The sequence below is a fragment of the Actinokineospora terrae genome (assembly GCF_900111175.1).
Taxonomy (GTDB): domain Bacteria; phylum Actinomycetota; class Actinomycetes; order Mycobacteriales; family Pseudonocardiaceae; genus Actinokineospora; species Actinokineospora terrae.
In genome coordinates this window covers 1-57426 of the sequence record NZ_FOGI01000004.1, presented here as the reverse complement: position 1 = coordinate 57426, position 57426 = coordinate 1, and the positions used below count along the sequence as shown (strand labels likewise).

Here is a 57426-nt window from a genome sequence, read left to right as displayed (position 1 = left end):
AGGACATCAACGGGACCGCTCTTGTCGCGTTGAAGGCCCCCAATGGCGTTAGCGGCAACGACCTGCGCACGCTGGCGACCGAGGTGCGCAACCGGCTCGGCACGCGTCCCGGCGTCGTCGCCCTGTTCTCCGTCGACGGGGACAAGGTGAGCTTCGTCGTCGCCACGACCTCTACCGCGCGTGACGCCGGGATCGCCGCGGGCAAGCTCGTGCCGTCGTTCTCCGCCGCCATCGAGGCGCGCGGTGGCGGCAAGCCCGACATGGCGCAGGGTGGCGGCACCAACGCGAACGGTGTCGACGAGGCGGTGAACGCCCTGCGCAGGGCGTTGGGCGGGTCGTGAACCCCAGACCTGACCGGCCGGGAGCCGACGATCCGGGGCGTGGCCGCAGGCTCGCCGTGGACGTCGGCTCCGTCCGCGTCGGCGTCGCCGTGAGCGATCCGACTCCCGTTCTGGCCTCTCCGCTCGTTACGCTGTCCCGCGACGAGCGGTCGGGCAGTGACCTCGACCGGCTCACCGAGCTCGTCGCCGAGCACGAGGTGGTCGAAGTGGTGGTCGGGTTGCCAAGGACGCTCGCCGCGCGGCACGGCGTGGCCGCCGAGAGCGCGCACGCGTACGCGCTCGCCCTGGCGGCGAGGATCGCCCCGGTCCCGGTCCGCCTCGCCGACGAACGGTTGACCACCGTCGCCGCCACCAGGATGCTCAGCGACCGCGGCGTCAAGGGCAAGCGACAGCGGGCGGTGGTCGACCAGGCCGCCGCGGTGGAGATCCTGCAGTCGTGGCTCGACGCCCGCTCGGCGGCGCTCGCACGATCTGCGGAGGCGGAATCATGACCGACGAACTCGGCTTCTTTGAGGACGAGGCGGACGACACCGCCAGACGCAAACCGCGCCGCGACCGCAGGCGCGTCAAGCTCGCGGTGTTCGGCCTGATCGTCCTGGCGCTCATCGGCGGCGGTGTCTGGTACGGCATCCGCACGCTGTCCGGCATCGGCGGGTACGACGACTTCACCGGCGCGGGTGAGGCTGACGTCGTCGTGGAGGTCAAGAGCGGCGACAGCACGGGCATCATCGCCAACCGGCTCAAGGAGGACGGCGTCGTCGCCAGCTCGCGCGCCTTCACCGAGGCCGCGGAGTCGGAGTCGAAGATCCGCTCGATCCAGCCGGGCTATTACGTCATGCGCACCAAGGTGTCCGGCGCGGACGCGGTCGCCAAGATCGTCAATCCCGCCTCGCGGGTGGGGAACCTGCAGATCAAGGCCGGTACCCAGTTCGACGACGTGACCAGCGGCGCCAACGTGACACCGGGCGTGTACTCACTGTTGTCGAAGGCTTCATGCGCCGAGCTCAACGGTAAGAGCACCTGCGTCCCGGTCGAAGAGTTGCGCAAGGTAGTGGAAACGGCCGATCTAGCCACGCTCGGTGTCCCTGAGTGGGCCGTGCCGGACGCGTCGAAGTCGCCAGAGCCCAAGCGCAAGCTAGAGGGCCTGATCATGCCGGACGTCTACGAGGTCCGGCCGGGGTCGACCGCCGAGGAGCTGTGGAAGAAGCTCATCGCCGACTCCTCCGCGCTGCTGCAGAGCGTCGGCATGCCCGCGCTGGCCGACACCACCGGGTTCACCCCGTACCAGTTGCTGGTCATGGGCTCCCTGGTCCAGCGCGAGGCCATCGCGGGCGACTTCTCCAAGGTCTCGCGCGTGACGTACAACCGCCTGGCGAAGACCATGAAGCTCGAATATGACTCCACGGTCAACTACGTCCTCGACCGCCCCGCGATCCGCACCAGGCCCGAGGACCGCGCCAAGTCCGGCCCGTACAACACCTACGCCAACACCGGCCTCCCCCCGACTCCTATCGCCGCCGTGAGCCGTGAGGCCATAGAGGCCGCGGCCAAGCCCGCCGACGGCACCTGGATCTTCTTCGTCCGCTGCCAGAAGGACGGCACGTCGTGCTTCGCGAACACGCTTGACGAGCACAACGCGAACATCGCGCTGGCCCAGCGCAATGAGGCCTACTGACATCAGACGGGCAGCCGTCCTCGGCTCGCCTGTCGCGCACTCCTTGTCACCAGTCCTGCACGGAGCCGCGTTCGAGGCCCTAGGCCTACCGTGGACCTACACGCGCATCGAATGCGACGCAGAGCGCTTGCCCGGTCTGGTGTCCTCTTTGGACGACGACTGGGTAGGCCTATCGGTCACGATGCCCGGCAAGCGCGCCGCGTTGTCTTACGCCACAACAGCTACTCCGCGCGCTGTGGCCGTAGGCGCCGCGAACACCCTTGTTCGCACTGACGGCGGCTGGCTAGCTGACTGCACGGACGTCGATGGCGTTACCGGCGCCCTCCGCTCTGCTGGCTTCGCTGGCGGTTCCCTAGGCGTAGTACTGGGTGCGGGCGGAACGGCTTGCGCGGCACTAGCGGCCTTTGTAGACCTAGGCATCACTTCTGCGGTAGTGGTGGTCCGCGACCTCTCCCGCGCCACCGAAGCAACCAACTGCGCCGCCCGCCTGGGTTTGCCCCTGGAAGTCTCCCTCTGGTCCACCACAGACTTCGCCGCCCTGGCAGCCTCAGCCGCAGTCCTGGTCAACACGGTCCCCCCCGCCGCCACCGAGCCCCTAGCCCCCACCCTGGCCCCAGTACGCCACCTCCTGGACGTCATCTACCACCCCTGGCCAACCCCCTTGTCCACCGCGGTCACCACCGCCGGCGGAACCGTCATCACCGGCCTGGACATGCTCCTGCACCAGGCCTTCGGCCAGGTAACCCACTTCACCGGCCACCCCGCCCCCCGCCCCCCCATGCGCCAAGCCCTCTCAGCGGCCACCGGCGGCGTCCATCCCCTCCCCATCTGACAATCCACAACGCCCCAACTCATCCACACCCCCCGCATTACCTATTCCCTCCACCCGTCCCCATCCGGAAGACTGGGAAAACGGGGGCTGCTCAGAACGCCACAGCACATCCCCGTCAATTCCGTCAACCAACCTATCCCCACCGTATTGAGTGACTGCGGCCCGAACTCCACCCTCGCTACCTTGGAAAGCGAAGGGAGTTCCTCATGCCAACCCAGTCACTGTTCTCATTCCACCTCACGCCTTCGGCCTCGCCGCCGACACGCCTTCCCGCGCTGGCCGCCCTGCTCGCCGCCACTGCGCTGTGTCTGCCACTTCCCGCGCTGTTCCACGGGATCGCTCTGTCCACAGTGGCCGCGATCGCGGGCTATGCCATCGGCGCCGCGGTTCGCCTGCTGGTGCCCGAGTACGCGGTCCCCGCCCGCTGGTTCGAACTGGCTACCGCTGCCCTCTGGTCCGTCCTTGCCGCTACTTGGTCCGCAGGCATCATCCCTGGGTGGTGGCTCCCCGCGATCGCTTTCCTGGCAACGCTATCCGTACCTCTGGCCGTCGTAGATCTACTCCACCAACGCCTACCCAACCGCTTGACCCTGCCCGCCTTCCCGCTGGCTGTAGCCCTGTTTGTCCCCGCGGCCCTATCCACCCCCAACCCCCTACTCCAAGACGCTCTCACCGGCGCCATCCTCGCGACCGCTTTCTTCGCCCTCGTCACATCGCTCAACCCCAGCGCCCTAGGCATGGGCGACGTCAAACTAGCCCCCATCCTCGGCCTGTACCTGGGCCCTGGCGGCCCCCTGTCGCTGATCCTGGCCCCGCTACTTGCCTCGGCCGTAACCCTGTTCCTGCACCTCCTTCGACACCCCGCCTGGCATGCCAGGATCCCCTTCGCCCCCGGTCTGCTAGCCGCCACCTTCGCCCTCTTCCCCTTATCCGCCAGCTGAACTCGTCGACTGCTAGCGCGAGACGGGAGCGGCAGGCCCAGTCCCGGAGTGGGACCAGACCTGCCGCGAGAGAGAGGAGGGCTAGGTCAGGTGTTGTGACCAGAAGGGTGGAGTTCGACTAGACCAGCGAGGGATTGGGGGAGTGGGCCTTGGTGGAGGACACCGAGGCGTTGGGTGGCGCGGGTTAGGGCTACGTAGAGCTCGGCCGCGCCGCGGGGGCCGTCGGACAGGATGTGGTCGGGTTCCACGACGAGGACGGCGTCGAACTCGAGGCCCTTGGTTTCCGAGGCGGGGACCACGCCGGGGATGCCAGGGGGGCCGATGACGATGCTGGTGCCCTCGCGGGTGGACTCGTCGCGGATGAAGTCGTCGATGGCGGCGGTCAGGCCGTCCGGGGTCACCTGGCGCGACCACGGGACCACGCCGCAGGCGCGGACCGATTCCGGGGGTTGGACGGTGGGCGCGAAGTCGGCGAGGACGGCGGCGGCCACGGTCATGATCTCGGCCGGGGTGCGGTAGTTGACCGTCAGCGACCGGTACTTCCACCGGTCCGGCACGTACGGGTCCAGCATCGTGCCCCACGACCGGGCACCGGCCTCGGTCCGGCGCTGCGCCAGGTCGCCGACCACGGTGAACGACCGGCCCGGGCAGCGGCGCATCAGCACCCGCCAGTCCATCTCGGACAGCTCCTGGGCCTCGTCGACCACCACGTGCCGGTAGGTCCAGTCGCGGTCGGCGGCGGCGCGTTCGGCGAGTTCGCGGGTGTCGCGCTCCTCGAAGCGCTCCGCCAGGTCCTCGGCGTAGAGCAAGTCCGTGGCGTACAGGTGGTCCTCGTCGTCCATCGAGTCCGCGCGGCCGTGCATGCTGTCCAGGACGGCCGCCGCGTACTGGGCCTGGGCCTTGCGCTCGCGTTCCGCGGCCTGGTCGATCGCCTGGTCGCGGCCGAGCAGGTCCACCAGCTCGTCCAGCAGCGGCACGTCCGACACCGTCCACGCGTCACCATCGGCGCGGGCCAACACCGGATCGCCGCCTGCCGCGCGCAGGCGGTCGGGAGAGGAGAACAACGAGCCCAACAGGCTCTCCGGCGTCAACGTCGGCCACAGGTCGTCGAGGGTGGCGGTGAACTTGTCGTCGTCGGCGAGGTCCTTGAGCAGCTCCGCGCGCGTCTGCTCCCAGCCCTCGCGGTCCGACCGGTTCAACCAGCCCTTGCTGATCCGGCCGATCGCCCGCTCGGTGAGCACGTACGTGATGATCTCGGCGAACACCGCGCGGGCCTCGTTGTGCGGGCGCCCGCTGGCGCGCGCCTCGTCCCTGGCCCACTCGGCGGTCTCGGCGTCGATCCGCAGCGCGACCCCGCCCAGCTCGATCGGCACCGGGTCCGCGGGCAGCTGCTGGCGGTCGGCGACCGCGGCGGCGAGCACGTCGAGGATCTTCAGCGAGCCCTTGAGCCGCGCCACCTCCGGCGGGTCCTCCGCGGTGACCCGCAGGCCGGGCACCAGGTCGCCGGTGGTCATGAACACCACGTCCGACTCGCCGAGCGAGGGCAGGACGCGGCTGATGTGGTTGAGGAACGCCGGGTTCGGGCCGACCACGAGCACGCCGTGGCGCTCCATCCGCTCCCGCTGCGTGTAGAGCAGGTACGCGACCCGGTGCAGCGCCACCACCGTCTTGCCGGTGCCGGGGCCGCCCTCGATCACCAGCACGCCGGGGTGGTCGAGCCGGATGATCTCGTCCTGCTCGGCCTGGATGGTCGCCACGATGTCGCGCATCCCGGGCCCGCGCGGCGCGTTGACCGCCGCGAGCAGCGCCGCGTCACCCCGCGCGTCGCCTTCGGGGCGTCCGAGCACCTCGTCGGTGAAGTCGACCACCACCCGGCCGCGCGAGTGGAACTGGCGCCGCCGCCGCATGTTCTCCGGGAACGCGGCCGTCGCCACGTAGAACGCGCGCGACGCGGGTGCCCGCCAGTCCAGCAGCACCGGTTCGTAGTCGTTCTCCTCGTCGAACAACCCGATCCGGCCGATGTACGAGCTCTCACCCGACAGCGTGTCCAACCGGCCGAAGCACAACCCGGTGTCGGCGACGTCGAGCCGCCGCATCTCCCTGGCCGAGGCCCGCACCTGGTCGTCGCGCTCCATGTGCGTGCCACCGGTGCCGCGCAGCGCCGACGTGTACTCCCGCCGCACCCGGGCCCGCTCGGCGTCGAGTCGGGTGTAGAGCTCGGCGACGTAGCCCCGTTCGGACCGCAATTCCTCTTCATACCCCTGAGTTGACACAGGCCCCTCACAGTGCTTAAGCTGAGTGCAGATCCAGCGTGTTCTCCTTCATTTCCCGGAGAACGCGCTAATTTTTTATTGTCCCCCGGGTGTCAAGCCGGGCCGTGGTGTCCCGCACCCGCCCTCAGTCTCCACGGCCCCGGCGGACCACGCGCCACGGGACGCCGCACCACGGGGGATGACTCAGCGTGATAGGCCGCGAAGCATGAGTACTGACGAGGAAGCATGAGCGCCGACGAGAACGTCGCCCGCGCGGTCCTGGACTGCGACGCGGACCCCACTTCAGCCTGGCCCACCGAGCACGACGCCGGCTGGCGTGGCGTGGGGATCTGGCGTGGTCAGGACATGGCCGTCGTCGCGATCGCCCGCTGGACCGGCCGCGGCGTCCTGTGCGACCTGGACGCCTTCACCCGCCTGGACGACCGGTGGTGGCCCGCGGCCGCCACCGGCGGAAGTCTCGTCGACCCGGTGGTCCCCGCACACGGCGTCACCTGGTTCTTCGAGCAGCAAGTCGCCATCGGCGAGGACGACGACCTGCTCCAGACCCGCGCGGGCATAGCCGCCCCCGACGTCACCGCCGTCGTGATGGGCACCGAGACCTTTCGCCCCGCCCACACCACCAGGCTCGTCCTGCCCACCGCCCTGGCGGACGACTTCACCGAACCCAGCGTGGTGTGATCGGCTACTGCCCGAGGTAGTCCGGCTTCGCCACGACCTCGTCGTCCGGCCCGTACACGCCGGTGTCGAGTTCCAGCCCGGCTCCGCCCTTCTCCGCGTAGTACCCGGAGAAGTGGACCGGTTCCCGATCCGCCACCCGGAACACGACGGCCACCGCTCGCCGGTCGACGCCCGGGATCGTGATGTCGAAGTCGCACGTCACGTCGCCGACCCGCTTCCCGCGCCCCAACGTGCCGGTGTAGGTGCGCTTGACCGAGTCCCGGTAGGACACCGTGGCCATGACCGGCGCACCGGCCACGATGTCCGCATAGCGCGGGCCCTTGCCCGCACAGCCCTGGTCCCCCTCGGCGAACTCGTAGCTATAGAGCGAAAGCGTCGCGTGCAGTTCTTGCGGCCCGGAATCGTCCACGGTGGACACCCACGCGATGATCCCCGCGACGACCGCCGCGATCGCGAGGCAGGCGCCCACGAGGAACCGCCGCTTGCGGTTGGGTGTGCCCGAGGTCGCCTGCCTCGCCGACCGCCGGGCCTGGAGTTCGGGGTCGCCGATCAGGGCCGCGAGCAGCCGGGGGTTGACGTCGGCGAACGGCGCGGTGCGGTGGGCGAGCGTGGTCACGCTGGGGATTCGCGGCCCGGGATCGGGTCGTTACCGGACATCGGCGTGTCAGGTGCCACTCAGGAGTTGCCGAGTTCCAGGTGGACGTTGCCCGCGCGGGCGTCCTGCTCGGAGAACGTGATCTTGCCCCGGTGCGACACCTCGACACCCATGGTGCGCACGCCGATCGGCACGCCCCGCACGGTGAACGCGAACTCGCACTCGCCGTCGCCCTCGTGCCCCTTGCCCAGGACACCCGCGGCGAGCACCTCGTCGCCGTCGTAGATCGTCACCGGGGTGCCCGTGGCGATGTCGGTGTAGCCGCCGTTGCCCGCGCAGCCCTGGGCGTGGGCGTCGAAGTCGTCGTCGTAGAGGGTGAAGGTGCCGCGGAGGTCGAACGTGGTGGGGGCCGGGGGCGGCTCGTTCGCGGACGCCACCCAGGCGAGGCCGCCGCCGAGGGTGGCGCACAGCGCGACGAACACGGCCGCGACGAGCCCCTGCCCAGACCGGCGGGGACGCGCCTCGTGGACCAGCGGAGTGAGGGGTAAGACCTCGGAAGGTAGGTCTTGGGGCGCCGTATCGGCTAAGGGCGTTGCGTCGACCCAAGCCACAGCCGCTGTCGGAGCGTCACCGGGCAGTCGCGCCACCTGGGTCGAGTCGAGGACGAACCCCTCCCGCGGTGTGACTGGGTGGGGGCGGTCGCCCTCGGACGCGGTCATGCCCGGGTCGTCGTGTCGACATTCCTCCGTGTTACCGGCGGTCGGACCGAATTGATCTCGCCGCCCACAGTCACGGTCCCGGGAAATCTCGGGGAATGCGCCAATCCCTTTCGGCGGCCGCTCCCGGACAAGCTGTTCCGATCAGCGGACACCCAGGTCGGGGCGAGTGGCGGGACTCACGCCCCCATTGGGCGATTGGCCGGACGCGGGGGAGTGGGGCAGTCATGACAGGATCTCGGACGTGCTGCGTTGGATAACCGCTGGAGAGTCACACGGGCCCGCGTTGGTCGCCGTGCTGGAAGGCATGGTGGCCGGTGTCGAGGTCACCACGGCCGACCTCAACGGGCAGCTGGCCCGCCGCAGGTTGGGGTTCGGGCGGAGCCCGCGGATGGGCTTCGAGACCGACGACGTCGAGTTCCTCGGCGGGGTCCGGCACGGCCTGACCCAGGGCGGCCCGATCGCGGTGAAGATCGACAACGCCGAGTGGCCCAAGTGGGAGCAGGTCATGTCCGCCGACCCGGTGGACCCCGCCGAGCTCGCGGCCCTCGGCCGCAACGAGCCGCTGACCCGCCCCCGGCCCGGTCACGCCGACCTGCCCGGCATGCAGAAGTACGACTTCGACGAGGCCCGCCCGGTCCTGGAGCGCGCCAGCGCCCGCGAGACCGCCGGTCGCACCGCCCTGGGCACCGTGGCGCGCGCGTTCCTGCGCCAGCTGCTCGGTGTCGAGGTGGTCAGCCACGTCGTCTCCATCGGCAAGGCGGTGGCCCCCGACGGCCCCGCGCCCGGCCCCGGCGACCTCGACGCGGTCGACGAGAGCCCGGTGCGCGCGTTCAGCCAGGCCGGGACCGACGCGATGGTCGCCGAGGTGGAGGCCGTCAAGAAGGCGGGCGACACGGTCGGCGGCGTCATCGAGGTCATCGCCTACGGCCTGCCGCCTGGCCTCGGGTCGCACGTGCACTGGGACCGCAGGCTCGACGCGCGGCTCGCGGGCGCGCTGATGGGCGTGCAGGCGATGAAGGGCGTCGAGATCGGCGACGGCTTCACCACCGCCCAGCGCTGGGGCAGCGAGGCGCACGACGAGATCGACCGTGCAGAGGGGACGGTCGCCGGTGTCACCCGGCGCAGCAACCGCGCGGGCGGGCTGGAGGGCGGCATCACCAACGGCGAGCCGCTGCGCGCCAGGGTCGCCATGAAGCCCATCTCCACCGTGCCCCGCGCGCTGTCCACAGTGGACGTCGTGACCGGCGAGCCCGCCGTCGCCATCCACCAGCGCTCCGACGTCTGCGCGGTGCCCAGGGCGGGCGTCGTGCTGGAGTCCGTGGTGGCCCTGGTGCTGGCCGAGGCCGCGCTGGAGAAGTTCGGCGGCGACTCGCTCGGCGAGACCAAGCGCAACGTCGAGGGGTACCTCGAGGCGCTGCGCGGTCGCTGGTGAGCCCGGTCGCGGTCGTCGTCGGTCCGCCCGGCGCGGGCAAGACGACCATCGGCGAGGGCCTGGCCGCCGCGCTCGGAGTCGCCTTCCGCGACACCGACGCCGATGTCGAGGCCACCGCGGGCAAGTCGATCGCCGACATCTTCACCCAGGACGGTGAGGCCGTGTTCCGCGCCGCCGAGACGGCGGCCGTGGCGACCGCGCTGGTCGAGCACGACGGCGTCCTCGCCCTCGGCGGTGGCGCGGTCCTGGCCGAGAGCACCCGCGCCCTGCTGGCCGGGCACACCGTGGTGTTCCTCAACGTGGGCATGGCCGAGGGCGTGCGGCGCACCGGGTTGTCCACCGCGCGGCCGCTGCTGGCCGGGGTGAACCCGCGGGCGAGGTTCAAGGAGTTGCTCGACCAGCGCCTCCCGATCTACCGCGAGGTCGCCACCATCGAGGTGGCCACCGACCACGCGGAGCCGGAGCAGATCATCGACGGCCTGGTCGCGAACCTGGCCGGGGCAGCACAAGACTGAGCACCAGCGGAGGATTTCGGTGAGTACCGGTGTCGGCGAGCAGCCGTGGCGGATCAGGGTGGCCACCAGCGCGCCCTACGACGTGGTCATCGGCACGGGACTGCTCGGTGACCTGGTCGAGGCGGTGCGCGGCGCCTCCAAGGTCGCCGTCGTCCACACCGCCACCCTGGCCGCGACGGCCACCGCGACCCGCGACGAGTTGACCGCGGCCGGGATCGACGCGCACACCGTCGAGATCCCCGACGCCGAGGACGGCAAGGCCCTCTCGGTCGCCGCGTTCTGCTGGGAGGTCCTCGGCCGGATGGGCATGGACCGCCAGGGCGCGATCGTGGCCATCGGCGGCGGCGCGGTCACCGACCTGGCCGGGTTCGTCGCCGCGACCTGGATGCGCGGCATCCGCCTGGTCAACGTGCCCACCACCCTGCTCGGCATGGTCGACGCCGCGGTCGGCGGCAAGACCGGCATCAACACCGACGCGGGCAAGAACCTCGTCGGCGCCATCCACGAGCCCTCCGCCGTGCTGGTCGACCTGGCCACCCTCACCACCCTGCCGCGCCACGAGCTGGTGGCGGGCATGGCCGAGGTCATCAAGGGCGGTTTCATCGCCGACCCGGTGATCCTCGACCTGATCGAGGCCGACCCGGCCGCCGCGCTCGACCCGACCGGACCCGTGCTGCCCGAGCTGGTCCGCCGCAAGATCCAGGTCAAGGCCGACATCGTCGCGTCCGACCTGCGCGAGGCGAGCCTGCGCGAGGTGCTCAACTACGGCCACACCCTCGCCCACGCCATCGAGCGCCGCGAGCGGTACCGGTGGCGCCACGGCGCCGCGGTCAGCGTCGGCCTGGTGTTCGTCGCCGAGCTGGCCCGCCTCGCCGGTCGCCTCGACGACGCCACCGCCGACCGGCACCGCGCGATCCTCGCCTCGGTCGGCCTGCCGGTCAGCTACGACGCCGACGCGCTGCCGCAGCTCATCGAGGGCATGCTCAGCGACAAGAAGACCAAGTCCGGGGTGCTGCGCTTCGTCGTCCTCGACGGCCTGGCCAAGCCCGCGCGGCTGGAGGGCCCCGACCCGGCCCTGCTGGCCGCCGCCTACTCCGCCGTCGCCGCCGACAGCGGCCGGAGCACGGGGGTGCTGCTGTGAAGGTCCTGGTCCTCAACGGCCCCAACCTGGGCAGGCTCGGCCTGCGCGAACCCGATGTCTACGGCAGCACCACGCACGCCCAGCTCGCCGACCGCTGCCGCGCCACCGGCACCGACCTCGGCCTCGACGTCGAGGTCCGCCAGACCGACACCGAGGGCGAGATGATCGCCTGGCTGCACGAGGCCGCCGACGCGGGCCACCCGGTCATCCTCAACGCCGCCGCCTGGACCCACTACTCCATCGCCATCCGCGACGCCGTGGCCCAGCTGACCGCCCCGCTGGTCGAGGTCCACATCTCGAACGTGCACAAGCGCGAGGACTTCCGCCAGCACAGCCACATCTCGGCCCTGGCCTCCGGCGTCATCGTCGGCCTGGGTGTCGACGGTTACCTGCTGGCCCTGCGCTGGATCGCCGACAACGCCACCCGGTCAGCCTGACGTTCGCCTGGGCTTCGGTGACGGCACGACGCGGCTTGGGCGGGTCTCGTCCGCGGGCGGGTCCGTGCGGCGGTCGAGTCGGGGGCCCACGACGAGTCCGACTCCGGCGGGGACGAGGACCAGCAGGGCGGTGAAGGCCGCCCCGCCCGTCAGTGCCGACCCGAGGGCGCTGACCCCCGTCTGGTCGACGAACGCACCCCGGCCCACCACCGTCAGCACAGCCGAGCCCCAGCCGGCCACCAATGCCGCCAGTACCCACGTCCGACCCCGGTCCGGCAGACCCCGCCACCCGTCCACCGCCGCCCAGACCGCGGCTGCCGCGACCAGCGAGCCCAGCGCCAGTGCCTGCGCGGTCGTCCACCCCGTGGGGTCCGCCGCCTTGAGGGCCGCGATGGTCACGGCGACCGCCGCGTGCACGACGGCGAGGACCGCGCCTCGGGTCAGCCAGGTTCGCATTACCCAAGGGTAGGCCGGGGCGCTCTAAGCTCAAGGTCATGTCCGACCCGCACGAGCGGCGTCGCGCCGCGTTGCGCAGCACCCTGCGCGACCGAGGCCTTGACGCCCTACTCATCGGTGACCTGCGCAACCTGCGCTACCTCACCGGGTTCACCGGCTCCAACGGAGCCCTCCTCGTCCACGTCGACGGCGATGACCGCACGGTCTTCTGCACCGACGGGCGCTACCAGGAACAGTCCGCCGAGCAGGTCGCCGGGCTGGAGCGGGTCATCGACCGCGCCAGTGCCCGTGCGCTGGCGGCGCGCGCGGCTGCCGACCGGCTGGCCGCGGTCGGCTTCGAGAGTCAGCACGTCACCGTCGACGGCCTCGACGCGCTCACCAGGGCCGCCGAGGGCGTGCGGCTGGTCCGCGCCCCCCAGCTGGTCGAGGCGTTGCGGCTGGTGAAGGACGACACCGAGGTGGAGGCGCTGCGCCAGGCCTGCGCCATCGCCGACACCGCGCTGGCCGACCTCATCGCCGAGGGCGGTCTGCGCCCCGGCCGCACCGAGCGTGACGTCGCCAGGGAGCTCGACGACCGGATGCGCGACCACGGCGCCGCCGCCCCCGCGTTCGACACCATCGTCGCCACCGGCGCCAACTCGGCCATCCCGCACCACCGGCCCACCGACGCCGTCCTGCGCATGGGCGACTTCGTCAAGCTCGACTTCGGCGCCCTGCTGCACGGCTACCACTCCGACATGACCCGCACCCTGGTCCTGGGCGCCCCCTCGGACTGGCAGCAGGAGATCTACGACCTGGTCGCCGCCGCGCAGGCCGCCGGGACCGCCGCGCTGGCCCCCGGGGTCGCGGTGGCCGCGGTCGACGCCGCCGCGCGCCAGGTCATCGAGGCGGCAGGCCGGGGCGAGCAGTTCCTGCACGGCCTCGGGCACGGGGTCGGCCTGCAGATCCACGAGGCACCGAGCCTGGCCAAAACCGGCGAAGGTACACTTTCGGCCGGAATGGCGGTCACCGTCGAGCCGGGCGTGTACCTGTCCGGGCTCGGCGGCGTCCGCATCGAGGACACGCTCGTCGTGCGGGACACCCATCCCGAGCTCCTCACGCAGACCACCAAGCAACTCATGGTCGTCTAGACCTCTCGGACGGCCACGCGCGGACAACAGGAGATCCATCCAGTGGCCTCGACGAACGACCTGAAGAACGGCCTGGTGCTCAAGATCGAGGGCCAGTTGTGGACCGTGGTGGAGTTCCAGCACGTCAAGCCCGGCAAGGGGCCTGCGTTCGTGCGGACCAAGCTCAAGCACGTGCTCACCGGCAAGGTCGTGGACAAGACGTTCAACGCGGGCGTCAAGGTCGAGACCGCCACCGTGGACCGCCGCGAGATGACCTACCTCTACAACGACGGCGCCGAGTACTACTTCATGGACGGCGACACCTTCGAGCAGATCCCGGTCTCCGCGGAGACCGTCGCCGAGCAGGCCAGGTTCCTGCTGGAGAACGGCACCGCCGTGGTCTCCTCGCACGAGGGCGTCCCGCTGTTCATCGAGCTGCCGACCTCGGTCGAGCTGGTCATCGAGCACACCGACCCCGGCCTGCAGGGCGACCGCTCCACCGGCGGCACCAAGCCCGCGCGGCTGGAGACCGGCGCCGAGATCCAGGTGCCGCTGTTCGTCACCACCGGCGAGAAGGTCAAGGTCGACACCCGCGACGGTCGCTACCTCGGCCGAGTCAACAGCTGACGTGGGCGCCCGCAGCAAAGCACGCAAGCGGGCGGTGGACCTGCTCTTCGAGGCCGCCGTGCGCGGCGAGGACCCGGTCAGCCTGCTGGCCGACCGGGTCGGCTCGCCCGACGTCCCCCCGGTGAACGACTACACGGTGACCCTCGTCGAGGGCGTCACCACCCACCGCGCCCGCATCGACGAACTGCTCACCGAGCACTCCGAGGGCTGGTCGCTGGCCAGGATGCCCGCGGTGGACCTCGCGGTGCTGCGGCTGGGCCTCTACGAGCTGCTCTGGGCCACCGACGTGCCCGACGCGGTCGCCATCGACGAGGCGGTGCAGATCGCCAAGTCGCTGTCCACCGACGACTCCCCGCGCTTCGTCAACGGGGTGCTCGGCCGCATCGGCGGCATGGCCGACCGCCTGCGCGCCACCCTCTGACGCGCGCTCCAGGTTCTGCCTGCCCGGACTCCGGGCATGAAAAACACCCGACCGGGCAGCATCCCCGTCTGCGCGGTCGGGTGTCGGGCGCGGGTGCGACCTAGTCCTCCTTGGACGGGCGCGCCTCGGGGGGCAGCACGCCCCAGTCGATCAGCTGCTCGGTCAGCTCGCCGGGGGTCATGTCGTAGATGATCGCCAGGGAGCGCAGGTCCTCGGTGCGGATCGACAGCACCTTGCCGTTGTAGTCGCCGCGCTGGCTCTGGATGGTCGCGGCGTAGCGGGCCAGCGGCCCGACCTTCTCCGCGGGCAGCTGCTGCAGCCGCTCCAGGTTGATCACGATCTTGGTGGCCGGTTCGGCGCCGGACGGGACGCGGCCCTCGGGCAGCAGTTCGACCACCGGCACGCCGTAGAAGTCGGCGAGCTCGGCCAGCTTCTGGACGGTGACGGCGCGGTCGCCCCGCTCGTACGAGCCGACCACGACGGCCTTCCAGCGGCCGCCGGACTTCTGCTCGACGCCGTGCAGCGACAGCCCCTGCTGCTGGCGGATGGCGCGGAGCTTGGCCCCTAGCGCCTTGGCGTAGTCGCCCATGCGGCGGTTCTCCATTCATTCGCCCCGTCGGCGCTAAGGACTGCCGCGGGTAGCTTCAAATCAACACGCAGAGTAATGGTTACCCAGAGTTGTCACCAGGTCAAGCTGGTTCGTCAAGGACATCGCCGCGAGTGGCCCCCGACCACCCGGTCAGTGGCCGGGCTCACCCTGGTACGGTCGGGGCGATCCCAGGTCAGAGGGGTCGCTAGACACCTTTAACGACCCGTCCCGTGAGGCGGGGAAGGAGTCCCCCGTGCCGCCACGGCCCCGTGGCGCGCCGGAACCGGCCGAGCGGCGCGAGCTGCTCTCCGCCGGTGACGTGGCGCGCACCATCGCCCGAATGGCCCATCAGGTCATCGAGAAGACCTCGCTCGGCGCGTCCGGCGCGAGCCCGGTCGTGTTGCTGGGCATCCCCACCAGGGGCGCGCCGCTGGCCACCCGGCTGGCGGCCAGGGTCGCCGACTTCAGCGACATCCGGGTCCCGGTCGGCGCGCTCGACGTGACCCTCTACCGCGACGACCTGCGCCGCAAGCCCACCCGCCCGCTGGGGCAGACCGCGCTGCCCGCGGGCGGCATCGAGGACGCGCTGGTCATCCTGGTCGACGACGTGCTGTTCTCCGGCCGCACCATCCGCGCCGCGCTCGACGCGCTGCGCGACGTCGGGCGGCCCCGCGCGGTCCAGCTGGCCGTCCTGGTCGACCGCGGCCACCGCGAACTGCCCATCCGCGCCGACTACGTGGGCAAGAACGTGCCCACCGCGCGCACCGAGGAGGTCCACGTCCTGCTCACCGAGACCGATGGCCGCGACGCCGTCCTGCTGAACCGGGCCGGTGAGCGGTCGTGAGGCACCTGCTGGGCACCGAGGGCCTCGACCCGGCCACCGCGCTGGCCATCCTCGACACCGCCGACGGTCTCAAGCGCACGCTGCTGGGCCGCGAGGTCAAGAAGCTGCCCACGCTGCGCGGCCGCACGGTGATCACCTGCTTCTACGAGGACTCCACCCGCACCAGGGTCTCCTTCGAGATCGCCGGGAAGTGGATGAGCGCGGACGTGGTGAACGTCTCCGCCGGTAGTTCTTCGGCGAAGAAGGGCGAGTCCCTGCGCGACACCGCGCTCACCCTGGCCGCCGCGGGCGCCGACTGCGTCGTGGTCCGCCACCCCGCTTCCGGTGCGGCGCACCGGGTGGCGTCCTGGCTGTCGCACACGAACACCTCCGTGGTCAACGCGGGCGACGGCACCCACGAGCACCCCACGCAGGCGCTGCTGGACATGGCGACCCTGCGCGAGCGCCTCGGTGGCGTCGAGGGCCGTCGCATCGGGATCGTCGGCGACGTCCTGCACAGCCGGGTCGCGCGCTCCAACGTGCACCTGCTCACCTCGTTCGGCGCGGAGGTGGTGCTTGTCGCGCCTCCCACGCTGCTGCCGACAGGTGTCGCTGACTGGCCGGTCGGCGCCGCGGGCTCGCTGCGCATCTCGCACTACCTGGACGCGGAACTGCCGACGCTGGACGCGGTGATGATGCTGCGCGTGCAGGCCGAGCGCATGCACGGCGGCTTCTTCCCGTCCGCCCGCGAGTACTCCATCGCCTACGGCCTCAGCGAGGCGCGCGCGGCGATGCTGCCCGAGCACGCCGTGGTGCTGCACCCCGGTCCGATGCTGCGCGGCATGGAGATCTCGCCCGCGGTCGCCGACTCGGGCCGCTCGGCCATCACCCAGCAGGTCGCCAACGGCGTGCACGTGCGCATGGCGGTCCTGTACCACCTGCTCGCCGGAGAGGAGGACGCCGCGTGAGCACGGTCGTCATCAGGGGCGCTCGCCCCTACGGCGAGGACGCGGTCGACATCGAGGTCACCGACGGGGTGATCACCGGGATCGGCTCGGACCTCGAGGTCGGCACCGACGTCGAGGTCGTCGACGCCACCGGTCTGGTGGCCCTGCCCGGGTTCGTCGACCTGCACACCCACCTGCGCGAGCCCGGCCGCGAGGACACCGAGACCATCGAGACCGGGTCCCGGGCGGCGGCGCTGGGCGGCTACACGGCCGTGTTCGCCATGGCCAACACCGACCCGGTCGCCGACAACGCCGTGGTCGTCGAGCACGTGTGGCGCCGCGGCCAGGAGATCGGCCTGGTCGACGTGCACCCGGTCGGCGCGGTCACCGTGGGCCTCGAGGGCGAGAAGCTGGCCGAGTTGGGCACCATGGCCCGCTCGGCGGCCAGGGTCCGGCTGTTCTCCGACGACGGCCTGTGCGTGGCCGACCCGCTGATCATGCGCCGGGCGCTGGAGTACACCAAGGCGCTGGACGCGGTCATCGCCCAGCACGCCGAGGAGCCGCGGCTGACCGTGGGCGCCCAGGCGCACGAGGGCGACCTGGCCGCGCGGCTCGGCCTGGCGGGCTGGCCCGCGGTGGCCGAGGAGGCGATCGTGGCCCGCGACTGCCTGCTCGCCAAGCACGTCGGCGCCCGCCTGCACGTCTGCCACGTCTCCACCGAGGGCACCGCCGACGTGCTGCGCTGGGCGAAGGCGCGCGGCACCCGGGTCTCCGCCGAGGTCACCCCGCACCACCTGCTGCTCGACGACGAGCGGCTGAGCACCTACGACCCGGTCAACAAGGTCAACCCGCCGCTGCGCACCGCCCCCGACGCGAAGGCGCTGCGGCAGGCCCTCGCGGACGGCACCGTCGACTGCGTCGCGACCGACCACGCCCCGCACGCGTCGCAGGACAAGGACTGCGAGTGGTCCGCCGCGCGCCCCGGCATGCTCGGGTTGCAGACAGCGCTGTCGATCGTGGTCGCGACCATGGTCGAGCCGGGCCTGTTGGACTGGCGCGGCGTGGCGAGGGTGATGAGCGAGCGTCCCGCCGAGATCGCGGGCCTGCCCGACCAGGGCCGCCCGATCGCGGTGGGGGAACCGGCCACGATCACCCTGGTCGACCCTGCCGCCCGCTGGACGGTGCGAGGCGCGGAGTTGGCCAGCATCGCCGCGAACACCCCCTACGAGGGTATGGAGCTACCGGGCGCGGTCGTCGCGACGTACCTGCGTGGCCGTTTGACCGCACGCGACGGGAAGGCGACAGCGTGAACCGCCTGACACTGACCCTGTTGTTCCTCGCGGGACTCGCGCTCTTGGTCCTGCTCATGTGGTGGGGCTACCGCAACCGTGCGCGCCGCCAGGCGAAGGTTCTCCCACCGTTCCCCGACGCACCCGCGGCCCTCCTGGCAGCGGTGCGCGACGGCTCCGCGGTGACCCTGCTGCCGCCCAGCACCGGCGTCTACGCCAGCACGGTGACGGCCGCGAGCTGGCAGGACCGCGTCGCGGTCGGCGACCTCGGCTTCCGCGCCGACGCCACCGCGCACCTGGTCACCGACGGCCTGCTGCTCGACCGGGTCGGCGCCACCCCGGTGTGGATCCCCGCGGCCTCGGTCCGCGAGGCGCGCACCGAGGCCGGGATCGCCGGGAAGGTCATGGGCGGCGACGGGGTGCTGGTGGTCCGCTGGGCGGTCGACGGCCACGAGTTCGACACCGGCTTCCGCGCCGACGACAAGGACGACTACGACCTGTGGGTCCCGGCCGTGCGCGCACTGCGCCCCACCGGCTCGGCCGACTCGAACGGGTCCACCCCCACTGGCACACCGGTGTCCGCACCGGCACCGACACCGGAGGTACGAGACGGTGAGTGACACGAGCACACGGACCGCGGCCGCGCTGGTCCTCGAGGACGGCCGGGTGTTCCGCGGTGAGGCGTTCGGCGCCACCGGGACCACCTTCGGCGAGATCGTGTTCTGCACGGCGATGACCGGCTACCAGGAGACCCTGACCGATCCCTCCTACCACCGCCAGATCGTGGTGGCGACCGCCCCGCAGATCGGCAACACCGGCTGGAACGACGAGGACGACGAGTCCGGCCGGATCTGGGTCTCGGGCTACGTCGTGCGCGACCCGGCCCGCGTCCCCTCCAACTGGCGCTCCACCCGCAGCCTCGACGACGCGCTCGTCGGCCAGGGCGTGGTCGGCATCAGCGGGATCGACACCCGCTCGCTGACCAGGCACCTGCGCGAGCGCGGCGCCATGCGCGCGGGCGTGTTCTCCGGCGGCGACCTCGCCGAGCCCGAGGCCATGCTCCAGCGCGTCCGGGAGATCCCGGCCATGGCGGGCGCGGAGCTCGCCGGCGAGGTCAGCACCGACAAGTCCTACGTCGTGCCCGCCACCGGCGAGCGCCGGTTCCGGGTGGCCGCGCTCGACCTGGGCATCAAGTCCAACACCCCGCGCATGCTCGCCGCGCGTGGCATCGAGACCCACGTCTTGCCCGCGACCAGCTCGCTCGACGACCTGCTCGCGGTTGAGGCAGACGGCGTCTTCCTGTCCAACGGCCCCGGTGACCCCGCCACCGCCGACCACGCGGTAGCGCTGACGCAGGGCGTCTTGGAGCGGCGGATCCCGCTGTTCGGCATCTGCTTCGGCAACCAGATCCTCGGGCGCGCGCTCGGCCTGGGCACCTACAAGCTGCGCTACGGCCACCGCGGCATCAACATCCCGGTGATCGACGTGGCCACCCGCGCGGTCGCCATCACCGCGCAGAACCACGGGTTCGCGCTCGAAGGCGAGCCGGGCAAGGACTTCGACACCCCGTTCGGCAAGGCCACTGTGAGCCACTACTGCCCCAACGACGGTTGCGTCGAGGGCGTAAGGGCGCTCGAGGTGCCTGCCTTCTCCGTTCAGTACCACCCCGAGGCCGCGGCCGGTCCCCATGACGCCGCGAACCTCTTCGACCAGTTCGTGACCCTGATGGAGGAACGCGTGCGAGACAATGTCCTTCCCTCGCAGGTGGGCCGACCGGGTGCGGGTGTCCCGCTGAACACAGAGGGCGGCAAGTAATGCCCAAGCGCGACGACATCAAGCACGTGCTGGTGATCGGCTCCGGCCCGATCGTGATCGGCCAGGCCTGCGAGTTCGACTACTCCGGCACCCAGGCATGCCGGGTGCTGCGCGAGGAGGGCCTGCGGGTCAGCCTGGTCAACTCCAACCCGGCCACGATCATGACCGACCCGGAGTTCGCCGACGCCACCTACATCGAGCCGATCACCCCCGACTTCGTCGAGAAGGTCATCGCCGCCGAGCGCCCGGACGCGATCCTGGCCACCCTCGGCGGGCAGACCGCGCTCAACACCGCTGTCGCGCTGCACGAGCGCGGCGTGCTGGAGAAGTACAACGTCGAGCTGATCGGCGCCGACATCGACGCCATCCAGCGCGGCGAGGACCGGCAGAAGTTCAAGGACATCGTCGCCCAGATCGGCGCCGAGACCCCGCGCAGCCGGGTCTGCCACTCGATGGACGAGGTCCGCGACACCGTCGCCGAGCTGGGCCTGCCGGTGGTCATCCGGCCGTCGTTCACCATGGGCGGCCTGGGTTCCGGCATGGCGCACACCGCCGCCGAGCTGGAGCGGCTCGCCTCCACCGGCCTCACCGAGAGCCCGGTCACCGAGGTGCTCATCGAGGAGAGCGTGCTCGGCTGGAAGGAGTACGAGCTCGAGCTGATGCGCGACAAGCACGACAACGTCGTGGTCATCTGCTCGATCGAGAACATCGACCCGATGGGTGTGCACACCGGCGACTCGGTGACCGTCGCGCCCGCGATGACGCTGACCGACCGCGAGTTCCAGGTCATGCGCAACGTGGGCATCGACGTGCTGCGCGCGGTCGGCGTCGACACCGGTGGCTGCAACATCCAGTTCGCGATCAACCCGGCCAACGGCCGCATGGTCGTCATCGAGATGAACCCGCGGGTGTCGCGCTCGAGCGCGCTGGCGTCCAAGGCCACCGGCTTCCCCATCGCCAAGATCGCCGCGAAGCTGGCCATCGGCTACACCCTCGACGAGATCCGCAACGACATCACCGGCGAGACCCCGGCCAGCTTCGAGCCGACGCTGGACTACGTCGTGGTGAAGGTGCCCCGGTTCGCCTTCGAGAAGTTCCCCGGCGCCGACCCGACGCTGACCACCACCATGAAGTCGGTCGGCGAGGCCATGTCCATCGGCCGCAACTTCGTCGAGGCGCTGGGCAAGGCGCTGCGGTCGATGGAGACCAAGGCGGTCGGCTTCTGGACCACGCCGGACCCGGAGGGCACCACCCTCGACGGGCTGCTCGAGCAGCTGCGGGCCGGCCACGACGGCAGGCTCTACACCGTCGAGCGCGCGCTGCGCCTGGGCGCCACCGTCGCGCAGGTGCACGAGGCGTCCGGCATCGACCCGTGGTTCGTCGACCAGATCGCGTCCCTGGTCGACCTGCGCGGCGAGCTGGAGACCGCGCCGGTGCTCGACGAGCAGCTGCTGCGCCGCGCCAAGCGCTCCGGCCTGTCCGACCGGCAGATCGCCGCGCTGCGCCCGGAGCTGGCAGGCGAGGACGGCGTGCGCAGCCTGCGCCACCGCCTCGGCGTGCGACCGGTGTTCAAGACCGTCGACACCTGCGCCGCCGAGTTCGCCGCGCTCACCCCGTACCACTACTCGGCCTACGAGCTCGACCCCGGCGCCGAGACCGAGGTGCTGCCGCAGACCGAGAAGCCGAAGGTGCTCATCCTCGGCTCCGGCCCCAACCGCATCGGCCAAGGCATCGAGTTCGACTACTCCTGTGTGCACGCGGCCATGGCGCTGCGCGCGGCCGGGTACGAGACCGTGATGGTCAACTGCAACCCCGAGACCGTCTCCACCGACTACGACACCTCCGACCGGCTCTACTTCGAGCCGCTCACCTTCGAGGACGTGCTGGAGGTCGTGCACTCCGAGCAGGCCTCCGGCACCGTCGTCGGCGTGATCGTGCAGCTCGGGGGCCAGACTCCGCTCGGGCTCGCGCAGCGGCTGGCCGATGTGGGCGTGCCGATCGTGGGCACCCCGCCCAGCGCCATCCACCTCGCGGAGGACCGGGGCGCCTTCGGCGAGGTGCTGACCAGCGCGGGCCTGCCCGCGCCGAAGTTCGGTACCGCCACCTCGTTCGCGGGCGCCAAGCGGATCGCCGACGAGATCGGCTACCCGGTGCTGGTCCGCCCGTCGTACGTGCTCGGCGGGCGCGGCATGGAGATCGTCTACGACGAGCAGACCCTGGCCGGCTACATCAAGCGCGCCACCGAGGTCAGCCCGGAGCACCCGGTGCTGGTCGACCGGTTCCTCGACGACGCCATCGAGATCGACGTCGACGCGCTCTGCGACGGCACCGAGGTCTACCTCGGCGGCGTCATGGAGCACATCGAGGAGGCCGGGATCCACTCCGGCGACTCCGCCTGCGCCCTGCCGCCGATCACCCTCGGCCGCACCGACATGGAGGCGGTGCGCCGCTCCACCGAGGCCATCGCGTTCGGCGTCGGCGTGCTCGGCCTGCTCAACGTGCAGTACGCGCTCAAGGACGACGTGCTCTACGTGCTGGAGGCCAACCCGCGCGCCAGCCGCACCGTGCCGTTCGTGTCCAAGGCGACCGCGGCGCCGCTGGCCAAGGCGGCCGCCCGGATCATGCTCGGCGCCACCATCGCCGAACTGCGCGCCGAGGGCATGCTCCCGGCCACCGGCGACGGCGCGCTGCTGCCGCCGGGCGCCCCGGTCGCGGTCAAGGAGGCGGTGCTGCCGTTCCACCGGTTCCGCACCCCCGAGGGCCAGGGCGTCGACTCGCTGCTGGGCCCGGAGATGAAGTCGACCGGCGAGGTCATGGGCATCGACGTGTCCTTCGGCAAGGCCTTCGCCAAGTCGCAGACCGCCTCGTACGGCTCGCTGCCCACCTCGGGCCGGGTGTTCGTGTCGGTGGCCAACCGGGACAAGCGGGCCATGGTGTTCCCGGTCAAGCGGCTGGCCGACTTCGGCTTCGAGGTGCTGGCCACCTCGGGCACCGCGGAGGTGCTGCGCCGCAACGGGATCCCGTGCACCGTGGTGCGCAAGCACTTCGAGGGCGAGGACAACATCGTCGACCTCATCCGCGACGGCGGGGTCGAGATGGTCATCAACACCCCGTACGGCAACCACGGCCCCCGGGTGGACGGCTACGAGATCCGCACCGCCGCGGTGTCGCGCGACATCCCCTGCATCACCACGATCCAGGGCGCGGCCGCCGCGGTGCACGGCATCGAGGCGCTGATCCGCGACGACATCGGGGTGCGCCCGTTGCAGGCGCTGCAGGCCGCGCTGCTCGCCGACTGGGGGACCGAGGCGTGAGCGGGGCGCCGTTCGGGGCGCGGCTCACCGAGTCCGTCGCCGCCAGGGGTTCGCTGTGCGTGGGCATCGACCCGCACCCCGGCCTGCTCGACCAGTGGGGCTTGCCCCGCGACGTCAGCGGCCTGGAGCGGTTCGCGCTGACCTGCGTGGAGGCGTTCGCGGGCGACATCTCGGTGCTCAAGCCGCAGTCGGCGTTCTTCGAGGCGTACGGCTCGCGCGGGGTCGCGGTGCTGGAGCGGGTCATCGCCGACGCGCGCTCGGCAGGCGCGCTGGTGCTGCTCGACGTCAAGCGCGGCGACATCGGCTCCACCATGGCCGCCTACGCCCAGGCGTACCTGTCGGACGGCTCCCCGCTGGCCGCCGACGCGGTCACCGTCTCGCCCTACCTCGGGTTCGGCTCGCTGGACCCGGCCATCGAGGAGGCCGCCCGCACCGGGCGCGGCCTGTTCGTGCTCGCCCGCACCTCCAACCCGGAGGGCGCGGGCGTGCAGCACGCCAGGGTCGATGGGGTCGGCGGGGCCAGCGGGGTCACCGTGGCGCAGTCGATCGTCGACCAGGCCGCGGCGCACAACGCGGGGGCGACCCCGCTGGGCTCCATCGGGCTCGTCGTCGGCGCCACCGTCGGTCGTGCGGATCTTGACCTGTCCGCGCTCAACGGCCCCCTGCTGGCCCCCGGGCTGGGCGCCCAGGGCGCGGGACCGGCCGACCTGGCCGCCGTGTTCGGCGACGCCCTGCCCGCGGTGCTGCCCGCCAGCGCCCGCGACGTCCTGCGGCACGGTCCGGACGTGGCCGCGCTGCGCTCCGCCGCGCTGCGCGTGCGCGACGAACTGGCGGCCGCCGCGCGCTGAACCCACCCCACACGACACCCCCTCGGGAGCCCGAAACGGCACCCGTGGGGGCTTTCGTGCTGCCCGCGCACTGTTAGCCCAGGTAGACGGCTATGGGCTGACCGGGTGTGTTCAGTGGGCTCCTGGGAGTGGCGGAGGCGACACTTTCGCCAACCGCCGGTGTCGCGATCGCGCTGAGTGACCGCTGCTGTGACGGCCGACACGGCGGTGAATTCCCAGGTCACGCCGCCGGATCTCACGCGTTGTTGATCAACTTCGGCGGCGGTGTCACGCACCGCACATGCTGGACCCGCGTTGTCCCCGCAGGCCAGGGGTCGGTAACGTCGCGGCACCGATCCGGAAGAAATCCCACCCCCACGGAGGAAATCGTGGCCCTTCCCCAGCTGACCGAGGAGCAGCGGGCCGCAGCGCTGGAGAAGGCGGCTGCCGCCCGTCGCGCCCGAGCCGAGCTCAAGGAGCGCCTGAAGCGAGGCGGAACCACCCTCAAGGACGTGCTGGCCCAGTCTGACAACGACGAGGTCCTGGGCAAGATGAAGGTCACCGCGCTGCTGGAGGCCCTGCCGGGCGTCGGCAAGGTGCGTGCCCAGCAGATCATCGAGCGCCTGGAGATCGCGCCGAGCAGGCGCCTGCGCGGCCTTGGTGACCGCCAGCGCAAGGCGTTGCTGGCCGAGTTCAGCGGCGAGTGACCGAGAAGTCGCCAGGCCGCGGGCCGGGATCGGGCGTAGCGCCCCGGTCCCGGCTCGCTGTCGTCTCCGGCCCGTCCGGGGTCGGCAAGTCCAGCGTGGTCGCCGAACTGCGCAGGCTGCACCCGGACGTCTACTTCAGCGTCTCCGCCACCACCCGCGCCCCGCGCCCGGGTGAGGTGGACGGCGCGCACTACCACTTCGTCGACCGCGCCGAGTTCGCGCGGATGCACCACGGCGGTGAGCTGCTGGAGCACGCCGAGTACGCGGGCAACTGCTACGGCACCCCGCGCGGGCCGGTCGAGGCCGCGCTCGCCCAGGGGCGGCCCGCGGTGCTGGAGATCGAGCTGCAGGGCGCCCGCCAGGTGCGCCTGGCCATGCCCGAGGCGCTGCTGGTGATGCTGGTCCCACCGTCGTGGGACGCCCTGGTGTCCCGGCTGACCGGCCGCGGCACCGAGGATCCCGAGGTCGTGGCGCACCGGCTGGCGGTGGCCAAGCAGGAACTGGCGGCCGAGTCGGAGTTCGACGCGGTCGTGGTGAACGCCGATGTGCCGACCGCCGCGCGGGAGTTGCTAACCTTGGTACTTCCGGACCTCTCGAACCACCCCGCGAACCAGGAGTACATCGAGTGATCACCCCTACCGAGCTTGGCGCCCTCGGCGAGCCGACGACGCAGCTCGAAGGCATCACCAACCCCCCGATCGACGACCTGCTCGACAAGGTCAGCTCGAAGTACGCGCTGGTCATCTACGCCGCCAAGCGCGCGCGGCAGATCAACGACTACTACGCCCAGCTCGGCGAGGGCCTGCTGGAGTACGTCGGCCCGCTGGTGGAGCCCGGTCCCCGGGAGAAGCCGCTGTCCATCGCCCTGCGCGAGATCCACTCCGGGCTGCTTGAGCACACCGAGGGCGAGTGACTGCTCGCCCACGGGTCGTGCTCGGTGTGGGCGGCGGTATCGCCGCCTACAAGGCCTGTGAGGTGCTGCGCCGGTTGACCGAGTCCGGTCACGAGGTGCGGGTGGTGCCGACCGAGGCCGCGCTGCGGTTCGTCGGTGCCGCCACCTTCGAGGCCCTCTCCGGCAACAAGGTGCACACCGGCGTGTTCTCCGACGTGCCGGAGGTGCCGCACGTCCGGCTCGGCCAGCAGGCCGACCTGGTCGTCGTGGTCCCGGCCACCGCGGACCTGCTGGCCAAGGCCGCGCACGGGCTCGCCGACGACCTGCTCACCGGCACCCTGCTCACCGCGCGGTGCCCGGTGCTGATGGTCCCGGCCATGCACACCGAGATGTGGGAGCACGCGGCCACCCGGGCCAACGTCGCCACCCTGCGCTCGCGCGGGACCGTGGTGACCGAGCCCGCCAGCGGCAGGCTCACCGGCGCCGACACGGGCAAGGGGCGCCTGGCGGACCCGGCCGAGATCGTCGACCTCGCCCGGCTGCTCTTGCACCGGCCCGACGCGTTGCCCCGAGACCTCGAAGGTGTCCGGGTCGTCGTCTCCGCCGGTGGTACCCGGGAACCGCTGGACCCGGTCCGCTACCTGGGCAACCGGTCCTCCGGCAAGCAGGGCTACGCGCTCGCCCGCACCGCGGCCCAGCGCGGCGCCCAGGTGACCCTGGTGTCCGCGCACACCCTCCCGCTGCCGGAACCGGCGGGTGCCGAGGTGGTGCGGGTCGGGACAGCCGCGCAGTTGCGCGACGCGGTGCACGCCGCCGCCGTGGGCGCGGACGTGGTGGTCATGGCCGCCGCCGTGGCCGACTTCCGGCCGGTGGTCTCCGCCGAGTTCAAGATCAAGAAGACCGCCCGGGACCCCGACCCGGTCGCGCTGACCCGCAACGCCGACGTGCTGGCCGAGCTGGTCGCCGCGCGCGCCTCGGGTGCGCTGCCCAACGAGCAGGTCATCGTGGGTTTCGCGGCCGAGACCGGCGACTCGGGGGCCGACGTGCTCGACCACGCGCGGGCCAAGCTCAGGCGCAAGGGCTGCGACCTGCTGGTGGTCAACGCCGTCGGCGAGGGCAAGGCGTTCGAGACCGAGGACAACGCCGGGTGGCTGCTCGCCGCCGATGGCACCGAACGCCCCATCGCGCTGGGCTCGAAGGCGCAACTCGCCACCGAAGTATGGGACTCCGTCGTGCAACTGCTCAAACGGTGAGTCGTCCCCAAGTCGGTTTCAGTACAGTTGCCCGGACACAGGGCGGACGATGTGGGGTAACTCGTGAGCGAGAACGGCAGCCGTAGGCTCTTTACTTCCGAGTCGGTCACCGAAGGCCACCCGGACAAGATCTGCGACGCGATCAGCGACTCGGTCCTTGACGCGCTCCTGGCGAAGGACCCGCGGTCGCGGGTGGCGGTGGAGACCCTGGTCACGACCGGCCAGGTGCACGTGGCGGGCGAGGTGACGACCGAGGCGTACGCGGACATCCCGAGCATCGTCCGCGACGTCATCCTGCGCATCGGGTACGACTCGTCGGCCAAGGGGTTCGACGGCAACTCGTGCGGGGTGAACGTGGCCATCGGCGCGCAGTCCGCGGACATCGCGCAGGGCGTCGACACCGCGCACGAGACGCGGGTGGAGAACGCGCTCGACGAGATCGACCGCCAGGGCGCGGGCGACCAGGGCCTGATGTTCGGCTACGCGTGCACCGACACGCCCGAGCTGATGCCGCTGCCCATCGCGCTGGCGCACCGGCTGTCCAAGCGCCTCACCAAGGTCCGCAAGGACGGCGTGCTGCCGTACCTGCGCCCGGACGGCAAGACCCAGGTCACCATCGAGTACGACGGCGACCGCGCGATCCGGCTGGACACCGTCGTGGTGTCCTCGCAGCACGCCGACGGCGTCGACCTGGACAAGCTGCTCGGCGTGGACGTGCGCGAGCAGGTCGTGCTGCCCGAGATCGGCGAGCTCGACATCGACAGCACCGACGTCCGGCTGCTGGTGAACCCGACCGGCCGGTTCGTCATCGGCGGCCCGATGGGTGACGCGGGCCTGACCGGCCGCAAGATCATCGTCGACACCTACGGCGGCATGGCCCGGCACGGTGGCGGCGCGTTCTCCGGCAAGGACCCGTCGAAGGTCGACCGCTCCGCCGCGTACGCGATGCGCTGGGTCGCCAAGAACGCGGTGGCCGCGGGCCTGGCGGACCGGATCGAGGTGCAGGTCGCGTACGCCATCGGCAAGGCGGCCCCGGTCGGCCTGTTCGTGGAGACCTTCGGCACGGAGAAGGTCGACCCCGCCAAGATCCAGACCGCCGTGCGCGAGGTGTTCGACCTGCGCCCAGCCGCGATCATCCGCGACCTGGACCTGCTGCGCCCGATCTACGCGCAGACCGCCGCGTACGGCCACTTCGGCCGCCCCGAGCTGGACCTCCCGTGGGAGCGCACCGACCGGGTCGACGACCTGCGCACCGCCGCGGGCGCGTAAGAGCATTCGTCAGCATCACCTCTTCCTCATTGGGTAATCCGTGGGGGAGAGGTGATGTTCTTATGTGGGCACCTACGATCCACGGCGTGCACTTCCAGCGACCGGACCCCGCTCGATGGCTGTGGTACGCGGTCGGTGGCACTCTCGCTGACCGGTACCGCTCCTGGGTCCTCTGGGACCTGACCGCCAGTACCTGGGTCCTGCGGCACTTCGCGCGGGTGATGGTCTTGTTCGCGCCGCTGTGGTTGCTGCTTCTAGTTCCGGGACCGCTGTCGTTGCGGTTCTCGATGGTGGCCGCCGGTTACGTCACCGGGCTGTACTTCTCGTTGTCGTTCATGGAGGACGCATGCGAGAGGCGCCTCATCAAGCACGGCTATCCCGTTGGCCTCAACCGCCGCATCCGGGAAGAGGCCGAGACCGGTGACCGCGCCGAGATCGTCGCCCTCTATGCGTCGTACCACCAGGATCGGTCGGACTGAGAGTCTGGTAGACCAGCCACTATGTCCGAACCCGACCCCGACGCGCTGTTCGACGTCGCGGTCCCAGTTGTGGCCCCCAAGCCGGTCGCGGCGTCGAAACCGCAGGTCCCGGCCAAGGGGCGGCAGGTCGCTGCCCCTGACCTGCCGGTGGCGAAGGTCTGGGTGGACGCCCCCCTGGCCCACCTGGACCGCACGTTCGACTACCTCGTGCCGGAGAAGCTCGACGCCGAGGTCGTGGCGGGTTGTCGTGTCCGGGTGCGGTTCAACCGGCAACTGACGGACGGGTTCGTCGCTGAGCGGGTCGCGGAATCCGACCTCGAAACCAGTCGGTTGTTGTTCCTGGACAAGGTTGTCTCACCGGAGCCGGTTCTCTCTCCCGAGGTCGCTGGGCTTTGCCGTGCCGTGGCTGACCGCTATGGCGGCACGATGATCGACGTCCTGCGCTTCGCTGTCCCGCCACGGCACGCGCGTGTGGAGGCCGAGGAGCCCGCTGAGCCTGCCGCCGCTCCGGCCGCACCAGACCCGACTGGGTGGGCGCGCTACCCGCGTGGTGCCGCTTTCCTCGACGCGTTGCAGGCCGGTAGGCAGGCGCACGCGGTGTGGCAGGCGCTACCGGGGGAGGACTGGCCCGCGCGGTTGGCAGAGGTAGCCGCTAGCGCTGCCTCCGTTGGCCGTGGTGCTGTCATCGTCGTACCCGACCACCGGGATGTTGCCCGAGTGCGTGCCGCGTGTGTGGCGTTGGCGGGGGAGGACGCCGTTGTCGCGCTGTCGGCGGATCTAGGACCGGCCAAGCGCTACCGAGGCTGGTTGTCCGTTCGACGCGGTGTGGCCCGGATAGTCGTGGGCACTCGCGCCACCGCCTACGCGCCTGTCGTCGACCCCGGGGTTCTAGTCGTGTGGGACGACGGCGACGACCAGCACTCCGACCAGCGTTCGCCCTATCCGCACGTGCGCGACGTGTTGATCCAGCGCGCTACCCGCACCGGCGCCGCGATGCTCGTCGCGGGCATCGCCAGGACCGCCGAGGCCCAACTGCTCGTGGACACCGGGTGGGCGCCGGAGATCGTCGCCGCCCGCGCCGAGCTGCGCGCCGCCGCCCCGAGGGTGACGGCCATCGGCGAGCACGACTCCCAGTTGGCCCGCGACCCGGCCGCCCGGACCGCCCGCGTCCCCTCGGTCGCCTTCGACGCCGCGCGGGCCGCGCTGTCCGCCGGCCATCCGGTGCTCGTGCAGGTGCCGCGTCGGGGCTATGTGCCCGCGTTGACCTGCCAGGAGTGCCGCGCCCCGGCGCGTTGCCGCCGGTGCGCCGGGCCGTTGGGCATCCCGCAGTCCGGTGGCGAGGCCCGGTCGCCCGCCTGCCGGTGGTGCGCGGCGACCGAGGCCAACTTCCGCTGCCAGAACTGCGGTTCCCGCCGCCTGCGGGCCGCTGTCGTCGGCGCGAAGCGGACGGCGGAGGAGCTGGGCCGCGCCTTCACCGGCGTGCCTGTCCGCACCTCTGGCGCCAAGGAGGTCCTCGCGAGTGTCGACGCCAAACCGGCGCTCGTAGTCGCCACCCCGGGCGCCGAACCCGTGGCCGAGGGGGGCTACGGCGCGGCGCTGCTGCTCGACGGTTGGGCGCTGCTCGGCCGCGTAGACCTGCGTGCCGCCGAAGAGGCCCTGCGCCGCTGGATGACCGCGGCCGCGTTGGTCCGTCCCGGCACTGATGGCGGCCGCGTCGTCGTTCTCGCCGACTCGACGCTTGCCCCCGTCCAGGCTCTAGTCCGCTGGGACCCTGTGTGGCACGCCACCGTCGAACTGGCCGCCCGCACCGAACTCGGCTTCCCACCCGCCGTGCGCATGGCCTCAGTGGACGGCTCGCCTAACGCTGTCGCACGCTTCTTGGCGGACCTGCCGCTACCACCCACCGGTGAGGTCCTAGGCCCGGTACAGCTGGGAGACCCGGAATCCGTTGACAGCCGCGAACGGGCCCTGATCCGCGTCGACCGCCCGCACGGCCGTGACCTGGCCGCCGTCCTGGCCAAGGCCCAGGCGGTCCGCACGGCCCGCAAGGACCCGGACCCGCTGCGCGTCCAGCTCGACCCGCTCGACCTGATCTGATGCCCCCGGCCACCGCCGCCGCCGGGTGAATAGACTGGTCCGACCGAACCTCGTTCCGAGCCCGCAGGGGAGACGTGTGACCGTCCAGCAGATCCGGCTTTTCGGCGACCCCGTGCTGCGCACCCCGGCCGCCGAGGTCGTCGACTTCGACCGGGAGCTGCACAACCTGGTGCGCGACCTGTGGGACACCATGCGCGACGAGGGCGGTGCCGGTCTCGCGGCCCCGCAGCTGGGGGTCGGCCTGCGGGTGTTCACCTACGCCTGCGACGGCGCCGAGGGCCACCTGGTCAACCCGGTGTGGACCGCGCTCGACGAGGAGGTCCAGGAAGGCCCCGAGGGCTGCCTGTCCATCCCCGGCTTCTCCTGGGACTGCCGCAGGCTCCGCAACGTCGTCGCCCGTGGCTTTGACATGCACGGCGAGCCCATCGAGGTCGAGGGCAGCGACCTGCTCGCGCGGTGCATCCAGCACGAGACCGACCACCTCGACGGCGTGCTCTTCCTCGACCGGCTCGACGACGACACCCGCAAGCAGGCCATGAAGGAGATCCGGCAGGCCGAGTGGTTCGACGGCGCCGTCCCCTCGCTCAAGCAGAGCCCGCACCCGCTGTTCGGTGCCCGCTGATGCGGTTGGTGTTCGCCGGTACGCCGGAGGTGGCGCTACCGGCGCTGCGGGCTCTCATCGCGTCCCGACACGAGGTCGCCGCTGTCGTCACCCGTCCTGACGCCCCCGCCGGGCGCGGGCAGCGCACGTCGCGGTCCCCGGTAGGGGCGCTCGCCGACGAACACGGCATCGAGGTTCTTACCCCGGCCAAGGCGTCCGACCCTGTCTTCCTCGACCGGCTGCGCGAGATCGGCCCCGACCTGTGCCCGGTCGTCGCCTACGGCGCGCTGCTGCGCCAGGCCGCGCTCGACATCCCGCCGCACGGGTGGGTCAACCTGCACTTCTCGGTGCTGCCCGCCTGGCGCGGCGCCGCCCCGGTGCAGGCCGCGATCCGGCACGGCGACGAGATCACCGGCGCCAGCACCTTCCGCATCGTGCGCGAACTCGACGCGGGGCCGGTCTTCGGCGTGCTCACCGAGCCGATCCGCCCCGACGACACCGCGGGCGTGCTGCTCGACCGGCTCGCCGAGTCCGGCGCCGGACTACTGCTGTCCACTGTGGACGGCATCGCGGATGGTGTGCTCGCCGCCGTCGAGCAGTCCGCGGACGGGGTCAGCCACGCCGCCAAGATCACCGTCGACGACGCGCGGGTCGACTTCACCCACCCCGGTCTCGCCGTCGACCGGCTGGTCCGCGCGGTCACCCCCGACCCGGGTGCCTGGACCGACTTCCGCGGCGAACGCCTCAAGCTCGGCCCGGTCACCCGCGCCGAGTCCGACACGACCCTGGCCCCCGGTGAGCTGCTCGTCGAGCGCAAGCGGGTCCTGGTCGGCACCGCCAGTTGGCCGGTGCGCCTGGGCGAGGTCCAGGCACAGGGCAAGAAACGCATGCAGGCCACCGACTGGGCCCGCGGCACCAGGATCGAGCCCGGGGAGCGAGTGGGATGACCCAGCCAGGCAAGCGAGCGCACCGACCGTCACGACCGAGCCGCGCGCACCCGCCGCGCAGGCCCGCGACGCCGGAACGCCCACCGATCGACGACCCGGCCCGCCGCACGGCGCTCGACGTCCTGCGCGCGGTGCGCAACGACGACGCTTACGCCAACCTGGTGCTGCCGAAGCTCTTGCGCCAACGCCGCATCACCGGTCGTGACGCCGCTCTGGCCACCGAACTCGCCTACGGCACGTGCCGCGCGTGGGGGCTGCTCGACGAGATCCTCGCCGAATGCGTGGACCGCCCGCTGAACAAGGTCGAGCCGGTGCTGCTCGACGCGCTGCGCCTGGGCACCTACCAGCTGCTGCGCACCAGGATCCCGGCGCACGCCGCCGTCGCGTCCACTGTGGACCTGGTGCGGGCCGATCTCGGCCCCCGGGTCACCGGGTTCGCCAACGCCGTGCTGCGCAAGGTCACCGACCACGACGAGGCGGGCTGGCTGGAGGTCATCGCGCCGAAGGCCGAGGAGGACCCGATCGGGCACCTCGCCGCCCGCACCAGCCACCCGCGCTGGATCGCCCGCGCCTTCGCCGACGCCCTCGGCTCCACCGGCGACGAGCTGGCGGCCGCGCTCACCGCCGACGACCAGCGCCCCGAGGTGCACCTGGCCGCGCGGCCGGGCGAGGTCACCGCCGAGGAACTGGCCGCCATGACCGGCGGCGAGCCTGCCCCGTACTCGCCCTACGGCGTCCGCCTCGAAGCGGGCTCCGGCGACCCGGGCGACCTGGAGCCGATCCGCGAGCGCCTCGCAGGCGTGCAGGACGAGGGCAGCCAGCTGTGCGCGGTCGCCCTGACCCGCGTCCCGGTCGAGGGCGCCGACAGCCGCTGGCTGGACCTGTGCGCCGGTCCCGGCGGCAAGGCGGCGATGCTCGGCTCGCTGGTCGCCATCAACGGCGGCACCCTGGACGCGGTGGAGGTCACGCCGCACCGGGCCAAGCTGGTCGAGCAGATCACCCAGGGCCTGCCGGTCACCGTCCACGTCGCCGACGGCCGCGATCCCGGCCTCGCGGGCAGCTTCGACCGCGTCCTCGTCGACGCCCCGTGCACCGGTCTCGGTGCGCTCCGGCGCAGACCCGAGGCCCGCTGGCGCCGCATGCCCGAGGACGTCGGGGATCTCACCAAGATCCAGCGCGAGCTGCTCACCAGCGCGGTGGACCTGGTCCGGCCGGGCGGCGTGGTGGCCTACGTCGTGTGCTCGCCGCACCTGTCGGAGACCGAGGGCGTCATCTCGGCGGTGGTCCGCGCCACTGGTGCCACGGTGCTCGACGCGCGGGCGAGCTTCCCCGAGGGCATGCCCGGGCTCGGCGAGGGCCCGCACGTGCAGCTCTGGCCGCACCGCCACGGCACCGACGCCATGTTCTGCGCGCTGCTGCGCCGATGATCCTGGGTCTGGTCGCGGCCGCGGGCGGTGGTCTGGAACAGCGCCTGCGCCGCGAACTGGCCGAGCCCGCGGTGGCCAGGGGTTGGGATCTAGCCATCACCTTCACCCCCACGGCGGGCCACTGGATGGCGGAGGCAGGGGAGACCGCGCGCTTGCAGGCTCTTACCCCGCTGCCGGTGCGTAGCCACCCTCGGCTGCCCAGCGAACCCAAGCCCTACCGGGTGCCGGACGCGTTCCTGTTCGTTCCGGCTACCGCCAACTCGCTGGCGAAACTCGCGCTCGGCATACAGGACAACCAGGCCCTCACCGCCCTGGCCGAGGCCGTGGGCACCCCTGGCCTGCCCGTCGTCATCCGGCCGCAGGCCAATCTCGCCCAGCGCGCCCACCCGATGTTCACCCCGCACCTGGACACGCTCCGGGCCGCGGGCTGCGTGGTCGTCGAGGACGAGCCCACGGTGCCGTGGGGGGAGATGCTCGACCTGCTGGGCTGATCGTGACGCACACAACCGTGGAAAACACCGCGTTGGGTGCGACCATCACCAGTGCCTGTGCGCAGACGCCCGGATCTGCCGCCCAGCGATCCTGGTGGAGGTTCCGTGACGCGGGTAGCGGTGATCGGTATGGGCGGCACCATCGCCATGGCTCCCAGCGCGGCCGGTGGGGTGGTCCCGGCGCTGGACGCGGCGGACCTGATCGCGGCCGTGCCCGGGTTGGCCGAACTGGGGCTGGAGATCACCGCGTGCGGGCTGCGGTCGTTGCCGAGCCCGTCGTTGTCGTTCGGGGACCTGGCGGCGCTGTCGGCGACCGTGCAGGCCGAGATCGACGCGGGTGCGACCGGTGTCGTGGTCACGCACGGCACGGACACCATCGAGGAGACGGCGCTCTTCCTGGACGTCACCATCGACTCGGACGTGCCCGTTGTGGTTACCGGGGCGATGCGCCATCCCACGTCGGCTGGTGCGGACGGCCCCGCGAACCTCTTCGCCGCCATCCGGGTCGCGGCCTCTGACACCGCGCGGGGACTTGGCGCGTTGGTGGTCATGTCCGACGAGGTGCACGGCGCCCGGTTCGTTCGCAAGGGGCACACCAGCAGCACGGCCGCGTTCGTCTCGCCCGGGTTCGGTCCTCTAGGGCTGGTCGTCGAAGGTGAGCCCAGGCTGCGCGGTACACCGCGCGTGCCTCTTCACCTGCCTGCCGCCGCCGCTGTGTCCGATCTTCGGGTCGCTCTAGTCACGGTCGCGCTCGGCGACGACGGTGAACTCCTACGCCTCGGCGGCCCTGCGTTCGACGGGATCGTGCTGGCAGGCCTCGGTGCCGGGCACGTGCCCGCTGGGATGGTGCCGATCGTGTCCGAGTTGGCCGCGCGGGTGCCGGTCGTGCTCGCTTCGCGTACCGGATCGGGGCCAGTCCTACGGCACACCTACGGCTACCCGGGCTCCGAGCGCGACCTGCTCGACCGCGGGTTGGTGCACGCGGGCTTCCTCGACCCGGCCAAGGCGCGGGTGCTGCTGCTGTTGCTGCTCGCCAACGGCGCCGATCGCACGCGCATCGTGAGTGCCTTCGAACACTATCGGTGACCTAACGACCGCGTTCGGCTTAGATGGCGGCCATGGACATCGTTTCCCCGGCCCTGAGCGACTACCTGCTGGCCCACTCCACCCAGCCGGACGACCTGCTGCGCGAGCTGGCCGCCGAGACCGCCGCCGAGTTCCCCGACGCCGCCCAGATGCAGATCAGCCACGACGAGGGCGAGCTGCTGACCATGCTGGTCCGCCTCACCGGCGCCAAGTACGCCGTCGAGGTCGGCGTCTTCACCGGCTACTCCTCGATCTGCATCGCCCGCGGCCTCCCCGCCGACGGCCACCTCCTGGCCTGCGACGTCAGCGAGGAGTGGACCAAGATCGCCCGCCGCTACTGGGACCGCGCCTGCCTCACCGACCGCGTGGACCTGCGCATCGCCCCCGCCCTGGAAACCCTCCAGTCCCTCCCAGCCGACCCGGCCATCGACTTCGCCTTCATCGACGCCGACAAGAAGGGCTACCTCTCCTACTACGAGGAACTGGTCCCCCGCCTCCGCCCCGGCGCCCTCCTCGTCCTTGACAACGTCCTCCAAGGCGGCCGCGTAGCCGACCCCACCGCCACCAACGACACCGTCACCGCCATCCGCACCACCAACTCCCACATCGTCAACGACCCCCGAGTAGACGTCACCGTCCTCCCGGTCCGCGACGGCGTCAGCCTGGTCCGCAAGCGCTAGCGCGTGGTCAGGCGCGTGCGGAGGCCGGGGCGCAGCAGGACGGCCAGCAGTTCGGGTTGGTCGGAGAAGATCTCCTGGGCGCCGGGGCGGGTGCTGTAGCGGAGCATGGCCTGGACGACGTCGGCGAAGGGTTGTTCGCGGACCGTGCGGACGACGAGGTCCATGGTGTCGGTGTCGGCGGCGCGTTCGGCTGATTCCCAGCGGCCGAACAGGAGGCCGAGGGTGGTGCGGGCTTGTTGGCGCCCGCGGGTCAGGATGTCCCGGTTGAGCCCGCACACCTGCTCGGTCACCTCCCCGCGCTCGGTAAGAGCCCGGTATCGACCCAACGTCAGCGACAGGGCCAAGTGCTCGAACGGGTCGTCCACAGTTGGGTCGAGTAAGAGCGGCTTGCCCCGGGAGTCGCGTGGGAACTGGTCGCGCTTGTGGTGGCTGTTGCAGACCGAGCACGCCAGCAGGTGGTTGCGCCACGCGAAGGCCAACAGCGGAGTCAGCGCTACCGGCGAGAAGTGGTCGATGTCGGTGCCCTGGTTGTCGCCGCAGTACATGCAGCGTTCGCGGCCGGGGGCGAACTCGCGTAATCGGGCGCCGATCGACTGCCGCAGCTGCGCCCGCGCCTTCCACAGCGTCCTGGCCTTCGCGGCCTGCTCCTTGCGCGGCACCGCCCGCACCCCGTCGGTGGCGCGCTGCAACGACTCCGCCAGCTCCTCGGAGACCGGCGGCCGCTCCAACCGGATCATCGCTGCTCGTCACCCGCGATCAGCCGGGCCGCGACCTCGGTGACCCTGGCCGAGGGGGAGCTGGTCAGCATCTGCTTGAGCTCCCGGTACCGGACCCGTTCCTCCTCGTCGGCCACCCCGTCGAGCACCTTCAGCTCCAGCTCCACCAGCAGGTGCCGCAGCCGGATCGCCCGCTTCGAGTACGCGGTGTCCAGCCCGAACAGGTCCGAGAGCACCGCGTCGTCCCCGGTGCCGTAGACGATCCGCTCCCACAGGTCCCCGTCGACGGTCTGCGGGCTGATGTCCTGGTCCGGGCCGGGCAGCCGGATCAGCCCGGCCGGGTCGGCCGACTGGCAGATGTACGGGCTGTGCGTGGTCACGATGAACTGGATCTGCGGGAAGTGCTGCTTGAGCCACTCGCCGATCCGCTTCTGCCAGGACACGTGCAGGTGCGCGTCGATCTCGTCGATGATCACCACCCCCGGTACCCCGACCACCGTGCCCTCGTCGTCGAGCCGCAGGTCGCCGTAGCTCTCGTAGAGCTGCTTGAGCAGGTCGACCACCAGCGCCACCACGGTCCGGTAGCCGTCGCTCATCTCGCGCAGCGGGAACCGGTGGCCGTCGTCGGAGACCCAGAGGCCCTCGGAGTCGACCTCGTTGATCCGGTAGTCGTCGGGCAGCAGGCCGTCGCCGAGGATGCGCAGCGCGGACTCCTTGAGGTAGCGCGCGCCCTCCCGCCGCTCCAGCGCCCGCAGGTGCTGCTCGATCAGCCACGCCACGCCCTCGGCCAGCGACGCGTCCTCGTGGAACAGGCTGGCCATCCTGGCGACGCTGCCCGCGCCCAGCATCAGCCGCTGCACGTCGCCGGTGCCGCCGACCAGCCGCCGGAACGGCCCGTACGCGGCGCAGAACCAGCCGGACGGGTTGTCGTGCCACGGCCCGTTGCGCGGCGCCGTCTTCGCCCGGCCGTCCTCGCTGTGGTCCTCCAGCGACGGCTGCACCGGCCGCCTGGCCCACGCGGTGTCCTCCGCGTCCGCCGCGGTCCAGCGCAGCCCCGCCCAGAACGGCCGCTCCGGCGGGCGGCCCTTCTTGAACCGCTCGAAGTTCAGGTCGAAGGTCAGCTGGACGGCCGCCGTCGCGCTCGCCTTGCCGACCGAGATCCAGTTGTCGAAGTCCGCCACCAGCGTCCGCGCCGCGGCGGGCCCGCCGACGGCCAGCGCGATCCCGCGCAGCAACGACGTCTTGCCGGAACCGTTGCGCCCGGCCAGCACCGTCCACCCGGCGTAGCTGTTGTCCGGCCTGCGCAGGTCCAGGTCGACGGTGCGGCCGTCGTGGAAGCCCCGGACGTTCACCAGCCGGACCCGCGAGACATACATACCGCGACACTATCGCCTCGCACCGACAACCACCGCCGGTGACCAGGGGTTTCAGAGCGCGAAGCGGGCCGCGGGGCGCTTGCCGGTCGTGGCGAGGTCGGCCAACACCTCACCCACCGACGGGAGGAACTTGAAGCCGTGCCCGGAGAAGCCCGCTCCCACCACCACGGGCCCTACCCGGTCCAGGATGAAGTCCGAGTTCGTAGTGGTCGTGTAGGTGCAGCTGATCGGGGTGAAGGTGTCGGGATCGACGCCAGGTAGCCATGTCCGCGCGTAGTCCCGCAACGCGGCTAGCTGCCCGGGCTCGGGTAAGAAGTCGCGGTGATCCGGGTCGACCACCGGGCCCACACCGTGGAAACCCGCCTTGATCCCGTGCCCCGGCGTGGCCAACCCGTACACACCACTCGGATACGGCGCCTCTATGTGGTGCACGAACGAAGGCCAACCCGTTGTCGTAGAGGCGAAGTACGCGGGCTGCTCCTGGGTGACCCGTAGTGGCGGGAGGGTGATCACGCCGTCCAACAACTTCGCCGACCACGCGCCGACCGTCACGACCGCCGTCCGCGCGACCACCGTGCCGTCGCCTGTGTCCACCTCGACGAGGTCGTCTCTTACCCGCAACCGGGTGACCGGCGATTCGTGGCGGACTTCCGCGCCTGCCAACGCCGCCGCTGACTGCAACGCCGCCACGGCCGCGTCTGCGTCAAGCGTCCCGCTCACCGGGTGGAAGAAGACGTTTCCGTCGAACCGGATCCCCGGCCACCGCTCGCTCGCCTCGCCCGCGGGCACGAACGCGCCGGGACTTCCTGCCCCGGCCACCGCGTCGGCGAGTGCTGTCAACGGGACCCGGCCGTGGTCGACACCCCCGGTGATCTCCAACAATGCCGAACCGGTCACCGATTCGAGGTCCAGCCACAGCGGATGCGCCCGCCGCGCCAACTCGACGTAATCGGGTTCCGAGTACGTCACCCGGAAAATCCGCGACGCGCCGTGCGAGGCGCCGAAGGTGTGACCAGCGGCGAATCGCTCCAGCACCAGCACGTCCAGACCGCGTTCGGCCATTCGCCACGCCGCGGCCGAACCGACGCCGCCACCACCGATCACGACGACATCGGCGACCACGGCGAAACACCTCCCAAGCCTTGTCCGGCCCGGCCGATCCACTATGGACCACCGGACGGTTTCCATTCAGTTTCCGGACCCCGCTCGGGGTTGTCCACCAGACGATCATGGCTCTCACATGCTGAACACCGGTTCCTCGCCGCCCCGGGAGACCTAGCATCTGCCGCGTCCACCGCGCACCAATCCGTGGAGCTCCCGTGACTTCCTCCTCCCCACCGAAGCCATCCCAGGAAACCGAGTTACCCCAACCCGTGAAAGAATCTGCAGAAACTGCAGAAACCACGGATGACCTGGTCGACAAACTGGAATCGCGCCGGGTTGTCCCGCTGCGCCATCCGTGGCGGTGGGTGGCGAGCGCGGTCGTGCTGGTGCTGTTGGCCCAGGCCGCGCACGCGCTGACCACCAACGACGCCTTCCAGTGGGACGCGTTCGGCTACTGGTTCACCCGTCCGGTGGTTGTCGAGGGGCTGCTGCTCACCTTGCAGCTCACCGGGTTGTCGGCGGTTTTCGGACTTCTCGGCGGGATCGTGCTCGCGTTGATGCGCCTGTCGCGCAACCCGGTGCTGCAATCGGTGGCGTGGGCCTACATCTGGCTGTTCCGGTCGATCCCGCTGATCGTGCTGCTGCTGTTCCTGGCGAACATCACCGCCCTCTACGCGACCCTCAGCCTGGGCGTCCCGTTCGGTCCGTCGTTTGTGGAGTTCAGCGCTAACGACCTGCTCAGCTTCTACATGGTCGCTGTTCTCGGTCTTAGCCTCAACGAAGCCGCTTACGCTGCGGAGATCGTGCGTTCCGGCATCATCTCCGTTGACCAGAGCCAGTTGGAAGCCGCTTCCGCGTTGGGTCTGCCGAAGGGCCGTCAATACCGCAGGATCATCCTTCCGCAAGCCACTAGGGCGATCATTCCCGCTTACGCCAACCAGCTCATCGGGTTGCTCAAGGGAACCTCGGTCGTTTACATCACCTCGCTGCTGGAGTTGTTCGGCGTAGTGCAGAGCCAGGCCAGCATCAACAGCGGTCAGATCATCCCGCTGCTGATGGTCGGCACGATCTGGTACATCGTCCTCACCAGCCTCTTGTCGATCGTGCAGTACTACCTGGAGCGGTACTTCTCCCGCGGCGCACTACGGACCGTGCCGCCCACTCCGTTCCAGCGCTTGAGGTCCCGTCTGCGCACTACGGGGGTGGCACGATGACTGTGGCAGTCAACGTAAGAGGTGCGGTCAAGTCCTATGGCACCAACAGGGTCCTGGACGAGGTCGACTTCACCGCCCAGGCGGGCCAGGTCACCGCGATCATCGGACCGTCCGGGTCCGGGAAGTCCACTCTGCTCCGAGCGATCAACCACCTTGAGCCTCTGGACAGCGGTTACGTAACCGTTCGCGGTGAACTCATCGGCGTCCGGCTGCACAAGGGCAGGCTCCGCGAACTGAGCGAACGCGCCATCTTGCGCCAACGGTCCCGGATCGGGTTCGTGTTCCAGAGCCTCAACCTGTTCCCGCACCTGTCGGTCGTGGAGAACGTCATCGAGGCCCCTGTGGTCACCCAGCGCGTCCCCAAGCAGCAGGCCATCGCGCGGGCCAAGGACCTTCTGACGAAGGTAGGCCTAGCCGACAAGATCGACGCTTACCCGCGTCAGCTCTCCGGCGGCCAACAGCAGCGGGTCGCGATCGCGCGTGCGTTGGCGTTGGAGCCAGAGCTGATCCTGTTCGACGAGCCCACTTCCGCGCTTGACCCGGAGCTGGTGGGCGAGGTGCTCACCGTGATCCGCGACCTGGCCGCCGCGGGCACGACGATGATCGTGGTCACCCACGAGATCGGCTTCGCCCGCGAGGTCGCCGACCACGTCGTGTTCATCGACGCGGGTCGCGTCGTCGAACAGGGCCCGCCCGACCAGGTCCTCGTCGCGCCGCGGCACGACCGCACCCGGGAGTTCCTCGGCAAGCTCGTCTGATCACCGCCAGTCCGAACTCGTTGTGCCGAACGGGTTTTCCACCGCAGTGAAAGAAACGAAGAGAAGGACAGCCATGCCATCGTCGCGTAGATCCGTCCGGTTATCGCTGACCGCAGCCGCCTCGGTGGTGGCCCTGGCCGCCCTGAGCGCCTGCGGGTCCTCCGCTGCCCCGCCTGCCGCCGCGGTCGACGCCAGCGGCAACACCGTGGTCACCGTCGCCGCCAACACCGACTTCACCACCCCCGTGCAGCTGACCGTGCCCAGGGTCGAGGCGATCAGGGCGAAGCTGCCCAAGGCGGTGCTCGACCGCGGCACCCTGGTCATCGGCGTCGGCGGCCTGCCCAACAGCACCCCGCCGCTCGACCTCATCGGCTCGGACCAGAAGACCCTCACCGGCAACGAGCCCGACCTCGGCCGCCTGGTCGCCGCCGTGCTCGGGCTGACCCCGGACGTGCAGAACGCCTCGTGGCAGAACCTGTTCGTGCGGCTCAAGTCCGGCCAGTTCGACGCGGGCTTCTCCAACATCACCGTCACCGAGGAGCGCAAGGTCCAGGGCCTGGACTTCGCGACCTACCGCAAGGACAACCTCGGGTTCGAGGTGAACAAGAACACCACGTGGAACTTCGACGGCAACTACCAGAGCCTCGCGGGCAAGACGGTCGCGGTGAACACCGGCACCAACCAGGAGAAGATCCTGATCGAGTGGCGCAACAAGCTGCAGGCCGAGGGCAAGACGCTGGAGATCCGCAACTTCGCCGACACCAACAGCACCTACCTGGCGCTGTCCTCCGGCCGCATCGACGCCTACTTCTACCCGAACCCGACCGTCGCCTACCACGTGGCCAAGACGGCGTCGACGCCCAACCCGACCCGTAGTGCGGGCTCGTACTCCGGCGCGGGCGCGACCCTGCAGGGCCTGATCGCGGCCACCACCAAGAAGGACAGCGGCCTGGTCGAGCCGCTCGCCGAGGCCATCAACTACCTCATCGAGAACGGCCAGTACGCCAAGCTCCTCGCGGCTTACGGGCTCGATGACGAGGCCATCCCGAAGGCTGAGGTCAACCCGCCCGGCCTGCCGATCAACAACAGCTGACACGCCAAGAGGCCCTGGTTCCCGTTGGGAGCCAGGGCCTCTCCGCTACGCCGGTTGCACTACCGGCACGCGCACGGCGGTGAACCGCACGTGCCTGCGCAGCCGGAAGCCGAGCTTCTCGTAGAGCCGGATCGCGTTGGTGTTCGCCGCGCCGGTGTGCAGGAACGGAGTCTCGCCCCGCGCGCGGATCCCGGCCGCGACTGTTAGCACCAACCGTGTCGCCAGTCCCTGACCCCGGTAGGCGGGGTCGGTGCACACGGCACTGATCTCGGTCCACCCCGGCGGGTGCATGCGCTCGCCCGCCATGGCGATCAGCTTCCCCTCGTGCCGGAAGCCGTAGTAGTCGCCCAACAGGATCGTCCGCGGCAGGTACGGTCCCGGCTCGGTCCGCTTCACCAGGTCGATCATCTCCGGCACGTCCGCGGGGGTCAGCGGGATCGCCTCCGGGTCGACCGCGTGCGCCAGGTGGTCGTCCACGAGCTGCACGCCCGCGATGTCCAGCGTCGTCTCCCACGCCTCTTGCGGCTGCGGCAGCTGCGGGGACACCAGCACCTCTTTGCCAGGCCCGGCAAGCGCGGCGATGTCCTCCCACACGCGTGGGCCCGCGGTGGGGTCCGCGCCGAGGAACGGCGTCACGTCCACCGGGTACCGCGCGGCACTGCCGTGCCGTTCCGCGAGGTGCGCGTGCGCCCCGTTCAGCGACTCCCACACGACGTTGTCCAACACTGACTCGTCAGCGCTCACACCCGCTCCTCGCACAGCTCGACCGGCCGGGAAATCCAAACACAGCAGGCGTCCTGACCGCGGCTCTTATTCCCGTCACCAGCTGTTGTCTCACATGCTGGGTGACGTCTCCCGAGGTCTCTAGCCTCGGTTTTGAGCACTGGGGAGGGAACATGTTCTTAGCGGTAGAGCTCGACGGCGCGGGTGCACATCCGGCTGCCTGGCGGGCCAGCGGAGCGTCACCGGCATCGGTATTGCTGCCGAGCACCGTTCGCGAAGCGGTGGCACTAGCCGAGGAAGGTGGGTTCACCCTCGCCACGTTCGCCGACTCACCGGTGCCGCCCAGCAGTGGCGCCGACATCGCCGGTCGACTGGAGGCGGTGGGTCGGGCCGCGTTCGTGAGCACCACGACCCAGCGGATCGGCCTCGCGCCCTCGGTGTCCACCGCCACGACCGAGCCGTTCCACCTGGCCGCGCAGATCGCCAGCCTCGACCACGCCACCCACGGCCGCGCCGCCTGGGTCGTCGAGGGCGCCACCCCGGCCGAGCTCGCGACCGTGGGCACGGACGGGCCACCGGGGGAGGCCGCCGAGGTCGTCGCCGCCGTGCGCGCGCTGTGGGACTCGTGGGAGGACGACGCCGTCATCAAGGACGTCCCCACCGGCCGCTACCTCGACCCCGACAAGGTCCACCACATCGACTTCGAGGGCGCCACCTTCACCGTGAAGGGGCCGTTGATCACCCCGCGCCCGCCCCAGGGCCAGCCGGTCATCCTCGCCGCCGACACCCTCGACGTCCCCGCCGACATCACCCTGGTCGACGCCCGACCGGACCGCGCCGCCGCGGCCCGCGCCGCAGGTGCCCGGCTGGTGTTCGCGGAGCTGGAGGTGGTGCTGGACGCGCACAAGCCCGCCTCGGCCCGCTTGGCCGACCTGAACCGTGCGACCCCGTGGAGCACTTCCCGAACCCGCTACACCGGTTCCGCCGAGGGCTTGGTCGCTCTCCTCGCCACGCTTAGCGCCAACTTCGACGGCGTGCGCCTACACCCAGCGGTGCTCTCGGTAGACCTACCTGCGCTGGTCGAGCACGTACTCCCGGTACTGGACCTGTACCCACGCGGCGACACGCTCCGCGCGAGCCTCGGTCTGGCCAAGCCCGCCAACCGGTTCGAGGGAAGCACCCGATGACCAAGCCACGACAACGCGTCGGCTCCCTGCTTACCGGTGTCGCTCAGCGCTACCTGTGTTGGGACCCAGGCAACGTCGACCGTGTGCTGCCCGCTCTAGCCGCAGTCAGGTCCAGGAGAAGTGTCCGATTGGTCCGGCCCGCCACCTGCCTGGAGGGGAGTTCCCAGTGAGCCGTCCGCAACTGCACCTCGGCGTGTTCTACACCGGTGTCGGCCAGCAGTACGTGTGGTCGGACCCGGGCAACATCGACCACACCACCATCGACGGCACGCTGGAGATCGCCAGGACCCTGGAGCGCGGGCTGTTCGACGCGTTCTTCTTCGGGGAGGGTCTGCGGGTCCGCGAGAACCGGGGCCGCGTCCTGGCGACCGACGTCGCCGGGCGGCCGGACGCGCTCACCCAGCTCGCCGCGCTGGCCGGGGCGACCACCCACATCGGCCTGGTGGCGACCCAGAACACCACCTACAACTTCCCCGCCGACCTGGCCCGCAGGCTGTCCACACTGGACCTGCTGTCCGATGGCCGCGCGGGCTGGAACATCGTCACCACCGACAACGCCTGGACCGGCGCCAACTTCCGCCGCGGCGGCTGGCTCGACCACGACCGCCGCTACGACCGCGCCACCCAGTTCGTCGAGGCCGCGAAGGCCATCTGGTCCTCTTGGGCTGACGACGCCGTTGCCCCTGACTCCGCCGCTGCCAACTGGGCGACCCCTGGGTCTATCCGCGCCGTCGAGCGCCACACCGATCTGGTGGACCTGACTGTCGTCCCCACCCTGCCCCGCAGCCGTCAGGGCCGCCCGGTCCTCTTCCAGGCAGGCGACTCACCCGGCGGCCGCGACCTGGCCGCCCGCCACGCGGACGTCGTCTTCTCCGCCAACACCGAGTACGACAAGGCCGTCGCCTACGCCACCGACATCCGCCGCCGCCTCGCCACCTACGGCCGTTCCCCCGACTCGCTGCGCATCCTCCCCGGCGCCTCGGTCATCCTCGGCGCCACCGCCGCCGAGGCCACCGAACGCGCCGAGTGGCTCCGCCGCGAGCAGCTGACGCCACAACGCGCCATCGGCTTCCTGGAGCAGTACTGGGGCAAGGACCTCTCCGCCTACGACCCCCACGGCCCCCTCCCCGACATCGAACCCGACGCGGGCGAGCTGGACCCGTCCCGAGGCACCATCTCCATCGCCGACCGCACCGGCAAACTCGACCGCATCCGCACCTGGCGCGAGCTGGCCGAGGCCAAGAACCTCTCCATCCACGGCCTGGTCCTGGCCATCCACCCCCAAGACCGCTCCTTCACCGGCACCCCCACCCACATCGCCGACGAGTGGACCCACTACATCCAGACCCGAGCGGTGGACGGCTTCAACATCACCCCCCACCTCCTCCCCGCCACCATCACCGACATCGTCGACCTGCTCATCCCCGAACTCCAGACCCGAGGCATCTACCGGACCGAGTACACCTCCACCACCCTCCGCGACCACCTGGACCTGCCCCCGCTCTAGCAGGCCCGGCCGAGCTCCCGCCGCGACGACCAGGGACTTTGTCGCTGAACCGGGTGAAGTTCTGTGGCGCCGTTCACGATCGACCGCGCGGGCGTTGAGTGAGTTTGCATGAACGTGCATACTCATCCACATGACGGTGCGGGTGGCGGTGGCGGGGGCCAGCGGGTATGCCGGGGGCGAGGTCCTGCGGCTCCTGCTCGGGCACCCCGACGTGGAGATCGGGGCGCTCACCGCGGGCGGCAACGCCGGGGCTCGGTTGGGGCAGTTGCAGCCGCATCTCCTGCCGCTCAGTGACCGCGTGCTCGCCGAGACCTCCGCGGAGACGCTCGGCGGGCACGACGTCGTGTTCCTCGCGCTGCCGCACGGGCACTCCGCCGAGGTCGCCGCGCGGCTCGGGCCGGACACGCTGGTGATCGACTGCGGGGCGGACCACCGGCTGACCGACGCCAAGGACTGGGAGCGCTGGTACGGGTCGTCGCACGCGGGGCACTGGCCGTACGGGTTGCCCGAGCTGCCCAACGGGCGCGAGAAGCTCAAGGGGACGAAACGGGTCGCCGTGCCCGGTTGCTACCCGACTGTCAGTTCGCTGGCGCTCGCCCCCGCCGTCGAGCACGGTCTTATCGCCGACGAGGTCGTAGTCGTCGCGGTGTCCGGTACCTCCGGTGCGGGTAAGAGCCTCAAGACGAACCTCCTCGGCTCCGAGGTCATGGGCTCTCTCAGCGTCTACGGCGTCGGTGGCACCCACCGGCACACCCCCGAGATCATCCAGAACCTCAGCGCCATCGCCGGACGTAGGGTCAACGTCTCGTTCACGCCCGTCCTGGCGCCCCTCCCACGCGGCATCCTCGCGACCTGCTCCGCGCCGATCGTCAAGCCCGGCAACGTAAGGGAGATCTACGAGCGCGCTTACGCCGACGAGCCGTTCGTGCACCTCTTGCCGGAAGACCAGTGGCCCACCACAGCCGCCGTCCTCGGTTCTAACGCCGTCCAACTTCAGGTCACCGTTGACGAAGACCTGCAGCGGCTGGTCGTGGTCGCCGCTATCGACAACCTGACCAAGGGCACGGCGGGTGCCGCCGTGCAGTCCATGAACATCGCACTCGGCCTCCCGGAGACGGCAGGCCTGTCCAGCGTGGGGGTCGCACCGTGAGCGGGAACGTCAACCGGGACCAGGGAGTCGCAACGGCCGCCGGATTCCGTGCGGCCGGGGTCGTCGCCGGGATCAAGAGCAACGGCAAGCCCGACCTGACCCTGGTGGTCAACGACGGCCCGTCCACCGCGGCCGCCGGTGTGTTCACCCGCAACAAGGTCAAGGCCGCGCCCGTGCTGTGGTCGAGCCAGGTCCTCACCACCGGCTCCCTCAAGGCCGTCGTCCTCAACTCCGGCGGCGCCAACGCCTGCACCGGCCCCGAGGGCTTCCAGGACACCCACGCCACCGCCGAGAAGGTCGCCGACGTCCTCGGTGTCGGCGCCATCGACGTCGCCGTGTGCTCCACCGGCCTCATCGGCGAGCGCCTCCCGATGGACGCCGTGCTCTCCGGCGTCGACCTCGCCACGAAGGAGCTCGGCACCGGTGCGGCGGCGGGCCTCGCCGCCGCGACCGGGGTGATGACCACCGACACCGTGGCGAAGCAGACCGCGCTGACGCACCCGGACGGCTGGACCGTGGGCGGGTTCGCCAAGGGCGCGGGCATGTGCGCGCCGAACATGGCCACCATGCTCAGCGTCATCACCAGCGACGCCGTGCTCGACGCCGCCGTCGTCGACGCGTCGTTGCGCGCCGCGGTCGACGCGACCTTCAACCGGTTCGACGTCGACGGCGGCACCTCCACCAACGACACGGTGCTGCTGCTGGTCTCCGGCGCCTCCGGTGTCGAGGTCACCCCGGCCGCGTTCACCGAGGCCCTCACCACCGTCTGCGCCGACCTCGTCGCCCAGCTCCAGGCGGACGCCGAGGGCGTGACCAAGCACGTGACCATCACGGTGCGCGGTGCCGCGACCGATGCGGAGGCAGTCGCCACCGCGCGCACCGTCGCGGTCGACAACCTCTGCAAGACCGCGTTCTTCGCCAGCGACCCCAACTGGGGCCGCATCGCGATGGCCGTCGGCAACGCCCCCACCCAGTTCGACGCGGCCAAGCTGGACATCACGCTCAACGGCGTCACCGTCTGCCGCGCGGGCGGACGCGGCGAGGACCGCAACGATGCCGACCTGTCCGGTCGCGACATCCTCGTCGAGATCGACCTGCACGCGGGCGAGGGCACCGGCACCATCCTCACCACCGACCTCTCGCACGCCTACGTCGAAGAGAACAGCGCCTACTCGTCATGACCACCACCCCGGCCGAGAAAGCGGGCGTCCTCATCGAGGCCCTGCCCTGGCTGCGGCGCCTGCACGGCGCGCTGGTCGTGGTCAAGTACGGCGGCAACGCCATGGTCGACGACGACCTCAAGCGCGCGTTCGCCGAGGACATGGTGTTCCTGCGGCTCGCGGGCCTGCGGCCGGTCGTGGTGCACGGCGGCGGACCGCAGATCGGTGCGATGCTCAAGGCCATGGGCATCGCCAGCGAGTTCCGGGCGGGCCTGCGGGTCACCACGCCCGCGGCGATGGACGTCGTCCGGATGGTCCTCACCGGACAGGTCAGCCGGGAGCTGGTAAGCCTGCTCAACCAGCATGGTCCCTACGCGGTCGGTATCTCCGGCGAGGACGCGAGGCTGTTCACGGCCGAGCGCCGCACCGCCGTCATCGACGGCGAAGAGGTAGACCTGGGCCTGGTCGGCGATGTAGTCGCGGTCGACCCCGCAGCGGTACTCGACATCGTTGGCGCCGGCCGCATCCCGGTAGTGTCCACAGTGGCCGCTGACCTCAACGGTGTCACCCACAACGTCAACGCTGACACCGCCGCCGCCGCGCTAGCGATCGCGTTACGTGCGAAGAAGCTGGTTGTCCTGACGGACGTGGAAGGTCTCTACGCGAACTGGCCGGACCGCTCGTCCCTGCTGCACGAGATCCGCGCGACCGAACTGGCGAAGCTGCTGCCCGGGCTGGAGAGTGGCATGGTCCCCAAGATGGAGGCCTGCCTGCGCGCGGTCACCGGCGGCGTCCCGCGCGCGCACGTCATCGACGGCAGGCTCGCGCACTCGGTTCTGCTCGAAGTGTTCACCAGCGGTGGCGTCGGCACGATGGTGCTACCGGACGAGGGGGAGTAGTCATGATCGGGTCTAACCTGGACGGACAGGCGCGGTGGAAGTCCGCGCTGATGGACAACTACGGCACCCCCGGCATCGCGTTGGTGCGCGGCGAGGGCTCCTACGTGTGGGACGCGGACGGTAACCGCTACCTGGACCTCGTCGGCGGCATCGCGACCAACGTCCTCGGCCACGCGCACCCCGCCGTCGTCGCCGCGGTCAGCGCGCAGATCGCCACGATCGCGCACACCTCGAACCTCTACGTGAACCCGGTCGCCGTCGAACTCGCCGAGGCGCTGCTGGGCGTCGCCGGCCTCGACGGTTCCGCGAAGGTCGTGTTCTCGAACTCGGGCGCCGAGGCCAACGAGGCCGCGTTCAAGCTGGCCAGGCTCACCGGCAGGCCCAAGGTCGTCGCCACGCACGGCGCCTTCCACGGCCGCACCATGGGCTCGCTGACCCTCACCGGCCAGCCGCCCAAGCGCGAGCCGTTCCAGCCGCTGGTCCCCGGCGTCGAGCACATCCCGTTCGGCGACGTCGCCGCCCTGCGCGCCGCCGTCGACGCCGACACCGCCGCGGTCATCCTCGAACCGGTCCTCGGCGAGGGGGGCGTCGTCCCGGCTCCCGACGGCTACCTCCAGGCGGCCAGGGAGATCACCAGCTCCGCGGGCGCGCTGCTCATCCTCGACGAGGTGCAGACCGGCATCGGCCGTCTCGGCAGCTGGTTCGCGTTCCAGCAGGCGGGCATCACCCCGGACGTCTTCACCCTCGCCAAGGGGCTTGGCGGCGGTCTGCCCCTTGGCGCGTGCATCGCTGTCGGCGCTGCCGCTGACCTCTTCGCCCCGGGCCACCACGGCACCACCTTCGGCGGTAACGCTGTCTGCGCAGCGGCCGGTCTCGCCGTCCTACGCACCATCGCCGCCGATGGCATCCTGGAGCACGTTTCGGCTCTGGGTAAGGACATCGCCGCGGGCATCGAAGAACTCGACCACCCTCTTATCGCGGGCGTGCGAGGTAACGGCCTACTGCTCGGAGTGGCGCTGACCGCCCCGATCTCCGGGGCCGTCGCCACCGCCGCGGCCGCCAAGGGCTTCCTGGTCAACAACGTCCAGGCCGACACCATCCGCCTCGCGCCGCCGCTGATCCTCACCGAGGAGCAGGCGGGCGAGTTCGTCGCGGCCCTGCCCGGCATCCTCGACACCGCCGCCGACAACACCCCGGTGGAGGCCTGAGATGCCCAGGCACTTCCTCCGCGACGACGACCTCACCCCCGCCGAGCAGGGCGAGATCCTCGACCTCGCCGACCGGCTCAAGGTCCACCCGCTGACCCACCGCCCGCTCGAGGGCAAGGCGGTCGCCGCGATCTTCGAGAAGAACTCCACCCGCACCAGGGTGTCCTTCGAGGTCGGCGTCGCCCAGCTCGGCGGCACCTCGGTCATCGTCGACGGCCGCACCATGCAGCTGGGCCGCGAGGAGACCATCGAGGACACCTCCCGGGTGCTCTCGCGCTACGTCGACGTCGTCGTCTGGCGCACCTATGCCCAGAAGCGCATCGAGGCCATGGCCTCGGCCGCGAGCATTCCCGTGGTCAACGCGCTCACCGACGAGTTCCACCCCTGCCAGGTCCTCGCCGACCTGATGACCATCCGCGAGCGGCACGGCAGGCTCGCGGGCGTCACCGCCACCTACCTCGGCGACGGCGCCAACAACATGGCACATTCGCTGCTGCTCGGCGGCGCGACCGCGGGCATGCACGTCCGGGTCGTCTCCCCGGCCGGGTTCGAACCCCGCACCGACATCCTCGCCGACGCCACCAAGCGCGCCGAGGAGACCGGCGGCTCGATCACCGTCCTCGACGACCCGCACGCCGCCGTCGACGGCTCCGACGTGCTGGTCACCGACACCTGGACCTCCATGGGCCAGGAGAACGACGGCCGCGACCGGGTCAGCTCCTTCCGCACCCTGCGCGTCGACGCCGCGCTGCTCGAGCGCGCCGCCCCCGGCGCCATCGTGCTGCACTGCCTGCCGGCGCACCGCGGCTGGGAGATCACCGACGAGGTCCTCGACGGCCCGGCCAGCGCCGTCTGGGACGAGGCGGAGAACCGGCTGCACGCGCAGAAGGCCCTGCTCAGCTGGCTGGTGACACACCCGTGACCACCTCGGCCGCGACCAGGGCCGCCCGGCAGGCCCGCATCGTCGAACTCGTCAGCGAGCGGGCCATCCGCAGCCAGACCGAGCTGGCCACGCTGCTGCACGCCGAGGGCATCGAGGCCACCCAGGCCACCCTCTCGCGCGACCTCGACGAACTCGGCGCGGTCAAGCTGCGCGGCCACGACGGCGGCGCCCCGGTCTACGTGATCCCCGAGGACGGCAACCCGGTGCGCGGCGTGCAGGGCGGCACCTCCCGGCTGACCCGCCTGCTGGCCGAGCTGCTCGTCTCCGCGGACGGCTCGGCCAACCTGACCGTCCTGCGAACCCCGCCCGGCGCCGCGCAGTTCCTGGCCAGCGCGATCGACCGGGCCGCACTGCACGAGGTCGTCGGCACCATCGCCGGTGACGACACCCTCATGGTCATCTGCCGTGAACCGGTGACCGGTCTCGAACTGGCCGACCGGTTCACCGCCATGGCCGCCCGCACGCCCGCGGGCACCAACGACGCGGCGAAACGAGGAGAGAACAATGAGTGACAGGGTGGTCCTGGCCTATTCCGGTGGGCTCGACACGTCGGTGGCGATCGGCTGGATCGCCGAGGAGACCGGCGCCGAGGTCGTCGCGGTGGCCGTCGACGTCGGCCAGGGTGGCGAGGACCTCGACACCATCCGCAAGCGCGCGCTGGAGTGCGGCGCGGTCGAGGCCGTCGTCGCCGACGCGCGCGACGAGTTCGCCGAGCAGTACTGCCTGCCCGCGCTGCAGGCCAACGCCCTCTACCAGGACCGCTACCCGCTGGTGTCAGCGCTGTCGCGCCCGGTGATCGTCAAGCACCTGGTCGAGGCCGCCAAGTACCACGGCGCGGGCACCGTCTCGCACGGCTGCACCGGTAAGGGCAACGACCAGGTCCGCTTCGAGGTCGGCATCGGCGCTCTTGCGCCCGACCTCAAGGTCATCGCCCCGGTCCGCGACTTCGCCTGGACCCGCGAGAAGGCCATCGCCTGGGCCGAGGACCGCAACCTGCCCATCGACGTGTCGAAGAAGTCGCCGTTCTCCATCGACCAGAACGTCTGGGGCCGCGCCGTCGAGACCGGCTTCCTCGAGGACATCTGGAACGCCCCCACCGAGGACGTCTACGACTACACCGCGAACCCGGCCGAGCCGCGCGACGCCGACGAGGTGGTCATCACCTTCGACAAGGGCGTCCCGGTCGCCATCGACGGCGAGACCGTCACCGTGCTGCAGGCCATCCAGGAGCTCAACCGGCGCGCGGGCGCCCAGGGCGTCGGCAGGCTCGACATGGTCGAGGACCGCCTGGTCGGCATCAAGAGCCGCGAGGTCTACGAGGCGCCGGGCGCGATCGCGCTGATCACCGCCCACCAGGAGCTGGAGAACGTCACCGTCGAGCGCGACCTGGCCCGCTTCAAGCGCGGCGTCGAGCAGCGCTGGACCGAGCTGGTCTACGACGGCCTGTGGTTCTCCCCGCTCAAGGAGGCCCTGGACACCTTCATCGCCCGCAGCCAGGAGTACGTCACCGGCGACATCCGGCTCGTGCTGCACAGCGGCCGCGCCGTGGTCAACGGCCGCCGCTCCGAGCAGGCGCTCTACGACTTCAACCTCGCCACCTACGACGAGGGCGACACCTTCGACCAGTCCCTGGCCAAGGGCTTCGTCCAGCTGTGGGGCCTGCCGTCGAAGATCGCCGCGAAGCGCTCCCTGCACCACTGAGCGCTGCTCCACTGATGACTCTCGCCCGGGCGCGGTCAGGCCTACCTGCCGCGCCCGGGGCTATCCCGTCAAGGAAGGACTGTTTCGTTGAGTGAGCAGGAACCCACCGCGTTGTGGGGTGGGCGGTTCAGCTCCGGACCCGCCGAGGCCATGGCCGCGCTGAGTCTGTCGACCCACTTCGACTGGCGTCTTGCCAGCTACGACATCGCCGGGTCACGAGCGCACGCGCTGGTCTTGCACCGCGCGGACCTTCTTACCGACACCGAGCTGGCCGGCATGCTCGAAGCGCTGGACACGCTCGAACGAGACGTCCTCGACGGTTCCTTCACCCCCGTCGCCGCGGACGAGGACGTGCACACCGCCCTCGAACGCGGCCTGATCGACCGCGCGGGCACCGAGCTCGGCGGCAAGCTCCGCGCGGGCCGCTCCCGCAACGACCAGATCGCCACCCTGTTCCGCATGTACCTGCGCGACGCGGCCAGGGGCGTCGCGGGCGGCACCCTCGACGTGGTCGCGGCCCTGGTCAGCCAGGCCGACCGGCACCCGAACGCCGCCATGCCCGGCCGCACCCACCTGCAGCACGCCCAGCCGGTGCTGCTGGCCCACCACCTGCTCGCGCACACCCAGGCCCTGCTCCGCGACGTCGACCGCCTCCAGGACTGGGACCGCCGCGCCGCCGTCTCGCCGTACGGCTCCGGCGCGCTCGCGGGCTCGTCGCTGGGCCTCGACCCGGCCGCGGTGGCCGAGGAACTCGGCTTCGACGCCCCCACCGAGAACTCCATCGACGGCACCGCCTCGCGCGACTTCGCCGCCGAGTTCGCCTTCGTGGTCGCCATGCTCGGCGTCAACCTGTCCAGGGTCGCCGAGGAAGTGATCATCTGGACCACCGCCGAGTTCGGCTACGCCACCCTCGACGACGCCTGGGCCACCGGCAGCTCGATCATGCCGCAGAAGAAGAACCCGGACGTCGCCGAGCTGACCAGGGGCAAGTCCGGCCGGATGATCGGCAACCTCACCGGCCTGCTGGCCACCCTCAAGGCGCAGCCGCTGGCCTACAACCGGGACCTGCAAGAGGACAAGGAGCCGGTCTTCGACTCCGTCGCCCAGCTCGAACTGCTGCTGCCCGCCCTCGCGGGCATGCTCGGCACCCTCACCTTCGACACCGACCGGCTCGCCGCGCTCGCCCCGGCGGGCTTCACCCTCGCCACGGACATCGCCGAGTGGCTGGTCCGCTCGGGCGTGCCGTTCCGGATCGCCCACGAGGCGGCGGGGGAGTGCGTCCGCAGGGCCGAGGCGCGCGGCGTGGGCCTCGAGGACCTCACCGACGCGGAGCTGGCCGAGGTGAACCCGGCGTTGACTCCCGAGGTGCGGGACGTGCTGACGGTCTCCGGCTCGATCGCCTCGCGCGACGCGTACGGTGGGACCGCGCCGCAGCGGGTCGCGGAGCAGCGGGACCGTGTCGTGCGACGAGTCGAGGAGTACCGGACGTGGGCGGAGCAGGTCATCCGGAAGTAACCCGCGTCCTGTTCGTAGGCAACAGCTTCACCTACTTCCACAACCTCCCCGAGGTGGTGGTCGCCCTCGCGCGACCCGACCGCGCCGTGTCGGTGGCGATGCTCGCCGCCCCCGGCGCGATCCTCGGGGAGACGTGGGCCAGCGGGGCACTGGAGGCGGCCTTACGCGAAGGCGCCGACTACGTCGTGTTGCAGGAGCAGAGCACTCTAGGCGGCGACCTGGTGGTCGACGGGATACCCCGGCCGCAGGACCCCGCCAAGTTCCACGCCGCGGTGCGCAGTGCGGTAGCCGACATCGTCAGCGCCAACGCATCAGCCACGCTCTACCTGACCTGGGCCAGGCAGGACGACCCTGACGCCCAGCACGCCCTTACCGAGGCCTACACCTCGATCGGCAAGGAACTCGATGTCGCCGTCTCGCCCGTGGGCATCGCCTGGCAGACAGCACTAGCCGAACGACCCGACTTGATCCTCCACGACGAGGACGCCAGCCACCCAGCCGCGGCAGGCTCTTACCTTGCCGCGTGCGTGCTGACCGCGACCCTCTTCGGGCTCGATCCACGAGGGCGCACCCGACGCGTCACCGGCCAGGCCATCGACTCCGAAGGCGTCCTCGGTAACCCCAACGGCACACTGATCGACCTGTCCGAAGCTGACGCCACCTACCTCCAGGACGTCGCGTGGCGGACAGCCTGCTGACTCGCGAAGAACTCGCGATCGATCCCGTGGACGCCGCCAAGCTCCTCCTCGGCGCGATCCTGGAAGCGGATAGCCCTGACGGCACCGTGCGGGTCCGCGTCGTCGAGGTAGAGGCCTACCGAGGCGGGGACGACCCGGCATCGCATTGCTACCGTGGTAAGACCCCACGCAACGAGGTCATGTTCGGCCCGGCCGGGTTCCTCTACGTGTACTTCGTCTATGGCATGCACTTCTGCGCCAACGTGGTCTCCCTGACTGATGGCGTCCCCGGTGCCGTGCTCCTGCGCGCCGGGGAGGTCATCGACGGCGTTGACCTGGCACGCGCGCGTCGACCCGCGTCCCGCTCGGACGCCGAACTCGCCAAGGGGCCTGCCCGGCTCACCTCGGTGCTCGGCCTGGACGCGGCGCACAACGGGCTCGACCTGACCGACCCGGGTTCGCCCGTGCGGCTCCTTCGCGGCGAGCGTGTCCCGGAGGAGCGTGTACGCGTAGGACCACGTGTCGGCGTGGCCGTCGCCATCGACGTCCCCTGGCGGTTCTGGGTCGACGGCTCCAAGGCCGTCAGCGCCTACCGGCGTGGCGGTAAACGAGGCGTCGTGCGGGTCGTACCTGGCCCTTAGCCCAAACCCGGTGGTCGCCTGCCAGTGCCGGGAGGGAAGATAGCCGCCGTGAGTGAACACATCCTCGACGAGTTGACCTGGCGCGGCCTGATCGCGCAGTCCACCGACCTCGACGCGCTGCGCAAGGACCTCGACTCGGGGCCACTCACCCTCTATGCGGGTTTCGACCCCACCGCGCCCAGCCTGCACGCGGGCAACCTCGTCCCGTTGCTCATGCTGCGCCGCTTCCAGCGCGCGGGACATCGGCCGATCGTGCTCGCCGGTGGCGCTACCGGCATGATCGGCGACCCGCGGGACACCGGTGAGCGCACGCTCAACACCCTCGACGTGGTCGCCGAGTGGGCCGAGCGCATCCGCGGTCAACTGGAGCGGTTCGTGGACTTCGACGACTCGCCCACCGGCGCGGTCGTGGTCAACAACCTCGACTGGACCCGCGAGGTGTCCGTCCTGGACTTCCTGCGCGACATCGGCAAGCACTTCTCGGTCAACGTCATGCTCGCCAGGGAGACCGTCAAGCGCAGGCTCGAGTCGGACGGCATGTCCTACACCGAGTTCAGCTACCTGCTCCTGCAATCGCACGACTACCTGCGGCTGCACCAGAGCCACGGCTGCAAGCTCCAGGTGGGCGGGTCGGACCAGTGGGGCAACATCATCGGCGGGGTAGAGCTAACGCGCCGGATGGCGGGAGCCTCCGTGCACGCGCTCACCGCGCCGCTCGTGACCGACGCGGAGGGACGCAAGTTCGGCAAGTCCACCGGCGGCGGCAACATCTGGCTCGACCCGGCTCTGACCTCGCCGTACGCCTGGTACCAGTACTTCGTGAACGTGGGCGACGCCGATGTCTTGCGCTACCTGCGGCTCTTCACCTTCCTGAGCCAGGAGGAGATCCAGGCCCTGGAGCAGGACACGACTGAACGTCCCCACCTGCGCTCCGCGCAGAAACGCCTGGCGGAGGAGTTCACGACCCTCGTGCACGGCGAGCGGGAGACCACGCAGGTGAAGGCCGCGAGCCAGGCCCTCTTCGGCCGGGGGGAGCTGGCAGAGCTGGACCTGTCGACCCTGGACGCGGCCATGGCCGAGGCCCCGACCGGCGAGGTGCGCCTGTCCGAGGCGCCCACGATCGTGGACCTGCTGGTCGCGTCCGGTCTCGCGGACAGCAGGGGAGTGGCCAGGCGGACGGTCAACGAGGGTGGCGCCTACGTGAACAACGCCAAGGTCACCGACGAGGCGTGGACCCCGGCGAAGGAAGACCTGCTGCACGACAAGTGGCTGGTGCTGCGCCGTGGCAAGCGGAATACGGCGGGGGTCCAGGTCCAGGCCTGAGCCCATCCGAGTGGTCCTCCGGTGGCCGTCGACCTCCCCAGGTCGGCGGCCACCGGTGTTTTCCCAGGTCAGAGGCCTCTCGTAGCGACCAAACCGACCGGCTGGGAGAAAGTTGATGTGACGGCGGCCACATACACAGGCCTCCAGGGGTGGGTTACGGTGGTTTTGCGGCCCGACGCAGGGGTGGTGACCTGCGGTTTCACCCTGTGGTGGGTCCCTGTGGGTGCGATTTGACCCTGGGTTTGTGGCCGTGTAACTTTCTCTCTGTCAGCGCGACACGGGCCGGGAAAACCGGAACGAGCGCCAGACGGAGCAAGACCTCGAGTCAGACTTCCGAGGGGTGCGAACCAAGCTCCCGCCGCAGGGTGGTAGAGTGGGCGCCCTCGAAGGTTTCGAGACACAAGCCACAGCAGTACCAGCCTCTAGCGAGGCCGCCCAGCGCGGTTGACCTGGATGTGCGTGTGTTGTTTGAGAACTCAACAGTGTGCCGATTTAAGCCAGTAGAGCTTGAATGATTGAACCCCATTTGTGGGTTCCTTTGAGATGAATTGATGCCAGTTTGGTGTCTTTTTGTCAGGCAATAACTCTTAAAGCATCTTTGGAGAGTTTGATCCTGGCTCAGGACGAACGCTGGCGGCGTGCTTAACACATGCAAGTCGAGCGGTAAGGCCCTTCGGGGTACACGAGCGGCGAACGGGTGAGTAACACGTGGGTAATCTGCCCCATACTCTGGGATAAGCCCGGGAAACTGGGTCTAATACCGGATATGACCCTGCACCGCATGGTGTGGGGTGGAAAGTTCCGGC

The 57426-nt window shown here is 70.9% G+C and carries 58 protein-coding genes and 1 rRNA gene (1 of these 59 only partly in view); 50 read left to right on the top strand and 9 right to left on the bottom strand.

The genetic code is table 11. From position 1 onward, the window contains the following. The 5 genes from alaS to BMY07_RS08740 form a co-directional block, all read left to right on the top strand. On the top strand, window positions 1-341 hold the final stretch of the coding sequence (gene alaS / locus BMY07_RS08760) for an alanine--tRNA ligase (protein WP_092776335.1). Its footprint begins 2323 nt before the window's first position; 341 of the gene's 2664 nt are visible here — the last part of the coding sequence; the start codon falls outside the window, past its left edge; it ends in the stop codon at window positions 339-341. Next, window positions 338-832: a Holliday junction resolvase RuvX gene (ruvX, locus tag BMY07_RS08755; protein WP_092776332.1), complete on the top strand. Its 495-nt coding sequence runs from the start codon at window positions 338-340 to the stop codon at window positions 830-832. Before alaS ends, ruvX begins: the two co-directional genes overlap by 4 nt. Further along, window positions 829-2016 carry an endolytic transglycosylase MltG gene (mltG, locus tag BMY07_RS08750; protein WP_092776329.1) on the top strand — a complete coding sequence of 396 codons (1188 nt, stop codon included), beginning with the start codon at window positions 829-831 and terminating at the stop codon, window positions 2014-2016. Before ruvX ends, mltG begins: the two co-directional genes overlap by 4 nt. After that, window positions 2003-2848, top strand: a complete 846-nt coding sequence (locus BMY07_RS08745; protein ID WP_092776326.1) for a shikimate dehydrogenase — start codon at window positions 2003-2005, stop codon at window positions 2846-2848. Before mltG ends, BMY07_RS08745 begins: the two co-directional genes overlap by 14 nt. Window positions 2849-3054: 206 nt before the next feature. Further along, on the top strand, window positions 3055-3789 hold the full coding sequence (locus BMY07_RS08740; protein ID WP_092776324.1) for a prepilin peptidase: 735 nt from the start codon (window positions 3055-3057) through the stop codon (window positions 3787-3789). Between the two features lie 86 nt (window positions 3790-3875). Here the strand turns inward: BMY07_RS08740 and helR are convergent, their stop codons facing one another. After that, window positions 3876-6062, bottom strand: coding sequence for an RNA polymerase recycling motor ATPase HelR (gene helR / locus BMY07_RS08735; RefSeq protein WP_177215501.1), 2187 nt, complete (start codon window positions 6060-6062; stop codon window positions 3876-3878). Between the two features lie 225 nt (window positions 6063-6287). Here helR and BMY07_RS08730 point away from each other — a divergent pair, with 225 nt between their 5' ends. After that, the gene (locus tag BMY07_RS08730) at window positions 6288-6740 is read left to right on the top strand and encodes a hypothetical protein (RefSeq protein ID WP_092776318.1); all 453 of its coding nucleotides are present in this window, start codon (window positions 6288-6290) and stop codon (window positions 6738-6740) included. 4 nt (window positions 6741-6744) lie between these two features. Here BMY07_RS08730 and BMY07_RS08725 read toward each other — a convergent pair whose 3' ends face one another. Both BMY07_RS08725 and BMY07_RS34235 read right to left on the bottom strand, forming a co-directional pair. Next, entirely contained in the window at window positions 6745-7356 is a 612-nt protein-coding gene (locus BMY07_RS08725; RefSeq protein WP_092776315.1) for a hypothetical protein, read from the bottom strand. 59 nt (window positions 7357-7415) lie between these two features. Continuing rightward, complete coding sequence (locus BMY07_RS34235; protein ID WP_177215500.1) at window positions 7416-8054, bottom strand: hypothetical protein; 639 nt, start codon at window positions 8052-8054, stop codon at window positions 7416-7418. Window positions 8055-8295: 241 nt separating this feature from the next. Between BMY07_RS34235 and aroC the strand changes: the two genes are divergently transcribed. Genes aroC through aroQ form a run of 4 tightly spaced genes read left to right on the top strand, consistent with a single transcriptional unit; the run spans window position 8296 to window position 11579 of the window. Then, entirely contained in the window at window positions 8296-9486 is a 1191-nt protein-coding gene (aroC, locus tag BMY07_RS08715) for a chorismate synthase (protein ID WP_092776312.1), read from the top strand. Continuing rightward, complete coding sequence (locus BMY07_RS08710) at window positions 9483-10001, top strand: shikimate kinase (RefSeq protein WP_092776309.1); 519 nt, start codon at window positions 9483-9485, stop codon at window positions 9999-10001. Before aroC ends, BMY07_RS08710 begins: the two co-directional genes overlap by 4 nt. 19 nt (window positions 10002-10020) lie before the next feature. After that, the gene (gene aroB, locus BMY07_RS08705) at window positions 10021-11142 is read left to right on the top strand and encodes a 3-dehydroquinate synthase (RefSeq protein ID WP_092776307.1); all 1122 of its coding nucleotides are present in this window, start codon (window positions 10021-10023) and stop codon (window positions 11140-11142) included. Beyond that, window positions 11139-11579: a type II 3-dehydroquinate dehydratase gene (gene aroQ / locus BMY07_RS08700; protein ID WP_092776304.1), complete on the top strand. Its 441-nt coding sequence runs from the start codon at window positions 11139-11141 to the stop codon at window positions 11577-11579. Before aroB ends, aroQ begins: the two co-directional genes overlap by 4 nt. Here aroQ and BMY07_RS08695 read toward each other — a convergent pair. Continuing rightward, window positions 11571-12035 (bottom strand): B-4DMT family transporter, encoded by a 465-nt coding sequence (locus tag BMY07_RS08695; RefSeq protein WP_092776301.1) that lies wholly within the window; start codon window positions 12033-12035, stop codon window positions 11571-11573. The genes aroQ and BMY07_RS08695 overlap by 9 nt on opposite strands. A 38-nt stretch (window positions 12036-12073) precedes the next feature. On the opposite strand from BMY07_RS08695, the gene BMY07_RS08690 reads away from it, so the two are divergent. Genes BMY07_RS08690 through nusB form a run of 3 tightly spaced genes read left to right on the top strand, consistent with a single transcriptional unit; the run spans window position 12074 to window position 14192 of the window. Beyond that, window positions 12074-13165: a M24 family metallopeptidase gene (locus BMY07_RS08690; RefSeq protein ID WP_092776298.1), complete on the top strand. Its 1092-nt coding sequence runs from the start codon at window positions 12074-12076 to the stop codon at window positions 13163-13165. 42 nt (window positions 13166-13207) lie between these two features. Continuing rightward, window positions 13208-13771, top strand: a complete 564-nt coding sequence (gene efp, locus BMY07_RS08685; RefSeq protein WP_092776295.1) for an elongation factor P — start codon at window positions 13208-13210, stop codon at window positions 13769-13771. Between the two features lies 1 nt (window position 13772). After that, a complete protein-coding gene (nusB, locus tag BMY07_RS08680; protein WP_092776292.1) occupies window positions 13773-14192 on the top strand; it encodes a transcription antitermination factor NusB in 420 nt (139 codons plus the stop codon). 100 nt (window positions 14193-14292) lie between these two features. Here nusB and bldD read toward each other — a convergent pair whose 3' ends face one another. Beyond that, window positions 14293-14781, bottom strand: coding sequence for a transcriptional regulator BldD (gene bldD, locus BMY07_RS08675; protein ID WP_018686187.1), 489 nt, complete (start codon window positions 14779-14781; stop codon window positions 14293-14295). Between the two features lie 253 nt (window positions 14782-15034). Between bldD and pyrR the strand changes: the two genes are divergently transcribed. The 20 genes from pyrR to BMY07_RS08575 all read left to right on the top strand — a co-directional run bounded on the left by pyrR (window position 15035) and on the right by BMY07_RS08575 (window position 35725). Then, entirely contained in the window at window positions 15035-15625 is a 591-nt protein-coding gene (gene pyrR, locus BMY07_RS08670; protein ID WP_092776289.1) for a bifunctional pyr operon transcriptional regulator/uracil phosphoribosyltransferase PyrR, read from the top strand. Beyond that, entirely contained in the window at window positions 15622-16572 is a 951-nt protein-coding gene (locus tag BMY07_RS08665) for an aspartate carbamoyltransferase catalytic subunit (RefSeq protein ID WP_092776286.1), read from the top strand. Before pyrR ends, BMY07_RS08665 begins: the two co-directional genes overlap by 4 nt. Continuing rightward, window positions 16569-17861 (top strand): dihydroorotase, encoded by a 1293-nt coding sequence (locus BMY07_RS08660; protein WP_092776283.1) that lies wholly within the window; start codon window positions 16569-16571, stop codon window positions 17859-17861. The genes BMY07_RS08665 and BMY07_RS08660 overlap by 4 nt, the downstream gene beginning before the upstream one ends. Further along, complete coding sequence (locus BMY07_RS08655; protein WP_218150633.1) at window positions 17858-18460, top strand: PH-like domain-containing protein; 603 nt, start codon at window positions 17858-17860, stop codon at window positions 18458-18460. Before BMY07_RS08660 ends, BMY07_RS08655 begins: the two co-directional genes overlap by 4 nt. Further along, window positions 18453-19655, top strand: coding sequence for a glutamine-hydrolyzing carbamoyl-phosphate synthase small subunit (carA, locus tag BMY07_RS08650; protein ID WP_092776281.1), 1203 nt, complete (start codon window positions 18453-18455; stop codon window positions 19653-19655). The genes BMY07_RS08655 and carA overlap by 8 nt, the downstream gene beginning before the upstream one ends. Then, on the top strand, window positions 19655-22969 hold the full coding sequence (gene carB, locus BMY07_RS08645) for a carbamoyl-phosphate synthase large subunit (RefSeq protein WP_092776278.1): 3315 nt from the start codon (window positions 19655-19657) through the stop codon (window positions 22967-22969). The genes carA and carB overlap by 1 nt, the downstream gene beginning before the upstream one ends. Next, the gene (gene pyrF, locus BMY07_RS08640) at window positions 22966-23817 is read left to right on the top strand and encodes an orotidine-5'-phosphate decarboxylase (RefSeq protein ID WP_092776275.1); all 852 of its coding nucleotides are present in this window, start codon (window positions 22966-22968) and stop codon (window positions 23815-23817) included. The genes carB and pyrF overlap by 4 nt, the downstream gene beginning before the upstream one ends. 368 nt (window positions 23818-24185) lie before the next feature. Beyond that, entirely contained in the window at window positions 24186-24503 is a 318-nt protein-coding gene (gene mihF, locus BMY07_RS08635; protein ID WP_018686179.1) for an integration host factor, actinobacterial type, read from the top strand. Continuing rightward, a complete protein-coding gene (gmk, locus tag BMY07_RS08630; protein WP_092776272.1) occupies window positions 24500-25132 on the top strand; it encodes a guanylate kinase in 633 nt (210 codons plus the stop codon). The genes mihF and gmk overlap by 4 nt, the downstream gene beginning before the upstream one ends. Continuing rightward, on the top strand, window positions 25129-25416 hold the full coding sequence (rpoZ, locus tag BMY07_RS08625; protein WP_092776269.1) for a DNA-directed RNA polymerase subunit omega: 288 nt from the start codon (window positions 25129-25131) through the stop codon (window positions 25414-25416). Before gmk ends, rpoZ begins: the two co-directional genes overlap by 4 nt. Next, the gene (gene coaBC / locus BMY07_RS08620) at window positions 25413-26648 is read left to right on the top strand and encodes a bifunctional phosphopantothenoylcysteine decarboxylase/phosphopantothenate--cysteine ligase CoaBC (protein WP_245782283.1); all 1236 of its coding nucleotides are present in this window, start codon (window positions 25413-25415) and stop codon (window positions 26646-26648) included. The genes rpoZ and coaBC overlap by 4 nt, the downstream gene beginning before the upstream one ends. 63 nt (window positions 26649-26711) lie before the next feature. Next, a complete protein-coding gene (gene metK / locus BMY07_RS08615; protein ID WP_092776264.1) occupies window positions 26712-27917 on the top strand; it encodes a methionine adenosyltransferase in 1206 nt (401 codons plus the stop codon). A gap of 86 nt (window positions 27918-28003) precedes the next feature. Then, on the top strand, window positions 28004-28396 hold the full coding sequence (locus BMY07_RS08610; RefSeq protein ID WP_245782282.1) for a DUF5313 family protein: 393 nt from the start codon (window positions 28004-28006) through the stop codon (window positions 28394-28396). Window positions 28397-28417: 21 nt separating this feature from the next. Beyond that, window positions 28418-30493 (top strand): primosomal protein N', encoded by a 2076-nt coding sequence (locus tag BMY07_RS08605; RefSeq protein ID WP_092776258.1) that lies wholly within the window; start codon window positions 28418-28420, stop codon window positions 30491-30493. Between the two features lie 76 nt (window positions 30494-30569). Further along, window positions 30570-31115 carry a peptide deformylase gene (def, locus tag BMY07_RS08600; protein WP_092776255.1) on the top strand — a complete coding sequence of 182 codons (546 nt, stop codon included), beginning with the start codon at window positions 30570-30572 and terminating at the stop codon, window positions 31113-31115. Continuing rightward, the gene (gene fmt, locus BMY07_RS08595; protein WP_092776252.1) at window positions 31115-32041 is read left to right on the top strand and encodes a methionyl-tRNA formyltransferase; all 927 of its coding nucleotides are present in this window, start codon (window positions 31115-31117) and stop codon (window positions 32039-32041) included. The genes def and fmt overlap by 1 nt, the downstream gene beginning before the upstream one ends. Next, window positions 32038-33468 (top strand): RsmB/NOP family class I SAM-dependent RNA methyltransferase, encoded by a 1431-nt coding sequence (locus tag BMY07_RS08590; protein ID WP_092776249.1) that lies wholly within the window; start codon window positions 32038-32040, stop codon window positions 33466-33468. Before fmt ends, BMY07_RS08590 begins: the two co-directional genes overlap by 4 nt. Next, window positions 33465-33959: a flavoprotein gene (locus BMY07_RS08585; RefSeq protein WP_092776246.1), complete on the top strand. Its 495-nt coding sequence runs from the start codon at window positions 33465-33467 to the stop codon at window positions 33957-33959. The genes BMY07_RS08590 and BMY07_RS08585 overlap by 4 nt, the downstream gene beginning before the upstream one ends. 105 nt (window positions 33960-34064) lie before the next feature. After that, window positions 34065-35045, top strand: a complete 981-nt coding sequence (locus BMY07_RS08580) for an asparaginase (RefSeq protein ID WP_245782281.1) — start codon at window positions 34065-34067, stop codon at window positions 35043-35045. A gap of 32 nt (window positions 35046-35077) precedes the next feature. Then, entirely contained in the window at window positions 35078-35725 is a 648-nt protein-coding gene (locus tag BMY07_RS08575) for an O-methyltransferase (RefSeq protein ID WP_092777246.1), read from the top strand. On the opposite strand, the gene BMY07_RS08570 is transcribed toward BMY07_RS08575, so the two are convergent. The 3 genes from BMY07_RS08570 to BMY07_RS08560 are packed head-to-tail and all read right to left on the bottom strand — an operon-like array spanning window position 35722 to window position 38939. Then, the gene (locus BMY07_RS08570; protein WP_218150632.1) at window positions 35722-36462 is read right to left on the bottom strand and encodes an HNH endonuclease family protein; all 741 of its coding nucleotides are present in this window, start codon (window positions 36460-36462) and stop codon (window positions 35722-35724) included. The genes BMY07_RS08575 and BMY07_RS08570 overlap by 4 nt on opposite strands. Beyond that, window positions 36459-37817, bottom strand: coding sequence for an AAA family ATPase (locus BMY07_RS08565; protein WP_092776242.1), 1359 nt, complete (start codon window positions 37815-37817; stop codon window positions 36459-36461). Before BMY07_RS08565 ends, BMY07_RS08570 begins: the two co-directional genes overlap by 4 nt. Before the next feature lie 51 nt (window positions 37818-37868). Beyond that, window positions 37869-38939 (bottom strand): FAD-dependent oxidoreductase, encoded by a 1071-nt coding sequence (locus tag BMY07_RS08560; protein WP_245782280.1) that lies wholly within the window; start codon window positions 38937-38939, stop codon window positions 37869-37871. 347 nt (window positions 38940-39286) lie between these two features. On the opposite strand from BMY07_RS08560, the gene BMY07_RS08555 reads away from it, so the two are divergent. The 3 genes from BMY07_RS08555 (at window position 39287) to BMY07_RS08545 (ending at window position 41986) form a co-directional block, all read left to right on the top strand. Further along, window positions 39287-40135 carry an amino acid ABC transporter permease gene (locus BMY07_RS08555; protein WP_342741528.1) on the top strand — a complete coding sequence of 283 codons (849 nt, stop codon included), beginning with the start codon at window positions 39287-39289 and terminating at the stop codon, window positions 40133-40135. After that, window positions 40132-40893, top strand: coding sequence for an amino acid ABC transporter ATP-binding protein (locus tag BMY07_RS08550; RefSeq protein WP_092776232.1), 762 nt, complete (start codon window positions 40132-40134; stop codon window positions 40891-40893). The genes BMY07_RS08555 and BMY07_RS08550 overlap by 4 nt, the downstream gene beginning before the upstream one ends. A gap of 73 nt (window positions 40894-40966) precedes the next feature. Continuing rightward, on the top strand, window positions 40967-41986 hold the full coding sequence (locus tag BMY07_RS08545; protein ID WP_092776229.1) for a transporter substrate-binding domain-containing protein: 1020 nt from the start codon (window positions 40967-40969) through the stop codon (window positions 41984-41986). A 45-nt stretch (window positions 41987-42031) separates the two neighbouring features. Here BMY07_RS08545 and BMY07_RS08540 read toward each other — a convergent pair whose 3' ends face one another. Further along, on the bottom strand, window positions 42032-42730 hold the full coding sequence (locus BMY07_RS08540; RefSeq protein WP_218150631.1) for a GNAT family N-acetyltransferase: 699 nt from the start codon (window positions 42728-42730) through the stop codon (window positions 42032-42034). A 152-nt stretch (window positions 42731-42882) separates the two neighbouring features. Here BMY07_RS08540 and BMY07_RS08535 point away from each other — a divergent pair, with 152 nt between their 5' ends. From BMY07_RS08535 to BMY07_RS08470, 14 genes are all read left to right on the top strand, one after another. Further along, a complete protein-coding gene (locus tag BMY07_RS08535) occupies window positions 42883-43896 on the top strand; it encodes an LLM class flavin-dependent oxidoreductase (protein ID WP_092776223.1) in 1014 nt (337 codons plus the stop codon). 166 nt (window positions 43897-44062) lie between these two features. Further along, entirely contained in the window at window positions 44063-45403 is a 1341-nt protein-coding gene (locus tag BMY07_RS08530; RefSeq protein WP_218150630.1) for an NtaA/DmoA family FMN-dependent monooxygenase, read from the top strand. Window positions 45404-45533: 130 nt separating this feature from the next. Further along, window positions 45534-46553 carry an N-acetyl-gamma-glutamyl-phosphate reductase gene (gene argC / locus BMY07_RS08525; protein ID WP_092776220.1) on the top strand — a complete coding sequence of 340 codons (1020 nt, stop codon included), beginning with the start codon at window positions 45534-45536 and terminating at the stop codon, window positions 46551-46553. Continuing rightward, a complete protein-coding gene (argJ, locus tag BMY07_RS08520) occupies window positions 46550-47734 on the top strand; it encodes a bifunctional glutamate N-acetyltransferase/amino-acid acetyltransferase ArgJ (protein WP_092776216.1) in 1185 nt (394 codons plus the stop codon). Before argC ends, argJ begins: the two co-directional genes overlap by 4 nt. Continuing rightward, the gene (gene argB, locus BMY07_RS08515; protein WP_092776213.1) at window positions 47731-48612 is read left to right on the top strand and encodes an acetylglutamate kinase; all 882 of its coding nucleotides are present in this window, start codon (window positions 47731-47733) and stop codon (window positions 48610-48612) included. The genes argJ and argB overlap by 4 nt, the downstream gene beginning before the upstream one ends. Before the next feature lie 2 nt (window positions 48613-48614). Then, complete coding sequence (locus tag BMY07_RS08510; protein WP_092776210.1) at window positions 48615-49820, top strand: acetylornithine transaminase; 1206 nt, start codon at window positions 48615-48617, stop codon at window positions 49818-49820. A 1-nt stretch (window position 49821) separates the two neighbouring features. Continuing rightward, entirely contained in the window at window positions 49822-50742 is a 921-nt protein-coding gene (argF, locus tag BMY07_RS08505; RefSeq protein ID WP_092776207.1) for an ornithine carbamoyltransferase, read from the top strand. Further along, window positions 50739-51275, top strand: a complete 537-nt coding sequence (locus BMY07_RS08500; protein WP_092776204.1) for an arginine repressor — start codon at window positions 50739-50741, stop codon at window positions 51273-51275. Before argF ends, BMY07_RS08500 begins: the two co-directional genes overlap by 4 nt. Then, window positions 51268-52464 (top strand): argininosuccinate synthase, encoded by a 1197-nt coding sequence (locus BMY07_RS08495; RefSeq protein ID WP_092776201.1) that lies wholly within the window; start codon window positions 51268-51270, stop codon window positions 52462-52464. The genes BMY07_RS08500 and BMY07_RS08495 overlap by 8 nt, the downstream gene beginning before the upstream one ends. Before the next feature lie 87 nt (window positions 52465-52551). After that, window positions 52552-53979 (top strand): argininosuccinate lyase, encoded by a 1428-nt coding sequence (gene argH / locus BMY07_RS08490; RefSeq protein ID WP_092776198.1) that lies wholly within the window; start codon window positions 52552-52554, stop codon window positions 53977-53979. Beyond that, the gene (locus BMY07_RS08485) at window positions 53952-54677 is read left to right on the top strand and encodes an SGNH/GDSL hydrolase family protein (protein ID WP_092776196.1); all 726 of its coding nucleotides are present in this window, start codon (window positions 53952-53954) and stop codon (window positions 54675-54677) included. The genes argH and BMY07_RS08485 overlap by 28 nt, the downstream gene beginning before the upstream one ends. Further along, on the top strand, window positions 54659-55297 hold the full coding sequence (locus BMY07_RS08480) for a DNA-3-methyladenine glycosylase (protein ID WP_092776192.1): 639 nt from the start codon (window positions 54659-54661) through the stop codon (window positions 55295-55297). Before BMY07_RS08485 ends, BMY07_RS08480 begins: the two co-directional genes overlap by 19 nt. Before the next feature lie 48 nt (window positions 55298-55345). Beyond that, entirely contained in the window at window positions 55346-56620 is a 1275-nt protein-coding gene (tyrS, locus tag BMY07_RS08475) for a tyrosine--tRNA ligase (protein ID WP_092776187.1), read from the top strand. A 595-nt stretch (window positions 56621-57215) separates the two neighbouring features. Further along, a 16S ribosomal RNA gene (locus tag BMY07_RS08470) occupies window positions 57216-57426 on the top strand; the annotation flags it as partial.

Bases quoted from the DNA above. Each gene is read 5' to 3' on its own strand.
- mltG (WP_092776329.1), top strand. From the start codon at position 829: ATGACCGACGAACTCGGCTTCTTTGAGGACGAGGCGGACGACACCGCC.
- BMY07_RS08745 (WP_092776326.1), top strand. From the start codon at position 2,003: ATGAGGCCTACTGACATCAGACGGGCAGCCGTCCTCGGCTCGCCTGTC.
- BMY07_RS08740 (WP_092776324.1), top strand. From the start codon at position 3,055: ATGCCAACCCAGTCACTGTTCTCATTCCACCTCACGCCTTCGGCCTCG.
- BMY07_RS08730 (WP_092776318.1), top strand. From the start codon at position 6,288: ATGAGCGCCGACGAGAACGTCGCCCGCGCGGTCCTGGACTGCGACGCG.
- BMY07_RS34235 (WP_177215500.1), bottom strand. From the start codon at position 8,054: ATGACCGCGTCCGAGGGCGACCGCCCCCACCCAGTCACACCGCGGGAG.
- BMY07_RS08695 (WP_092776301.1), bottom strand. From the start codon at position 12,035: ATGCGAACCTGGCTGACCCGAGGCGCGGTCCTCGCCGTCGTGCACGCG.
- BMY07_RS08690 (WP_092776298.1), top strand. From the start codon at position 12,074: ATGTCCGACCCGCACGAGCGGCGTCGCGCCGCGTTGCGCAGCACCCTG.
- bldD (WP_018686187.1), bottom strand. From the start codon at position 14,781: ATGGGCGACTACGCCAAGGCGCTAGGGGCCAAGCTCCGCGCCATCCGC.
- carB (WP_092776278.1), top strand. From the start codon at position 19,655: ATGCCCAAGCGCGACGACATCAAGCACGTGCTGGTGATCGGCTCCGGC.
- BMY07_RS08605 (WP_092776258.1), top strand. From the start codon at position 28,418: ATGTCCGAACCCGACCCCGACGCGCTGTTCGACGTCGCGGTCCCAGTT.
- fmt (WP_092776252.1), top strand. From the start codon at position 31,115: ATGCGGTTGGTGTTCGCCGGTACGCCGGAGGTGGCGCTACCGGCGCTG.
- BMY07_RS08590 (WP_092776249.1), top strand. From the start codon at position 32,038: ATGACCCAGCCAGGCAAGCGAGCGCACCGACCGTCACGACCGAGCCGC.
- BMY07_RS08585 (WP_092776246.1), top strand. From the start codon at position 33,465: ATGATCCTGGGTCTGGTCGCGGCCGCGGGCGGTGGTCTGGAACAGCGC.
- BMY07_RS08575 (WP_092777246.1), top strand. From the start codon at position 35,078: ATGGACATCGTTTCCCCGGCCCTGAGCGACTACCTGCTGGCCCACTCC.
- BMY07_RS08570 (WP_218150632.1), bottom strand. From the start codon at position 36,462: ATGATCCGGTTGGAGCGGCCGCCGGTCTCCGAGGAGCTGGCGGAGTCG.
- BMY07_RS08565 (WP_092776242.1), bottom strand. From the start codon at position 37,817: ATGTATGTCTCGCGGGTCCGGCTGGTGAACGTCCGGGGCTTCCACGAC.
- BMY07_RS08550 (WP_092776232.1), top strand. From the start codon at position 40,132: ATGACTGTGGCAGTCAACGTAAGAGGTGCGGTCAAGTCCTATGGCACC.
- BMY07_RS08545 (WP_092776229.1), top strand. From the start codon at position 40,967: ATGCCATCGTCGCGTAGATCCGTCCGGTTATCGCTGACCGCAGCCGCC.
- BMY07_RS08535 (WP_092776223.1), top strand. From the start codon at position 42,883: ATGTTCTTAGCGGTAGAGCTCGACGGCGCGGGTGCACATCCGGCTGCC.
- argC (WP_092776220.1), top strand. From the start codon at position 45,534: ATGACGGTGCGGGTGGCGGTGGCGGGGGCCAGCGGGTATGCCGGGGGC.
- argB (WP_092776213.1), top strand. From the start codon at position 47,731: ATGACCACCACCCCGGCCGAGAAAGCGGGCGTCCTCATCGAGGCCCTG.
- BMY07_RS08510 (WP_092776210.1), top strand. From the start codon at position 48,615: ATGATCGGGTCTAACCTGGACGGACAGGCGCGGTGGAAGTCCGCGCTG.
- argF (WP_092776207.1), top strand. From the start codon at position 49,822: ATGCCCAGGCACTTCCTCCGCGACGACGACCTCACCCCCGCCGAGCAG.
- BMY07_RS08495 (WP_092776201.1), top strand. From the start codon at position 51,268: ATGAGTGACAGGGTGGTCCTGGCCTATTCCGGTGGGCTCGACACGTCG.